Origin of the sequence: Rufibacter ruber (genome assembly GCF_014138425.1) — a bacterium.
Taxonomy (GTDB): domain Bacteria; phylum Bacteroidota; class Bacteroidia; order Cytophagales; family Hymenobacteraceae; genus Nibribacter; species Nibribacter ruber_C.
This window is the reverse complement of sequence record NZ_JACJIQ010000026.1, coordinates 1-47762: the sequence shown is the minus strand read 5'-3', so window position 1 is coordinate 47762 and position 47762 is coordinate 1. Positions and strand designations below refer to the sequence as shown.

At 52.6% G+C, this 47762-nt stretch carries 32 protein-coding genes and 1 tRNA gene; 14 read left to right on the top strand and 19 right to left on the bottom strand.

Annotation, left to right across the window (positions count from 1 at the left end; translation table 11 throughout):
* Window positions 1-172: 172 nt before the first annotated feature.
* Both FHS90_RS20980 and FHS90_RS20975 read right to left on the bottom strand, forming a co-directional pair.
* Window positions 173-1168 (bottom strand): substrate-binding domain-containing protein, encoded by a 996-nt coding sequence (locus FHS90_RS20980; protein WP_182514460.1) that lies wholly within the window; start codon window positions 1166-1168, stop codon window positions 173-175.
* A 142-nt stretch (window positions 1169-1310) separates the two neighbouring features.
* On the bottom strand, window positions 1311-1865 hold the full coding sequence (locus tag FHS90_RS20975) for a RidA family protein (RefSeq protein WP_343049819.1): 555 nt from the start codon (window positions 1863-1865) through the stop codon (window positions 1311-1313).
* A 146-nt stretch (window positions 1866-2011) separates the two neighbouring features.
* Here FHS90_RS20975 and FHS90_RS20970 point away from each other — a divergent pair, with 146 nt between their 5' ends.
* The 3 genes from FHS90_RS20970 (at window position 2012) to kynU (ending at window position 5570) form a co-directional block, all read left to right on the top strand.
* The gene (locus tag FHS90_RS20970; RefSeq protein WP_182514459.1) at window positions 2012-3058 is read left to right on the top strand and encodes an amidohydrolase family protein; all 1047 of its coding nucleotides are present in this window, start codon (window positions 2012-2014) and stop codon (window positions 3056-3058) included.
* A gap of 67 nt (window positions 3059-3125) precedes the next feature.
* On the top strand, window positions 3126-4028 hold the full coding sequence (locus FHS90_RS20965; RefSeq protein ID WP_182514458.1) for a toll/interleukin-1 receptor domain-containing protein: 903 nt from the start codon (window positions 3126-3128) through the stop codon (window positions 4026-4028).
* A gap of 270 nt (window positions 4029-4298) precedes the next feature.
* Complete coding sequence (gene kynU / locus FHS90_RS20960) at window positions 4299-5570, top strand: kynureninase (protein WP_182514457.1); 1272 nt, start codon at window positions 4299-4301, stop codon at window positions 5568-5570.
* A gap of 268 nt (window positions 5571-5838) precedes the next feature.
* Here kynU and FHS90_RS22680 read toward each other — a convergent pair whose 3' ends face one another.
* From FHS90_RS22680 to pheS, 8 genes are all read right to left on the bottom strand, one after another.
* On the bottom strand, window positions 5839-6531 hold the full coding sequence (locus FHS90_RS22680; RefSeq protein WP_281367941.1) for a response regulator transcription factor: 693 nt from the start codon (window positions 6529-6531) through the stop codon (window positions 5839-5841).
* A gap of 533 nt (window positions 6532-7064) precedes the next feature.
* Window positions 7065-9038, bottom strand: a complete 1974-nt coding sequence (locus FHS90_RS20950) for an OmpA family protein (protein ID WP_182514456.1) — start codon at window positions 9036-9038, stop codon at window positions 7065-7067.
* Window positions 9039-9068: 30 nt separating this feature from the next.
* Complete coding sequence (locus FHS90_RS20945) at window positions 9069-10016, bottom strand: PorP/SprF family type IX secretion system membrane protein (protein ID WP_182514455.1); 948 nt, start codon at window positions 10014-10016, stop codon at window positions 9069-9071.
* A gap of 25 nt (window positions 10017-10041) precedes the next feature.
* On the bottom strand, window positions 10042-15813 hold the full coding sequence (locus FHS90_RS20940) for a PKD-like domain-containing protein (protein WP_182514454.1): 5772 nt from the start codon (window positions 15811-15813) through the stop codon (window positions 10042-10044).
* 505 nt (window positions 15814-16318) lie between these two features.
* Window positions 16319-16392, bottom strand: a tRNA-Asn gene (locus tag FHS90_RS20935).
* Window positions 16393-16567: 175 nt separating this feature from the next.
* On the bottom strand, window positions 16568-17434 hold the full coding sequence (locus FHS90_RS20930; RefSeq protein WP_182514453.1) for a 3-hydroxyacyl-CoA dehydrogenase NAD-binding domain-containing protein: 867 nt from the start codon (window positions 17432-17434) through the stop codon (window positions 16568-16570).
* Window positions 17435-17504: 70 nt separating this feature from the next.
* On the bottom strand, window positions 17505-17948 hold the full coding sequence (locus FHS90_RS20925; RefSeq protein WP_182514452.1) for a hypothetical protein: 444 nt from the start codon (window positions 17946-17948) through the stop codon (window positions 17505-17507).
* Window positions 17949-18137: 189 nt separating this feature from the next.
* Window positions 18138-19163: a phenylalanine--tRNA ligase subunit alpha gene (gene pheS / locus FHS90_RS20920; RefSeq protein WP_182514451.1), complete on the bottom strand. Its 1026-nt coding sequence runs from the start codon at window positions 19161-19163 to the stop codon at window positions 18138-18140.
* A 1188-nt stretch (window positions 19164-20351) separates the two neighbouring features.
* Here pheS and FHS90_RS20915 point away from each other — a divergent pair.
* The 8 genes from FHS90_RS20915 (at window position 20352) to FHS90_RS20880 (ending at window position 30263) form a co-directional block, all read left to right on the top strand.
* Window positions 20352-21155: a LiaF transmembrane domain-containing protein gene (locus FHS90_RS20915; protein ID WP_182514450.1), complete on the top strand. Its 804-nt coding sequence runs from the start codon at window positions 20352-20354 to the stop codon at window positions 21153-21155.
* Window positions 21156-21173: 18 nt separating this feature from the next.
* The gene (locus tag FHS90_RS20910) at window positions 21174-22199 is read left to right on the top strand and encodes a sensor histidine kinase (protein ID WP_066835558.1); all 1026 of its coding nucleotides are present in this window, start codon (window positions 21174-21176) and stop codon (window positions 22197-22199) included.
* On the top strand, window positions 22196-22939 hold the full coding sequence (locus FHS90_RS20905; protein WP_182514449.1) for a LytR/AlgR family response regulator transcription factor: 744 nt from the start codon (window positions 22196-22198) through the stop codon (window positions 22937-22939). Before FHS90_RS20910 ends, FHS90_RS20905 begins: the two co-directional genes overlap by 4 nt.
* Window positions 22940-23250: 311 nt before the next feature.
* Complete coding sequence (locus FHS90_RS20900; protein ID WP_066835562.1) at window positions 23251-23865, top strand: TetR/AcrR family transcriptional regulator; 615 nt, start codon at window positions 23251-23253, stop codon at window positions 23863-23865.
* A gap of 5 nt (window positions 23866-23870) precedes the next feature.
* Window positions 23871-25352, top strand: a complete 1482-nt coding sequence (locus FHS90_RS20895) for a TolC family protein (protein WP_182514448.1) — start codon at window positions 23871-23873, stop codon at window positions 25350-25352.
* A gap of 34 nt (window positions 25353-25386) precedes the next feature.
* Window positions 25387-26514: an efflux RND transporter periplasmic adaptor subunit gene (locus FHS90_RS20890; RefSeq protein WP_066835564.1), complete on the top strand. Its 1128-nt coding sequence runs from the start codon at window positions 25387-25389 to the stop codon at window positions 26512-26514.
* 73 nt (window positions 26515-26587) lie between these two features.
* Window positions 26588-29971: an efflux RND transporter permease subunit gene (locus FHS90_RS20885; RefSeq protein WP_066835566.1), complete on the top strand. Its 3384-nt coding sequence runs from the start codon at window positions 26588-26590 to the stop codon at window positions 29969-29971.
* A 34-nt stretch (window positions 29972-30005) separates the two neighbouring features.
* Window positions 30006-30263 (top strand): acyl carrier protein, encoded by a 258-nt coding sequence (locus FHS90_RS20880; protein ID WP_066835568.1) that lies wholly within the window; start codon window positions 30006-30008, stop codon window positions 30261-30263.
* A 1192-nt stretch (window positions 30264-31455) separates the two neighbouring features.
* Here the strand turns inward: FHS90_RS20880 and FHS90_RS20875 are convergent.
* From FHS90_RS20875 to FHS90_RS20865, 3 genes are all read right to left on the bottom strand, one after another.
* The gene (locus FHS90_RS20875; RefSeq protein ID WP_246387295.1) at window positions 31456-32208 is read right to left on the bottom strand and encodes a M48 family metallopeptidase; all 753 of its coding nucleotides are present in this window, start codon (window positions 32206-32208) and stop codon (window positions 31456-31458) included.
* Window positions 32209-32396: 188 nt separating this feature from the next.
* Window positions 32397-33275 carry a YkvA family protein gene (locus tag FHS90_RS20870; RefSeq protein WP_066839652.1) on the bottom strand — a complete coding sequence of 293 codons (879 nt, stop codon included), beginning with the start codon at window positions 33273-33275 and terminating at the stop codon, window positions 32397-32399.
* A 477-nt stretch (window positions 33276-33752) separates the two neighbouring features.
* Window positions 33753-34388, bottom strand: coding sequence for a C40 family peptidase (locus FHS90_RS20865; protein ID WP_066839651.1), 636 nt, complete (start codon window positions 34386-34388; stop codon window positions 33753-33755).
* Window positions 34389-34669: 281 nt separating this feature from the next.
* Between FHS90_RS20865 and FHS90_RS20860 the strand changes: the two genes are divergently transcribed.
* Window positions 34670-35026 carry a hypothetical protein gene (locus tag FHS90_RS20860; protein WP_241499121.1) on the top strand — a complete coding sequence of 119 codons (357 nt, stop codon included), beginning with the start codon at window positions 34670-34672 and terminating at the stop codon, window positions 35024-35026.
* A gap of 102 nt (window positions 35027-35128) precedes the next feature.
* Here the strand turns inward: FHS90_RS20860 and FHS90_RS20855 are convergent, their stop codons facing one another.
* Window positions 35129-35752 carry a thioredoxin family protein gene (locus FHS90_RS20855; protein WP_066839650.1) on the bottom strand — a complete coding sequence of 208 codons (624 nt, stop codon included), beginning with the start codon at window positions 35750-35752 and terminating at the stop codon, window positions 35129-35131.
* 5 nt (window positions 35753-35757) lie between these two features.
* Window positions 35758-36270: a TlpA family protein disulfide reductase gene (locus tag FHS90_RS20850; RefSeq protein ID WP_066839648.1), complete on the bottom strand. Its 513-nt coding sequence runs from the start codon at window positions 36268-36270 to the stop codon at window positions 35758-35760.
* Window positions 36271-36364: 94 nt separating this feature from the next.
* Between FHS90_RS20850 and FHS90_RS20845 the strand changes: the two genes are divergently transcribed.
* Window positions 36365-36922 (top strand): type 1 glutamine amidotransferase domain-containing protein, encoded by a 558-nt coding sequence (locus tag FHS90_RS20845; protein ID WP_066839646.1) that lies wholly within the window; start codon window positions 36365-36367, stop codon window positions 36920-36922.
* Window positions 36923-38372: 1450 nt separating this feature from the next.
* Here FHS90_RS20845 and FHS90_RS20840 read toward each other — a convergent pair.
* The 3 genes from FHS90_RS20840 to FHS90_RS20830 all read right to left on the bottom strand — a co-directional run bounded on the left by FHS90_RS20840 (window position 38373) and on the right by FHS90_RS20830 (window position 41503).
* Window positions 38373-38591 (bottom strand): hypothetical protein, encoded by a 219-nt coding sequence (locus FHS90_RS20840; RefSeq protein WP_066829388.1) that lies wholly within the window; start codon window positions 38589-38591, stop codon window positions 38373-38375.
* 145 nt (window positions 38592-38736) lie between these two features.
* The gene (locus FHS90_RS20835; protein ID WP_066829385.1) at window positions 38737-39849 is read right to left on the bottom strand and encodes a DUF4932 domain-containing protein; all 1113 of its coding nucleotides are present in this window, start codon (window positions 39847-39849) and stop codon (window positions 38737-38739) included.
* A gap of 457 nt (window positions 39850-40306) precedes the next feature.
* Window positions 40307-41503: a PQQ-dependent sugar dehydrogenase gene (locus FHS90_RS20830; protein WP_182514447.1), complete on the bottom strand. Its 1197-nt coding sequence runs from the start codon at window positions 41501-41503 to the stop codon at window positions 40307-40309.
* Between the two features lie 229 nt (window positions 41504-41732).
* Here FHS90_RS20830 and FHS90_RS20825 point away from each other — a divergent pair, with 229 nt between their 5' ends.
* On the top strand, window positions 41733-43949 hold the full coding sequence (locus FHS90_RS20825; RefSeq protein WP_343049818.1) for a TonB-dependent receptor domain-containing protein: 2217 nt from the start codon (window positions 41733-41735) through the stop codon (window positions 43947-43949).
* 1300 nt (window positions 43950-45249) lie between these two features.
* Here FHS90_RS20825 and FHS90_RS20820 read toward each other — a convergent pair.
* A partial coding sequence (locus FHS90_RS20820; RefSeq protein ID WP_182514445.1) for a M16 family metallopeptidase occupies window positions 45250-47762 on the bottom strand: 2513 nt, incomplete at its 5' end.

The following is a 47762-nucleotide window of genomic DNA, read 5'->3' as shown; positions in this document are numbered from 1 at the left end:
TGTTTTTTCGTCTTTTGAAATCGAGGAATACCGTAGTAGCATACAAGGAGAAAGCCTCGACCAAACTTATAGTTCCTTATTCTATATAACCCCTAATAAAGGAATTTTGCGGAGAGACTCTCTTTCAAGGTTCTAGACCACTTAAAAAAGGAACCCAACGGGGGAGCGGGGGCTAGGGGAGGGTTTCGCTGCTGTACAGGAGGCTTTTGATCTTGGGGTCCTTCAGGTTTTCGGCCTGGATAAAGTAGGTTTCGGTTTCTATGCGTTTCTTGACTGGCTTGCCTTTGGCGGCGGTCACGGCGGCCTCTATGCTTTCATAGCCTATCTGGTACGGGTCCTGGAGGGCAAGGCCTTGAACATAGCCTTGAGCCAGGCCCGCTGCGATAGAGTCATTGACGTTGGTGCCAATAAAAGTAACTTTGCCTTTGAGCTGTTTCTGTTTAATGGCCTGCAGCATGTTGTCTGTGGTGACCTCAGAAGAGGTGTAGACGCCAGTGGCATCTGGGTGGTCAGCTAAAAAGGCGAGGCTGGCTCTAACGGCTTCTCCGGGTTTAGCCTGGGGGTATTCATCTGAGGTGATGACCTCAATTTGAGGAAAGTCTTTTGCCAGTGTCTCTTGAAAGGCCTGTTCCCGCTGCCGGGTGGTGATGCTCCCTTTCCTGAACCGCTGCAGCAGCACTTTGCCGGTGCCCTTCAGCATCTTGCCCATTTGGGTGGCGCAGGTTCTCCCCAGCTTGATGTTGTCTGTGCCTACAAAACTGGTGTAGTCAACATTGCCCAGCTCAGTGTTGACAATCACCAGCGGTTTCTGCTCATTCAGCACAGCGGCAGAAGGTTCTACCAGGCTTATGAGATCTATGGGCGCCAGCACAATGGCATCTACCTGTATTTCTAAGAAGCTGTAGACCAGGTCAATCTGGGTAACCACGTTGTCTTCATGGAAAGGGTCCCGCCAGAAGAGCTTTACATCTAAGTCTTTGGCCGCCTTCACTGCCCCTGAACGTACATTCTTCCAGTAATGGAACTCTGAGGATTTTGGCACGAAGGCTACTTTGAGCTGCCGCAGGGTGCTTTGCTCTGTTCTGGCATTTGAGCTGGAGTCACACCCCGCCAGGAGGAAGAAGGGGAAGAGGTAAAGTATAAAAAGCAGGTTCTTTGTCCTTTCCATAGCGCCTTATGTACGAGTAAAGAAGCCGCAAAGATAAGCCTTGTCTTTAGAACAATTCCAGTTTGCGGGCTGAATTGCGCTCCAGCCAAGGGCGAAATCTGTTTCAGGGCTGTTTTCCTGAAAACAACCCTGAAACAGAACGTTATGGGCAATAGGCGGTTACCTCTATTTCTACCAGCAGCTCTGGGGCAATGAGGTCCTTTACTTCAATCATAGAGGTTGCGGGCCGTATGTCTTTAAAGAATTCGCCATGGGCGCGGCCTACTTCCTCCCACTGGCTAATATCTGTGACAAACATACGGGTACGTACCACGTCTGCTAGTGAAGCCCCTGCTTCCTGCAACACGCGGTCTATTTTCTGCAGAATACATTTGGTTTGGGCGTAGGCATTGCCGGGGCCTACCACTTGTCCGTTTTCTACGGCAGTGGTGCCGGCCACTTCCAGCAGCGGTCCAACTCGTACGGCGCGGGAGTAGCCCACGGTAGTTTCCCAGGGGGCGCCAGAGGAGAATAATTGACGGGTAACAGAAGACATTTGGAGGTTGAGTTGATACGCCGCAATAGTAGGAACTCCCCGGTAGTGAGGCAAGCTCTTTTTAAATCTTATTCTGAACAATGCGTTAGGCAGTAGGTTTTTAGGTTGGTGCTGGCGGTGAATAGGCGCCTGCTGGTGGTGCAGCAGTAGCTTGGGCCCCAAGTGCCTGACGTTCTGTTTTTGAGCTGATTTTTAGAAAACAGCTCAAAAACACAGGTGAAGAGAGGCCGCCGTAAAAACAAAACAAATAGTTGGTAGGAATTTCTTAATTTGAGCATCAGATTGCCAAAACCGACCGTAGGTAGACCATGCACCCGCACCCGCTCAAGATTGACATTCACACCCACATCTTGCCCGAGAAATGGCTAGATTTGCGCGAACGCTACGGGTACGGCGGCTTTATACGGCTGGAGCACCACAAGCCCTGCTGCGCCCGCATGATGAAAGACGACCGCTTCTTCAGGGAGATCCAGGACAACAGTTGGGACCCGAAGGTGCGCATGCAGGAGTGCCGCCGCCACGGCGTACAGGTGCAGGTTTTGAGCACGGTGCCCGTCATGTTCAGCTACTGGGCCAAGCCCGAACACACGTATGATTTAAGCCAGTTGCTCAACGACCATATTGCGGGCGTGGTGGCAGACTACCCCCACCGGTTTGTGGGGCTGGGCACGCTGCCCATGCAAGACACGGCGTTGGCCATTAAAGAACTGGAGCGGTGCATGAAAGAACTGGGCATGGCCGGCATACAGATTGGCTCCAACGTAAATGACCTCAACCTAGACGACCCCAGCCTGTTCCCCGTCTTTGAAGCCGCCGCTGAGCTAGGTGCCGCCATTTTTGTGCACCCCTGGGACATGATGGGCGAAAAGAAGATGCGCAAATATTGGCTCCCGTGGCTGGTAGGCATGCCCGCCGAGACATCGCGCGCCATCTGCTCCCTCATCTTTGGCGGGGTGCTGGAGCGGTTGCCCCATCTAAGGCTGGCGTTCGCCCACGGCGGAGGCTCTTTCCCGTTCACCATCGGCCGTATTCAGCACGGCTTTGACGTACGCCCCGACCTCTGCGCCGTTGACAACCCCGTCAAACCGGAAAGTTATCTGGGCAAGTTCTGGCTTGACTCACTGGTGCATTGCCCCAACACGCTGGACTATGTAGTGAAACAGTTTGGTGCCGACAAGGTGGCGCTGGGCTCAGATTATCCGTTCCCGCTGGGCGAGGAGGAGCCGGGCAAGCTCATTGAATCTATGCCGTACCCAGACCATGTGAAGGAGATGCTGTTAAGCGGTTCGGCGCTGCAATGGCTGGGCTTGGAGAAGGAGCGGTTTTTGGTGGGGAAGGTGTTGCGAGTGAATTAGGGCAGTAGTTGATTTTCTTCGGAGAGAAGTTTTTTTTAACGGATATGTAGTTATCTAAAATAAGATTATGGCAACAATACAAGAATATTTTCTGAATGACTTTATGGACTTGAGTATTGATATAACTTTTACTGTGGATTTTCAGAAACAGGAGTTGTTAACTAAAGTTATAACTCAACATAAGGTTGAGGTAAAGCAGAGATTGCAACATGATTCTAATAGTTCAGCAAGGTTATTTACATTTTATGTTCCTGATACTCAAGATACAGCTTTTGTTTGCCAAGCAATTATTAAAGATTTGGAAAAATTGAAGAAACAAGCTGACGGTGTTGATGCTATAGGAGGATTTGCAGACGATAATGCGGTTGGAACTCACTCGCCTGTATATTCAAACAGGATGTTTTTCTATACAGAAAGACAATTAAATACGAATGAGCTAGACGAGCTAGATAAATTAGCAAAGGAAAAACAACTTTACATAACTTTCCGAAGCCACGATTACTTAAAAAAGAGAATGGAATTACAGAAACCTTTTGCATTTATTTCTCATGACAGTAGAGACAAAGAATTAATTGCTAGACCACTTGCAAATGGATTAAACTCACGACTTTGTTTTGTCTGGTATGATGAGTTTTCATTGAAAGTGGGAGACAGTTTGAGAGAGTCAATAGAAAAAGGAATTAAAGAAGCCAAAAAATGTGTGCTCATTTTGACACCTAGTTTTTTAAATAATCCTGGTTGGGGTAAAAAGGAATTTAACTCAATATTTACCAGAGAAATGATTCTGAATGAACGTGTGGTTCTTCCTATCTGGTATAAAGTTTCAAAAGAAGAAGTATATAACTATTCGCCTTCACTCGCGGATACTTTTGCACTAGTATGGCCAAGTTCTGAAGCTAAATCTGAAGATGAATACCAAAAAGAAGTTGAGCTTGTAATAAGCAAATTGCATGCATCTATAACAAAATAGATAAATAAAAATAAGCCACTATATATATAGTGGCTTATGAGAATTATTTTAGAAACTTTATTCGCTAACGGTTGATGATGATGTTTTTAAACCTGATAGGTTTAATGTTCTTACCGTTTAAACCATATTCCGTTTTACCCTAATTTCCCAAACCTAGCCCGGAAACGGAAACAAACGCCAGCCTGTAGAGTTTCAGGTAAAAGTGCATGGCAGTCTAACGCCTGTTAGGTAAATTCGCCCAACCTTCATCCAGATTACGCAAAGAACTACATGTCCTTCCAAAATACCCTCGCTTACGCGCAAGAGCAAGACCACCAAGATGAGCTTCGTTACTTCAGAGAACATTTCCATATTCCGCGGCACAACGGCCAAGACACCGTCTATCTCTGCGGGAACTCCCTAGGCCTACAACCTAAATCGGCTCGGGCCGCGCTGGAAGAAGAAATGACCAAGTGGGCGGAATTGGGCGTAGAAGGCCATTTCACCGGTGATGACCCGTGGTTCACGTACCACAAAACGCTGGCCGCGCCCACCGCCAAACTGGTAGGGGCCAAGCCCGAAGAAGTGGTCATCATGAACCAGCTCACCGTGAACCTGCACCTCATGCTGGTGTCGTTTTATCGGCCGCAAGGCCAGCGGTACAAGATTCTCACCGAGGCCGGGGCGTTCCCCAGCGACCAGTACGCATTGGAAAGCCAGGTGAAAATCCACGGCTACGCGCCCGAAGACGCCATCATTGAAATCGCGCCGCGCGCAGGCGAACATACGTGGCGCACCGAAGACATTCTGCAGGCCATCAAAGACAACGGGAATGAAATTGCGCTGGTGCTCATGGGCGGTCTGCACTACTACACCGGGCAAGTGTTTGACATGGCGGCCATCACGCAGACGGCCCATGAAGTAGGCGCGGTTTGCGGGTTTGATTTGGCGCACGCCGCCGGAAACGTGCCCATGCAACTGCATGACTGGGACGTAGATTTTGCCGTGTGGTGCACCTATAAATATTTAAACTCCGGCCCCGGCGGAACGTCTGGCGTGTTTGTGCACGAGCGCCACGCGCAGAACCCCGAGCTGCCGAGGTTTGCCGGTTGGTGGGGCCATGACCAGCGCGTGCGGTTCAAGATGCAGAAAGGCTTCATTCCCATGCCCGGGGCCGAAGGCTGGCAGCTTTCCAACGCCCAAATCTTGCCCATGGCGGTGCACAAAGCCAGCCTCGCTATTTTTGACGAAGCCGGTATAGAGAACCTGAGAGCCAAAAGCGAAAAATTGACGGGCTATCTGGAGTTCCTGATAAACGGCCTGCACCAACCCAAAGACCAGCTGGAAATCATTACGCCCGCAGACCCCGCCGCACGGGGTTGCCAGCTGTCTTTGCTGGTGAATAAAAACGGGCGGCAGCTGTTTGACACCCTCATGGCCAACGGCTTCATCCTGGATTGGCGCGAACCCAATGTAATCAGGGTAGCACCTACGCCGTTGTACAACACCTTTGAAGATGTCTACCGGTTTGGCCAGTTTCTGGCGGCGCATTTTCAGGGGTGAGCCACAGGGCTTTTTTGAAAAGGTGATAGAGAGGCTTTTTCTGTTTTCGGCCTGTTTTTAGAAAAACAGGCCGAAAACAGGAAGGAGGCTGCGGCCCCCGTTGTTGATAAACGGCTGTTCTAGCAAAAGCGGTCTCAGAAATAAAAGACTGAAGCGCCCACTGTTGCAACAGGCTGTCGCTGTTAAGTTGTATTCACGGGCAACTAGGCTGCGGCCCGTTCTATGCTTTTCTTCTTGTCAGCATGGAAACCCGCCTTTCAACATGCTCTTAAATCAAATCAAAGGCCATGGCATACTGAGACAGGTCATAGCTTGTGTTGGCATTCAACTTCAGTTTGATGTTGCGGCGGTGGGTGTTCACGGTCTTCTCTGAGATAAAGAGCTCCTGGGCAATCTCAACCGAACTTTTGCCTAACACAACCAGCTTTAACACTTCCCGCTCCCGGCTGCCTAGTTGAGAATAGCGCTGGTAATTCTGCCTGAGAAAGGTATTCTCATCTAACAGCCTGCTCACCTTGGCGGTAATATGGCGCATGGGGTCAATTAAGAGGGCAATGGTGATGGTGAGCAGGGGCTGGTTCTGATCATCTTTCATCAGAATCTTGAGGGTGCTCAGGTGCCAGTGCCACACCTCACTGCCATGAAAACGCACCTGCTGAAAGAAGGAGATAACTTCCTGTTCATCGTTCCGTTCTAAGAGGCCGCAAATGAGCTTGGGAATATAGTCACCGGTCTCTTCCGGGTTAAAGAAGCGCAGATGGTAATCTGGCCCCATCTCTTTCAGCTCTTCTAAGGTGATCCCCAGCTTATTTAACCCGCGCTGCGACATGTATTCCACCGCAAGGTTCTTTTTTAGGTTATGGATGATCACTACACCCGGTATCTGGTCTGCAATTTTAGCAATCTCAGCAACCTTCTCTGCCACGCGGTGGTCAAGGTCTGAGTCTAGGAGGTTCTCCATGTGTTTTTCAACAACGTGAGTCCCAAGAAAGCAGAACTATGTTAAATAGTCAAGTCTATGTAGCTACTTATTTTTAAGTAATCAGTTTTAAGTAGTGAAGGAGGAACGGGAGTCATGAAGCTGTTCAGAGGTTTCTGTTTACTCCAGCGCGCAGGCGTGAGTTTGTGCGGTAAGGCTAGACTAACCCCCTGTTTTAGGGCTGTTTTCTGAAAAGTAGCCCTAAAACAGGGGCACAGGCAGATGCCTGCGCCTTATAGGCCCTTTCAGAGAGATACGGGCGAAACGCTGAACAGCTCAAAAAAACTGCCTGCTGCAAAGGCCCATTACTTATCCTGAAGAGGGATTGAACCTTTTTAGTGAACGGGGCATAGACCTGCCGCTGAGGTGTACAAGCAGAATTACCTGTTACGAAAGCAAAACTCTGGCAGGTGGCCACTTGCGTTCATGGCCTTCTTTTCTGAAAACAGGCTGTAAATGCGTTGATGCACCCGCGTTTTTGTTCACCCGTGTTCTGTAATACAAAAACGAGGAATCTATTTCCGTTTCAAAATTTTAAACTCTGTGCGGCGGTTTACCTGATGCTCTTCTTCAGAGCAGGGCACCCCGTCTTTGCAGCGGTTAAGCAGCTTTGTCTCACCATAGCCTTTTGCTACTACCCGGGTGGCGTCTATTCCTTTTGAGATGATATAATTCACTGCTGTTTGGGCGCGTAATTGGGAGAGTATTTTGTTGTAGGCGGCCGTCTGGCGGCTGTCTGTGTGGGAACTAAGCTCAATGCTGATCTTGGGGTTGTCTTTTAACGTTTGCACCAGTTTGTCTAACTCTAAGGCCGCCTCAGGCCGAATATCTGATTTGTTCAGGTCATAGTAGATGTTTTCCACCAGAATTGGCTTGTTGGGTGCGCTCCTGTTCAGGGCCAGGCCTAACCGCACCATGTCTACTATAGACTCACAGGTGGGGGTTACTGCCGCAGAACGGGTCAGGTAATCTGGTTTGGTGGCTTTGATGCTGTAGGTGACCCCATCCAGAATGTCAAACGTGAAGTTGCCGGCGGCATCTGAATATGTAGTGGCCACCACAGAGTCGTTTGGCAGGTAAAGCTGCAGCAGCACGTTGCCAACGGGTATTTCTTCATACACGCCGGGCCTTGTTTCCGTCTTCTCAAAAGACCTGCCTGCCAGTTTGCATGGAATTGGCTGGTACTGGAAGGTGTAAATGTCATCTGTCCCGTCTGAGCTTTCCCGGTTAGAAGAAAGGTAGCCTGCGTCTGTTGTCTCAAACACAATCCCGAAATCATCACCCGGTGAATTGAGAGGGTATTTAAGGTTCTGGACCTTCTTCCAGACAGTGCCAGACCCTGCCGCAGAGAAAATGTCCAGGCCGCCCATGCCTTGGTGCCCTTCTGAGGAAAAATAAAGTTTGCCAGAGGGTGCCACCACCGGAAATACCTCTTTGCCCGGGGTGTTGATGCCGGCCCCCAGGTTGACGGGTTTTGACCAGGAGTTGTCACTTTCCCTGACGCTGTAGAAGATGTCAGATTCGCCAAGCGTGCCAGGCATGTCTGAGGAGAAATAAAGGGTGTCGCCTGATTTAGATACCGCGGGGTGCCCAATAGAATAGGTGCCGGGGTTGTTGTAGGGGAACGGCTGAGGCTCACTCCAGCCGTTCCCTTTCCTCTGGGAAATGAAAATCTCCAGGCGGTTTACATTTTCAGGCACTGAGAACTTGACCCAGCTAAACGGGTCTGTGTTGACGCTTTTGCCTTGCTTCTTCAACTGGTTGATTCTGGTAAAGTAGATAGTGTTGCCATCTGGGGAGAAGGCCGCAGACCCGTTTTGGTGGTCACTGTGAATAGGGGAGGGCAGAGGGGTAGCCGGGCTGAAACCAGCTGCTTCTTTTTTACTGTAGTATAAGATTGAGTTTGGTCTGCCCGTCCAACCCAGCACGTTCTTATTGTTCTTGCTGTCAACCCGGTCTGACGTGAACACAAGGCCATCTTGAAACAGCGCGGGGCTAAAGTCAGAGTTCTCAGAATTCAAGCCGGGCGCCTTCTCTACCCGGAACGGTTGGGGGTTCCCCATCCAGAGCTGGGCGTTGACAGAGGTGGCAATCAGCTGCATGGCCTCTGGGGTGGCAGAAGGTACCTGCTCGGCATAGGTGAGGTAGAGGTTCTTCGCCTTTTCATAATTGCCGTTCATGCGGGCCGCATCTGCATAATGTTTCAGACTCTGGGGATCATAGTCTGGAAACGCCATCATCTGGGCATACCAGAACTCAGCTTCTTTTGAATTGTTGAGCCGCCGGTATGAATCAGCAATTCTGGCAATAATGGGGAGAGTGGGTTCCTGGGTTTGGAGTACCTTTTTGTAAGCCTCAATGGCTAGGGCAAACTCTAGCTTCTGGTAGTGGGTGTCTGCTATCTTCTGCTGCTTCTGTGCCAAAACGGCTATAGAAGAAAGCAGCAGGAAGGGCAGGAACATATAAAGAACTAAAACTTTGGCACGCATGGTAAAATCTCTAGTCCCTTCTAAACTATTTTAGAAGTGGCGAATGGTTAACGACGGGGAATCTGCATCTCTGAAGAAAAAGAAGCCTACAGATAGTTCATGGCTGGCATGCCCCTGCAGGCTGGTCAAGGTCATGTCATTTGAGTAGCCCACTTTGATTTTAGGGGTCACATACACCTCTGCCATCAATGCCCAGGCATTCATGTTTTCAAGTTCTAACGCCTGGTATCTGGATGTGTTAAACACTTTCAAAGCCATGCGGTATGTGCCGCCCAGCCAGAGCCGGTCACCAATTAGAAAGAAGGCATTCAAATCAATATTGGTGGGGCTTTTCAGATCTTCTTTCACCAGAAAGCTTGGCTTGAATTTAAGCAGAGAGCCCAGGTCAAACACATAGCCCGAGGTAAGGAAATAGTGCCTGGCCGGTGTATAGGCAATCCTGTTGCTCCCTGTGATCAGGTTAGAAGCTGAAATCCCTAAAAAGTAGCGCTCTGTGTTGAAGAAGATGCCCGCTTTGACATCAGGCAGAAAGACACTCTCTTTGGTAGCCGGAATAGCGGCATCCGGCTCCGGGTCAATTAACCTGATTTTAGTGCCATCTATAGAAAATTGGGAAACTCCGCCTGAAAGGCCTACGGACAGACGCGTTTTCTCCCCTAGTTTGATTCTGACCGCAGAACTTACATTGATGGTTCTTTGTCTCTGCGCCCCCAACTCGTCATTCATGAGCTGAAGGCCCAGCCCTATTCTCTGGTTCAGGAGGGTGCCGTCTACCGCCAGGGTCTGGGTATGGGGGGCGCCTTCTAAGCCACTCCACTGGCTTCTAAACAAGCCGGTTACATTGAGAACCCCTTTGCTACCAGCATAGGCAGGGTTGATCACCAGGCCATTGAAAATATACTGGGTGTACGAGGCACTCTGCTGCGCCGCAGAAGAAAGCGCCCACAATAACAGAAAGGGTAAAACTATTTTCTTCATATCACTTACTGCACAAGCCTCACGTTTACCTGACAATCATCACATACCCCTGATAGGTCTTGGTGACCCCATCACATAATTTCACTTTAAGCACATAGAAGTAGGTCCCCTCACTTAGGCTCCCTCCATCCCAGTTGTTGCGGTACCCTTTCTGCCGGTAGACTTCAGCCCCCCAGCGGTTGATGATGACCAGGTCATTCTCTTGGTAGTTTTCTATGTTCCTGATTTTCCAGGTATCATTGAGGCGATCGCCGTTAGGCGAAAGGGCGTTGGCAAACTCTAAATCAGCCTGAGCCTTGGCAGGGTCTGCGAGCAGGGCAGTGGCGGCACTTGAGCAGGCGGTGGTGCTGGCATTGTTGGCTACCACATGAATGGTTCCTGCCTGGCTTCCGGCTGGGGCCGCCACCTTGATGGCGGTAGAGCCCTGGCCACTGGAAATGCTCCACCCCGCCGGTACTGACCAGGTATAAGAAGTAGCACCCGGGACAGCCGCTATGGAGTATTGCAGTCCCGTGCACGGATTGCTTTCATCAAGGATCACCACTGGTGCTGCCGGGGTAGCCGAGACCGTTGATGTGAACCGGGCGCTGGCAGCGTGGCAATTGTTTGAGGCCGCCACCTGCAGGCTACCCCCTTCGCTTCCAGCTGTAACGACAACGGTATTTGTGCCCTGGCCAGAGGTAATAGACCAGCCGTCTGGAACAGTCCAGTGATAGGTATTGACACCCGCAACTGCCGGTACTGAGTAAGAAAGCCCTTTTTGGGAGGAGCACACGTCTGCCTGCCCGGTAATGGCGCTAAGTTGTAGAGGGGTTGATTTGTCAATGTTGACAGCCAACACACTTGGCGAGCTTTCACCGCAGCCGTTGATGACCTTAACTGACACCTCGCCAGAAGCGGGGCCTGCTTTGACCTCAACGGCAGAGGTTCCCTGGCCTTTGGTAATCTCCCAGCCGTCAGGCACCTCCCACAGATAGGAGCTGGCGGATGGAACCGGTAGAATGCTGTACTTTAAATTGGTTTGCCCGGCACAGAGAACGGCTGCGCCCTCTGGGGTGATTTTTCCTGGTGCTGAGGAGGTGGCAGTAGAAGAAAAGACAGCCAATGTGCCGGCCTCACTGGTGCCGCATTTATTCACAGCCACCACACTCAACTCTCCTGAAGTTTTACCCACGGTCACCTGCACAGAGACGCTCCCTTGGCCGGTAGTTATTTTCCAGTCTGCCGGCACCTTCCACTGATAAGAAGTAGCCCCTGGTACGGCGTCAATGGAATAAGAAATCTTAGTAGCGCCTGCGCATTGGTAGGCAGTTCCTTTGATTTGTCCCGGTGTAGCCGGAATAGGAATGGTGGTTACTGTTTTGGTTCTGGCAGCGCTGGTTCCGCAGCCATTGACGGCAGTCACCCTTACCTCTCCCCCGGCAGAACCGGCTGTTACTTTTATGGCAGTAGTGCCTTGCCCCTCTGTGATGGACCACCCTTGGGGCACCTCCCACTGGTAATGGCTCACGCCGTTCATGGTGCTGATGCTGAAAAGGACATCTTTGGTATTGCTGCAAACCTGAGCCAATCCTGAAATGGTACCGGGGGTGGCTGGTATTTTGCTCACCATGGCTACTGACAGCGAGGTAGAGGCGCTGACGCCGCAGCCGTTTTTAGCTGCGACAGAAACGGTTCCTGCTGTTTTGGGGGGCTTCACGGTGATGGTGTTGGTTCCCTGGCCAGATTCAATATCCCAACCGGCAGACAGCGTCCAGAAGTAGGACGAGGAGGTATTATCAGGAGACTCGACTTTATACTGTAGAAGGGTAGTGGAGCCTATACAAACAGTAGTGGTTCCATGGATAGCAATTGGAGCGGGTGGGGCAGTGGTAGAAGAGGACACTTTCAACACCGTAGCTGTGCTGCTGCCGCAGCTGTTAATGGCTTTTACTGAAATCTCGCCTTCTGCTGTACCGGCCCTCACGGTGATGGAGGAGCTAGTAGCGGGAGAGATAATGGTCCAGCCGGTGGGCACTGTCCATTCATAGGTGGTGGCACCCGGTACTTCTGCAACAGAGTAAGTGTTGTCCCTGCCTCCGGAGCAGGCTTCTTTTTCCCCAATGATTGGGCCCGGGGCGGCTGGAGCCTGGTTGGCTTTTACGAATAAGGTGCTGGCAGGGCTCGCGCCACAGGTGTTTTGGGCAACTACTGCTATTTCGCCCGAGGCCTTACCCGCGGTAACGGTAATGATATTGCTGCCCTGGCCAGAGGTAATTTCCCAATCAGAAGGAACGGACCAGGTATAGGTGGATGCTCCAGGGACCAGTGCAATAAAATAAGTAAGGCCTTTCTCTTTGGCGCAAACAGAAGCGGAGCCTGCTACTATAGACGTTGGTGTACCCGGGGGGGCGTTGCTAGGGCTTACATTGATTTCACTTCCGCTGCTTTGGCCACACCCATTGACAGCTGTTACTTTGATCTTCCCGCTTGCGCTGCCAACTGTCACTAAAATGGAAGTGCCGTCAGAAGACTGGGTAAAAGTCCAGTCATCAGGTACTGACCAGCTGTAAGAAAAAGCTCCCGCTACAGGGGCTATCCTATACTCTACCTTGGTGTTGCCGGTGCAGAGACTACCTGTTTCTGAAATGGGGCCGGGTGTGGCGGGTAATGCCGTGCTGGTACGCACAGCCAGGGCGGTGGCCTGGCTGGCTCCGCAGTTATTTCTAGCAATGACAGAAATGGTTGAGGGGCCTACCCCAGCTTTCACTTTGATAGAAGTTGTTCCCTGGCCGGTAGTGATGGTCCAATTTCCTGAAACTCTCCACTCATAAGATGTGGCCCCGTTTACCGCAGAGATAGTATATATGATTTCTTCTTCCTGGGCGCAGACACTGTTTCTGCCAGATATGGCAACCGGGGCAGAGGGGGGCTGTGCCCCAGACTGCACTGCTAAAACGCTGGCGGCGCTGAGGCCACAGCTGTTTATGGCTTTGACAGCTATATTGCCGGCCTTGGTTCCTGCCTTTACTTGAATGGTAAGAGTGCCTTGGCCATCTGTGATGGACCAACCGTCTGGTACTGCCCATTCATACCTGGTGGCCCCGCTGACTTCTGAAATGCTATAAACAGTCTTCTCGTCATTAATACAGGTGACAAGCGTGTTACCCGTTATGGGCCCGGGTGACGGGGGGGCGGCCGTAGCAGGTGCTACCGCCAGGGTGGTGGCCTGGCTGCTGCCACAGTTGTTTTTACTGGTCACTCTGATCTCGCCACTGCTATTCCCCACGGTTACTTGAATGGTGGCGGAACCTGTTCCGGAGGTGATGGTCCAGCCATTAGGCACCTGCCAGGCATACTCAGTTGCACCGGGTATCTCCTGTACAGAATAGGTGACATTCTTTGCGTTCACACATGGGGAGACATTACCGGAAATACTGACAGGGGCGTTGGGGGAGCTGAGGGAAGGAGACACCGAGAGTGATCTCGCCGGGCCTGGACCGCAGACATTGACTGCAGAAACTGCCACGGTCCCAGAAGACGTGCCCGCTTTTACTGTGATAGAGGTGCCGTCTGCCGGGCCAACTAGTACCCAGCCGGGCGGTAACGTCCAGGTATAGGAGACAGCCCCTGGCACAGCTGGGATACTGTACTGCAGGTTCTCTTCACCAGCGCAAGGCTGTAAAGCAGAGCTGTTGATGGCAGAAGGCTGGGCAGGTTTGGTTGTAGGGGTGACGGTAATACTGCTTTCAGCGCTTTGCCCGCAGTTATTGAGCACGCTCACATAGATGGTTCCGGATACTACGGCAGTGGTGACTTTTATTTTTACCTCAGAGGTTCCTTGTCCTTCTACCAGCGCCAGATTGCCAGATACTCTCCAGAAATAGCTATCTGAGGCAGACTTGGGGGTGACTGAATACGTGTAGGTAGTTCCTTCAGCAGAGGCGCAGGGCAGGAGGGTTCCGGAAATAGAGGCTGGCTCAGGCTTGGCCATGGGGCTGACCGGGTAAGTAACAGGGGTACTGGTGCCGCAGCCGTTGATGGCTGCTGCCTCTACGTTGCCCGCACCGCTTCCCACTATCACCTTGACAGCTTTTGACGTTCCGCCTTCTAGGACTTGCCAACCTTGAGGGAATTTCCAGGTATAGGAGGTGTTTTCAGGGTTGCCACTTGCAGTATACACCACTGTTTCACCTACGCAGGGCGCCTGATTGCCTGAGATGGCCGTTGGCGGAGCCGGAGCCGCCACCGACGGCTGCACAGATAGGTTAACGGCGGTGCTGGGTCCGCAGGCATTGACTGCCCTAACGGTTACCTGGCCAGCCGTACTTCCGGTTTGCACGGTGATGGTAGTGCTCTTTTCCCCTGAAATGATTTGCCAGCCAGCAGGAACGGCCCATTCATAATATTCTGCCCCGGTCACAGGGGCAATTGTATAGGTGACGTCTGCTCTGCCAGTACATGGGTTGGCAGATCCGTAGCTGGCTGATATAGGGCCAGGAGCCAGGGACGGTGCTACCGGAATGGTGACTTTCCTGGTACTGGGTTCACTTACGCTGCAGACATTTTGGGCGGTCACTGATACTTCCCCCTCAGATGTGCTGGCAATCACCTTGATAGTAGAACCGTTAGAGCCGCTCACAATCTGCCAGCCGGGAGGGAAGGTCCAGTTGTATTGGGAGGCAACTTTGGTGGGGGTTACGCTAAAAACAACTTCCTGTCCCGCGCAGGCAGAGACAGGGCCAGAAATTTCACCCGGGTCAGACGGGGCTACGCAGATAGAGACTGAATGCTCATTGTTCTCCCGGCTTTCGTCCAGGCCATCGCCTAAGATTGTTACACTGTTCAGCAGAATGGCGGTGGCGTTGTTGTTGATCTCTGTAGTAAGTTCTAACGTAGCAGTGGCACCTGCCCCAAAATAATTTATGCTCCATTGAGACGCAGACGGGTCATAGGCAGAGCCGGGAGGAGCTTTTGAGCTAATGTAGGTAAGGCCGGAGTTTAAGACAAAGATCCTCACATTGCTTTCGCCAATAGGGCCTGCATTGTGAGCGGTTATGGTATAGGTGACGGTGCCCCCAACAAAATAATTTCCCTGCGCATTGCCTGCACTCTTTTTGATCGTTACTGATAAATCAGTAGGGATGGTGATGATGTTATTGGTAAGGCCCACGCTGCCAGAGACAGAGAAAAGGCGGCCGTATACGGTGGCCCCTGATCTGGCGGTAATGTTTTGAAGTGCTAAAAGGGAGCCTCTGAAAGTGGTACCGTTGCCTAACGTGGCCTCACCGGCCACCTGCCAGAAAACGTTCTTGACTTTAGGCTGTGCAGTTTCAAGAAAGCTGATGCGGGCGTTGCTGCCTATGGTCAAATCGCCGTTGATCTGGAAGATAAACACGGCGTTGGGGTTGCCATTGTTGTCTAATGTTAAGGTGCCGTTGATCTGCGTATGGTTGTCTAACCGATAGATACCCGGTTTTAACGTTTTGCCCCCCAACTCCTGCCCCGCCATCTGGTAAGTTGGTGCCAGGGCTGAAATCTGATGGTAGCTGGCTGACAAATCAGCCATAGCCCCTTGTGAGGCAGAAGTGTTGATTTCTGTACTGCCGTTAATAACGCCCTGGGGAAAACCTGTAAAAACTGTACCTGGTGAAACGCCTACGTTGCCATTGATTTTGGTGTCGCCAATGCTGTTGATCCCAGTTTTAGCCAGTACAGTAAAGGGGGTTGCTTTGCCAAGCTCAGGGAGAATAGACTGAGCAATGGCAGAAGTATCAATGATTAGTATAAGTATAATATAAAGTATAATTTTTTTCATGCAGGAGCCGGGTGTTTTTTAAACTTATTTCTTGTTGCCTAGAAAAATTCCTGTATTCCTCCTTTCTATAAGGGTGAGGTACATGGTTTACTGTCAACTCCTTTAACTTTCAAGAAAGGTAAATATTTTATTTGAGAATGCGTTTCATGATCTAAGGCTTTCTCTAAATGGAAGGCAATGAAGTGAATTTCATGAAATATAATATTGGTATTGTTCTATTTGTCTTTAATTTGAAATGTGCTTGCCGTTTGATTATGATTAGCAATAATTTAATAATCAGTAAATCCCAAATGAAGATGCGGCAAGAAAAGTTTCAGGAGTGTACCAGAAAAGTTGATAAAGAGAGCGTGCGGTGCGGCCGGTGTAGTTGCAAATAAAACAGCCCCCTAAAGGAGAAGCCCTTGCTTGCCCAGGCACTAAGCCTAAGCCTTATTCTGAGATTGAGGAGTAGGGGAGGTGTAAAATAAAAAAAGAGGCTAACCATTTCTGATTAGCCTCTTTTTTGCTCCCCCTCTTGGGCTCGAACCAAGGACCCCATGATTAACAGTCATGTGCTCTAACCGACTGAGCTAAGGAGGAGTTTAGTATTCGCTGCCGTAGCGTTGAATAGTGATGCAAAAGTAAGGGGTGAACGGTGATTACGCAAGTGTTGGCGAAGAAAAATTTTATAGTTTTTGGTAACTGGCTGAAAATGACAAGGGAAAATTTCTGTTTTCGGCGTGATTTCTGAAAAACAGGCCGAAAACAGAAACACTTATGCCTTGCCGGAGTAGTCATAGAACCCTTTCCCAGATTTTCGGCCGTGGTGGCCGGCGTCAACCTTCTGCTGCTGCCAGCGGCTGGGCCTGAATTTGGGGTCTTGGTGAAAGGCTTCATACATGGCGCTGGTCACTGAAAAATTAGTGTCTACCCCAATCAGGTCCATGAGCTGGAAAGGCCCCATTTTAAAGCCGCTGGCCTGCAGCAGACGGTCTATGCCCTCGTGGCTGGCTACGTTTTCCTCCAGCAGTTTCAGGCTTTCTACATAGAAATGGCGCGCCACCCGGTTCACAATAAAGCCGGGGGCGTCTTGGGCCAGAACCGGGGTTTTGCCCAGCGTCACCGCCAGCTCTTGCATAAGCGCCACCACCTCAGGCGCCGTGGCGGCCCCGGAGATCACCTCTACCAGTTGCATGATGGTGGCGGGGTTAAAGAAATGCAGCCCCACCACGCGCTCCGGCCCCTGCACCTTGGCCGCAATGCGGGTAATGGGCAGCGACGAAGTATTGGAGGCTAACACTGTCTCGGGCCGGTTCTGGTCAGCTACCTCGTTCAAAATGCTCTGCTTCACGTCCAGGCGCTCCACCACGGCCTCAATCACCACATTGGCAATGACCTGCAGAATGTCTGCGGTGAAGGTGAGCCGGTGAAGGGTTTCCTCCTGGGTGTGCACTGAAATTTTGCCTTTCTCCACCAGCCTCTGAAGCGATGCCAGGGTGGCGGCCTGGGCGTTAGCCAGCACGGTGGCGTTGATGTCGTACAGGATGGTGGTAAAACCCGCTTGTGCACAGAGTTGGGCAATGCTCTGGCCCATGGTTCCGGCCCCAATCACCGCAATGGTTTTAATGTCTTGTAACGTCATGTGGTATAGCGTTGTGTGAAATACTTGTGAAGTCCCAGGTGATTCTCTCTCCAATCTTCGGGAGCCGCTCTCACGGGATCTGCGTAACCTTTGAGAACTCTACGGTGGTGACCTTTCTGTTCCCGTCTACCTGCTCTTCTGCGCGTAAAGTTAAGTGGCTCTGGGTGACAGAAAGTACTTTTATCTCACAGAGGCCAGATGTGATGATCACCGCTCCCTGATTCTCCGTCAGGGTGAAAGTACCTATAAAGGGATCCTGCAGAGGGAACCCCTGCAAGGTGGAAATTAGGTTGTCTGAGATTTCTAAGGTGCCCTGTAAAGACGGTGCCCGCCCCGCCTGCAGGAGTTGCCCGTTCTGATTGTATAAGGGGGCCGTTGCCCTCTCCGGGTACCATTTCCCTTCCAGTTGGGTACGCGTCTCCTCCAGAAGTGTATTGGTTTCAGGCTCATGGGCGCAGGCAACCGCTGCAAATAAACAGAAGCAAAAGAATAGAAGATGGTAGAAGTTTTTCATGTACAGGGGGAAATCTAAAGTATCAGTGCCCCGTTATGCTTTATTGAAATACGTTCAGGGCTATAAACGTTTTCGGCCTGTTTTTCAGAAAACAGGCCGAAAACGGGAATCTATGTAGGCGGAACTTGGGGAGTAGGGGCAACCGTAGAAAATAACCTTTCCAACCATGGCACTCCCAGATGCTGGATCTTAAACTGATTCAAACTGCCGCAGGAAGCGGGCGTCATTCTCAGTGAACAGGCGCAGGTCCTTGATCTGGTACTTGAGCATGGTGATGCGCTCAATGCCCATGCCAAACGCGAAGCCCGAGAACTCTTTGGAGTCAATGCCGCAGTTTTCCAGCACCTGCGGGTCTACCATGCCGCTGCCGCCAATCTCTACCCAGCCGCTGCCTTTGCAGATGTTGCAGCCTTGGCCTTTGCAGATGTGGCAGGTGATGTCAATCTCTGCGCTGGGCTCAGTGAACGGGAAGAACGACGGCCGGAACCGGATCTGGGTGTCTGGCCCAAACAATTCCTTCACGAAGTAGTACAGCGTATCTTTCAGGTCTTTGAAGCTCACCCCCCGGTCCACAAACAGGCCTTCCACCTGGTGGAAAACACAGTGTGCCCGCGCTGAAATAGCCTCGTTCCTAAACACCCGCCCCGGCGACAGCGTGCGGATGGGCGGCTTCTGGTGCTCCATCACCCGTACCTGCACGCTGCTGGTATGCGTTCGCAGCAGCATGTCTGGGTTCTTGCTCAGAAAGAAAGTGTCCTGCATGTCGCGCGCCGGGTGGTTCTCCGGAAAGTTCAGGGCTGAGAAGTTGTGCCAGTCATCCTCCATCTCCGGCCCCTCAGACACGTTGAACCCAATGCGTTCAAAAATCCTGATGATCTCTTCCCGCACCTTAGACAAGGGGTGACGGGTGCCTAATGAGTTGGGCACCGGCGGCAGGGTGAAGTCCAGGCCGGCTAGCGCGTCTGGCGTGGCGTTCTGCTCCAGCGCCTCCTGGGCGGCATCAAATTTCTGCTGGGCCAGCTGCTTGAGTTGGTTCAGTTCCTGGCCCACCTGTTTGCGCTGCTCTGGCGCCACCGTCTTCATTTCGTCAAAAAGCGCGGCAATCTGGCCTTTGCGGCTCACATAGGTGTTCTTGAAAGCCTCCAGCTGCTCCTTGTTGTCTATGGGATAAGACTCAACCTCCTGCGTCAGTCTCTTGATGTTCTCGAATAGCATACTGCAAAGATAAAGAAGTAAAGCTGATTGCGTAAGGATTTCTAAGGCTCCTTTTTCAGCTCCCCAATGAGCTGGTGAAACTTCTGTTTTCCGGCTAATTTCTGAAAAACAGGCCGAAAACAGAATAAGCCATGCCTGCACCAGCTGATTTCTGCTTCCCCTTCAGTCATTCTCTTTTGATATTTTGATCGAAAAGGAAGAGCAGCATCTTTCCATTTAAGGTGAACGAAGAAGTAAAGCCAGACGCCCGCAGGCCCCCGGATGGGATGGGTGTTGGGGCAGGCGGTACAGCGGCGGCAGGCGTACTGAAACCCACCCCTGCCCCACCCGGGAGGGGAGTGATCTGGCATGCGTGGGGCAGGTGCCAGATACCAGTACTTTGCAATGCGTGCTCTCCTGTGTTAACATCCCCCTTCGCCCCCTTCCAAGGGGGAGTATCGAAGTGAGTCCTGAGTCTTGAGTCCTTTCTTTTCATCTTAGGCAATTCAGCACAGATGAAGTAGCAATGCATACTGGAGCCTGTGCATGATAGGGGAAACAATTCGCAACAGGCAATCATCCATCAATTATTCCACCGACTGATGTGCGCAGCACGGGCTCGTCTCAGGCTAGCGGAACTACAGCATTTACCTGCAAACAATCTACATCAAGAAAAGCAATAGAAGGAGAGGAACCGAAACCCGTCCTGGGGGTGAGCGCCTCTGTTACTACGGTGCCGAAGGCAACGCCAAAGGCCTAGTTTTAACAGCAGTGCTCACCGCCAGGACGGGCCCCCGCGGCCGTGAGCGCTTACCGGAGGCAATAAAACAATGCAGTGAGTGAGGCACTGCAGCAAACGATAGAGCCAAGGGAGCAGCAGACTACGCATTCCAGCAGCAGCAGCAGCAGCTACAGACTATGCATTCCAGCATCTGCAAAAGCGGCAAAATGAAACAGTTGCTCCATTGAGGCACAGCATCCAACTGCCCAGCCAACACACCCGTCAGTCATATAAAGCAACAGCAGTCTCCCTTAGAAATAGAGAAACCTGTTTTGGGGCTGTTTTTACAAAAACAGCCCCAAAACAGGTTTCTCCCTGCGTTCACCTACGCAAACCCGCCGTTTACCTACTTTTCCTTCTGCTTAGCCTATTTCCCGTTGTACCGCGCGGCCAGACCTTCTACTTTTGGAACATCAACCAACACAGATATGGAAAACCAAGAGATAAATAAGACAGAAAACCTGACTGGCTGGGACAGGTCCCAGGGCCGGGGCGGTAGAATGCTGGGCGGCTTGCTGGTAGTAGCCGTGGGGGCGGTATTGCTGGCGTATCAACTAGACGTGCTGGTGCTGCCGCGGTGGGTGTTCTCCTGGGAGGTCATCCTAATTCTCATTGGGGTGTTCACCGGTATCCGGCACTCGTTCCGGAACCCGGGCTGGATCATTATGGTGCTCATTGGGGGCATTTTTCTGGCAGATGACATTGTGCCCAACGTTAACTTCAGGCCTTTCCTGTGGCCGGTGCTGATCATTATCTTCGGGTTGTTCATCATGTTCAAGCCCCGCCACCAGTGCAAGCACCAGTTCCGCCACAAAAGGCGGCCGGGAGGCGGCGTGCAGGGGCCGGGGCAGCCGCTGGAGGAGACAGAGCCCGGCGGGAGTGCCGGCTCCAAAGAAGACTACATCAACGGCACGGCCGTATTTGGAGGCATAAAAAAAAACATCATTTCTAAAGACTTCAAAGGCGGGAGCATTGTGACGTTCTGCGGCGGCACCGAGTACAACCTGAGCCACGCAGACATGCACGGCGAGGTGGTCATTGAGGTAACCCAGATCTTTGGGGGCACCAGCCTGGTGATCCCGTCTAACTGGAAGGTGCGGTCTGAGGTGGCGGCCGTCTTTGGCGGGGTAGATGAGAAAAGGTCCTTCACAGAGGCCATGGCCAACACAGACAAAATATTGGTCCTGAAAGGCACGCTCCTGTTTGGGGGCATTGAAATCAAGAGTTATTAACCCGCTGCCGCACGTTACATGCCTCCTTTCAGAATCATAGCGCTATATGTAGGGTGGGGCCTGCTGTGGGCCGGGGTGCAGGGGTGGGTCCTGTGCACAACGGGCTTTCCGGTGAACCTGGCCTTTACAGACGCCCTGCTTACCAATGTACTGGTGATAACCGGAGGCTGTGCCATGTCTATCACCCTTCGGTTTTACCGGCCGGGGGTGCGGCAGGTGGTGTATTTGATGTGCTGGAGTCTGGGGCTGGCAGGGGTTTGCCTGTTGATGTATACCACCGCCATTGAGCAGCTGCTGAAGCCGGAGACTGACTACCTGGCCTTTATAGACCAGACGCTACCCGTGCGGCTGGCTTTTAACTGGCTCATGATTCTGTTCATTGTGCTGCAGAACTGGCTCTGGCTCTACATCAAAGAGAAGCAGCAGGCCGAGGAGCGCAAGGCCGCCACTGAAAAGCTGGCCCGGGAGGCCGAACTGTTCACCTTGCGCCAGCAGTTGCAGCCGCACTTTCTCTTTAACAGCCTCAATTCCATCAGTGCGCTGGTGAACACAAGGCCAGAGCAGGCCAGGAAGATGGTGCAACAGCTGTCAGAGTTTCTGAGGGGCACGCTGCGCAGAGACAACCAGTCTATGGTGCCGCTGGCAGATGAGCTGCAGCACCTGCAGTTCTACCTGGAAATTGAGAAAGTACGGTTTGGGCACCGGTTGCAGACTGAGATTATCTGTGAAGAGGAGGCGCTGCCCCTGCAGTTGCCTTACCTGTTGCTGCAGCCTATTGTGGAGAATGCCATCAAGTTTGGCTTGTATGACACCCTGGATGATATTCTCATCAGAATCAGCGCCCATGTGCAGGATTCACTCCTGGTCATCTCTACCCAGAACCCGTTTGACGGAGAGCTGCTGCAGCACAAGCAGGGCACCGGTTTCGGGCTGGACTCGCTGAGGAGACGCCTCTATTTGTTATATGCCCGCCATGATCTGCTCACCACAGAACACCAGGGGCAGGTTTTTTCTACTACTGTTAAAATTCCGCAGAAGCTATGATCAAGTGTTTGGTAATTGATGATGAACCGCTGGCCCGCAGCATTGTCTGTGACTACCTGCAGCAGTACCCTCAGGTGCAGCTAGTGCAGGAGTGCAACAACGGCTTTGAAGGCGTGAAAGCCATTATGCAGCACCAGCCCGACCTCATTTTCCTGGACATCCAGATGCCCAAGATCAACGGTTTTGAAATGCTGGAACTGGTGGAGCAGGTGCCGGGCGTGATCTTTACCACCGCCTTTGACGAGTACGCCATCAAAGCCTTTGAGACCAACGCGGTAGACTACCTGCTCAAGCCCTTCACCCAGGAACGGTTTGACGCCGCCATGAAAAAGTGGCTGCAGAAGCAGGCGCAACCGGTGAAAGAAGCGCCCGCCAAAGCCCTGGAGGAAGTGCCCGCCAAGCAGCCTGAGGAGCAGGTGCGGGTGGTGGTGAAGGTGAACAATGACATCAGGATCATTCCTGTGCAGGACATCCTGTACCTGGAGGCCTATGATGACTACGTGAAGATCTATACCAGCACCGGCTGTTTCCTGAAGAAGAAGACCATGGGCTACTATGAGAAGACCCTGGAGGAAAAGCAGTTTGTGCGGGTGCACCGCTCGTACATCATTGCCCTGTCACAGCTCACCCGCATTGAGCCGCTGGAGAAAGAGACCCATGTGGCCCTGCTGAAGAACGGCACCAGAATTCCGCTGAGCAAAAGCGGCTACAGCAGATTGAAGGCGGTGCTGGGGATTTGACTGAACAAAGAAGCACCGCTTCCGCACCGCGGAACCTGGGATAGAAATTTCTGTTTTCGGCCTGTTTTGGCCAAAACAGCCCAAAAACAGAAAGCGGCTGCGCATGGGATGTGCCTATTCAACCTGAGGTAACTGCCGTTGCCGGTAAAGATGCCTAATGGCTTTGCCGGTGCCTGTTTGTTGGCAAAGCCTTCAGGTGCACTATTTACGTTGATTGGAATTTGACGAGGAAAAATATTTACTTTTTCTAATGGAAACTTTGGGAACAAAAAAAGTTTCCATTAGGTTTGCCGCCACAATCAACGGTAGGTATGGAGTTACGTGAAAGAATATTACAGACTGCTTTGGAGCTGTTTTTCCAGAAGGGGATCAAGGCCGTGTCAATGGATGATGTGGCTACGCGCCTGGCAGTGTCAAAGAAAACCATCTACAAATGCTTCACCAACAAAGACGAACTGGTGTTTGAGGCAATGAAGCCCTATATCAAAAGCCTTGAGCAAAGTTGCTTTACGTCTATTGAAAATTCTGAAAATGCCATGGAGGGGCTCTTTAGAATGGTGGAAATGGTGAAAGAGATTATGCGCCAGGTACACCCCAGCATTTTCTTTGATCTGCAAAAGTATCACCCCAGCGCCTGGAACCTCTGGGTGGAGCACAGGAACAGTTTTTTCCTGGCGCAGGTGAAGGAGAACATTCAGCGGGGAATTGAGGAGAAGCTGTTCAGGAAAGATATAGATGTGGAGATCATGAGCAGGCTGAGGCTGGCAGAGACAGAATTGGCCTTTAACTCAGACTTTTACCCTGCCACACAATTTGACCTTCAGAAAGTGCAGCTAACCCTGCTGGAGCACTACATGCTGGGGCTGTCTACTTTAAAAGGGCATCAACTGATTAATCAATACAAACAGATTACCGAAGAAGAATAAACACTATGAAAAAGTTTAAAAAAGTCAGCGGGAGTATGGCCGGCTGGCTTCTAATGGTGCTGCTCACCGCATTGCCCGCCTGGGCGCAAGAGCAGGCGTTCACGTTAAGGCAAGCCATTGACTATGCCTTACAGAACCGGGTGAGCCTAAAAGTGCTTCGCAACCAGGAGCAGATAGATAAAGCCAAAGTAGGAGAAATCAGGGCAGCTGGTTTGCCTCAAATCAATGCAGGGGTAGACATCAATCATAATTATATTCCACAGAAGTCTAAAGTAGACTTTGGAGCCACTGGTGTAGGTGGAGAGTTAAATGACTTTACCATCACCAGAGACCAAATTAACGGGAACGGTGACATAGTACTTAAACCTACTTATACTATTCCTGAGGGAATGTCTGGCCCACAAATACTTACATTCCAACAACCGTGGAGTGGAAGTGCTGTTGTCTCAGGTTCTCAACTCTTATTTGACGGTTCTTACCTTATTGGGTTAAAAGCCGCCGCTACTTACACAGAGTTATCCAGAAAGAACACACAACAGGGTGAAATTGAGGTGGCTGAGCAGGTAAGCAAGGCTTATTATGGCGTGTTGGTAGCCAGTGAGCAAATTCAGCTGTTAGACCAGAATCTTACCAGATTAGACACCCTGCTGCGCCAAACCTCCATCATGAACCAGAACGGGTTTGTAGAAAAATTAGACGTTGATAGGTTAAGGGTAAGTTTGAACAACCTGAAGATTGACCGTGACAAAGCCCAGCGTTTGCTGGAACTAAGTGAGCAACTCCTCAAATTTCAGATGGGGCTTCCGCAGGAACACTCCATTGTCTTAGCAGACCAATTGAATGAAAGTGCATTAGCCAATACAGAGTCTAAGATAAATACCAATGGTTTTACATATGCTAACCGCATAGAGTATTCTATTTTAGAGACCCAGCGGGAGTTAGCTTTACTGAACCAGCGCAATGTAAAGGCGGGCTATATGCCTAAATTAATATTGTCTGGCACTTACGGTTATAACAGCAATGAACAATCCTTCTCTAGTTTAGCAAAAATAAGAGCAACTGAGAGCGCAGGTATCAATCGCACTTGGTTTGACTTTGGAGCAGTGGGGGTGGGTTTGCAGATTCCTATTTTTGACGGCCTCCGCAAGAGCTATCAAGTGCAGCAGTCCAGAATTGAGCTGGAGAATGTACGGTTGGGCTTTGAGCAGCTGCAGCAGTCTATTGACCTGCAGCTCAGACAGTCTGACGCCACAGTGGCCAACACCTTAAGTGTCCTCCGCGCCCAGCGGCAGAACCTGGAACTGGCCGAAGAGATTGCCCGCGTGAGCCGCATTAAATATCAGGAGGGGGTAGGTTCTAACCTGGAGGTGATTACCGCTGAGACAGATCTCAGGGCCGCCCAGACCAATTATTACAGCGCCTTGTATGATGCGCTCATTGCCCAGGTAGAGGCAGACAGAGCCACCGGGGCCTTATTAGTTAAATAGTATTTAAAGAAAAGAACATACGTTCAGACATTCTATGAAAAAGCAAATACTCGCTTCTTTTTTAGCCATGGCTGTGGTTACAGCCTGTACCAACCAACCCCAAGACAAAGAAACCCAGTTAGCCAGCCTTAAAAAGCAGCAAGCTGAATTGACCAGCCAAATCACCAAGCTTGAAGGTGAACTGCAGAAAGAGGGCAAAGGCGCCAAAGTGGTGGCCGTTCCGGTTTCTGCGGTAACGGTGCAGCCAGAAACCTTCCGGCACTACCTGGAGGTGCAGGGCAGGGTAGATTTTGACCAGAACGTGATGGTGAGCGCAAAAGTACCGGGCGTGCTGACCAGTGTGCGGGTTAAACGTGGTGATCGCGTGAGCAAAGGCCAAGTGTTGGCTACCATTGACGCCGCCTTGGTAGACCAGCAGATTGCCGCCCTCCGGCCTAATTTAGACCTGGCCCGCACCGTGTTTCAGAAGCAGAAAAACCTCTGGGACCAGAAGATTGGTACCGAGATCCAGTATCTGCAAGCCAAAAACAATGTGGAGAGTCTGGAGCGCCAGATTGCTACTCTAAGGGAGACCAAAGCCCAGTATACCATCACCGCTCCCATTTCTGGGGAGGTAGATGAGGTGATCCCGAATTCCGGTGAGTCAGTGGCGCCTGGGGTGGGGATTATCAGGGTAGTGAACACCAGCGGTGGCAAGATCCTGGCCGAAGTCTCAGAAGCCTACGCCAGCAAAATCAAGAAAGGCGATGATGCGTTGGTGCTGATCCCAGACCTGAACCAGGAAATCATGACTACCGTGCGGGTAGTGGGCAGCAACATTAACCCTACCAACCGCTCCTTTACCGTGGAACTGGGCGTGAAGCCTTCTGAGCAGGGCAAAGTGCAGCTGCGCCCTAACATGGTGGCCGTGGTACGCATTCAGGACTACATAAAAGAGAATGCCTTGACCATTCCGTTAGAGGTGGTGCAGAAAGACGAGCAGGGCAACTTTGTGTATGTGGTGGAGCAGAAAGGCGGTCAGAAAATAGCTGCCAAACGCACTATCACCACCGGTACCTCTTATAACGGGAAAATTGAAGTGGTGGCAGGCTTAAAGGCCAACAACCAGGTGATCAGTGCCGGTGCCCAAAACCTGAATGAAGGCCAGGCGGTGCGTCTCTAATAAATCAAAAGGTGGGCTTCGCCCGATGAAGGAACAGTGCTAAAATCGGGCGGAGCCCTAACTTCCAAAGTATATGGAAAACTCAAATAACGTAAAAGAATTCAAGCCCACCAGCTGGTCTATAGATAACCGCACCAGTATCTATATCATCACCTTGCTGATCACCATTGCGGGTGTTCTGGCCTATAACCGGTTGCAGAAAGAAAACTTCCCAGACATTGTGATCCCTACCATGATTGTGACCACGGTGTACCCGGGTACGTCCCCGTCTGACATGGAGAACCTGATCACGCGGCCCATTGAAAAGCAGATCAAGTCATTGAACGGCGTGAAGAAGGTGACGTCTACCTCTATGCAGGACTTTGCCATGATCAACGTAGAGTTCAACACAGATGTAGACGTGGAGGTGGGCAAGCAGCGGGTGAAAGATGCCGTTGATAAAGCCAAAACCGACCTCCCCACTGACTTGGACCAAGCGCCTAACGTGCAGGAGATCAGTTTCTCTGAGATGCCCATCATGTACGTAAACCTCTCTGGTAATTTCAGCGCAGAGAAGCTCAAACAGTTTGCTGAGGACCTGCAGGACCGGATTGAGGCGCTGCCAGAGATCACCCGGGTAGACATTGTAGGGGCACTGGAGCAGGAGGTACAGGTAAACATTGACATGTACAAGATGCAGGTGGCCGGAGTCACCTTTGCTGATATTGAACGCGCCATTGCCACTGAGAACATGACCATCTCAGGCGGTACGGTGCGCGTGGGTGACATGAAAAGGGCCGTGCGCGTGGTAGGCCAGTACACAGACCCTACCGCCATTGGCGACATTGTGGTGAAATCCCTGAACGGAGGGAACATCTACCTGCGGGACATTGCCCAGGTCATTGACACCTTTGAAGAGCGGGAGAGCTTTGCGCGCTTAGAAAATGAGCCGGTGATTACCTTAAACGTGGTGAAACGGTCTGGCGAGAACCTGATTGAGGCCTCTGATAAAATTAATGCCATCATTAAAGAAGTACACGGGAAGCAGTTGCCTGAAACCTTGAAAATCACGGTAACCGGTGACCAGTCAACCCAGACCCGCCATACCCTGAATGACCTGATCAACACCATCATCATCGGGTTTATTCTGGTAACGTTGATCTTGATGTTCTTCATGGGTACCACCAACGCCTTGTTTGTGGGGCTGTCAGTGCCCATCTCTATGTGCATTGCGTTCCTGATCATGCCAATGCTGGGCTTCTCCCTGAACATGATTGTGCTGTTCGCGTTCCTGCTGGCGCTGGGGATTGTGGTAGATGATGCCATTGTGGTGATTGAGAACACCCACCGCATTTTCCATGACACCAACTACAGCGTCACCAAGGCGGCTAAACTAGCGGCAGGTGAAGTGTTCCTGCCTGTGTTGGCGGGTACGTTGACCACCGTGGCCCCGTTCATGCCGCTGGCTTTCTGGCCGGGTATTATTGGGGAGTTCATGTTCTACTTGCCCATAACGCTGATTCTCACGCTAATGGCGTCTTTGTTGGTGGCGTTCATCATCAACCCAGTGTTTGCGGTGTCTTTCATGGGTAAGGGCGGTGACCCTGCCAGAGGCCGTAAGAACTTCAGGCTCACCATGATCATCATGGCGGGGGTGGCTGTCTTGAGCTATCTGGCGGGCTGGTTCGGCCTGGGCAACCTGATTCTGGTGCTCATGGTGTTTGTGGCCCTGAACAAATTTGTATTCACCGGCTGGATCAACGGTTTCCAGAACAAAGTGCTGCCTGCCTTTATGCGCCGCTATGAGCGTATGCTGCGCTGGATGATGCTGGGCAAGAGGCCGTACGTGGTGCTGGGGTCTATTGTGGCCTTATTGTTCCTGTCTATCTTCGCCACGGCCTTGCGGTCACCCAAGGTGGTGCTGTTCCCAGAGGGGGATCCCAACTTTATCTATACCTACATTACCATGCCGGTGGGCACGGATCAAACCGTGACAGACTCTATCACGAAAGTAGTGGAGAAACGTGTCTACAGCGTGATAGGTGAAAATAACCCGAACGTGGAGTCTGTGATTTCAAATGTGGCGGTGGGTGCGGGAGATCCGCAATCAGGCAGCCAGCAGGCCGAGTCAAACAAAGGCCGCGTCACAGTGGCGTTTGTGGAGTACCAGTACCGCGAGTCAGGCCTGAGTACCGCCACCTACAAAGACAAGATCCGCGAAGCGGTGAAAGGAATCCCCGGTGCTGAAATTACCGTGGAGCAGGAGCAGAACGGTCCGCCAACCGGTAAACCCATCCTGGTGGAGATTGCCGGGGAGGATTTTGATGGCCTGGTGCGGCTTTCTAAGCAGGTGCAACGGTACCTTGACTCGGCCCAGATTGCCGGGGTTGAAGATTTGCGTACTGATCTGGAAGACCAGAACCCGGAGATCACCGTTGAGATTGACCGCGTGCGGGCCAACCGTGAAGGGCTTAGTACCGCCCAGATAGGTTCTGAGCTGCGTACGGCCATCTTCGGGAAAGAGGCCTCTAAGTTTAAGCAGGACGAGGAGGAGTACCCTATCCAGATACGGCTGGCCGAGCAGTACCGCAAGAACATTGACCAGCTCATGGGCATGGTACTCACGTTCAGAGACCCGTCTGGGCAGGTGCGGCAGGTTCCGGTTTCGGCGGTGGCAAATATCAAGTACTCTACCACCTACGGCGGCATCAAGCGCAAGAACCTGAAACGGGTGGTCTCCCTTTCCTCAAACGTGTTGGGCGGCTATAACCCTAACGAGGTGGTGGGCAACATCCAGACCGTGTTGGAGCGTTTCCCTACCCCAGAGGGCTATGAGATCAGAATGGGCGGTGAGCAGGAAGATATCAAAGAGACCATGGATTTTCTTTCTCTGGCGGCGGTGGCTTCTATTAGCCTGATTTTCTTGATCTTAGTGATTCAGTTCAACTCGGTTTCCAAGACGTTGATAATTTTATCAGAAGTTTTATTTTCCATCATAGGGGTATTGATCGGGTTCACTGTCTTTAATATGGACATGTCTATTGTGATGACCGGAATTGGGATCATTGCTTTGGCAGGGATTGTGGTGAAGAACGGGATCTTGATTGTGGAGTTCACAGATGTACTCTACGAGAAAGAGGGAATGGAACTAAGGGAAGCCATCATCATAGCCGGGAAAACACGTTTGAGCCCGGTATTGCTGACCGCTACGGCAACCATCTTAGGTTTGATTCCGCTGGCCATAGGCCTGAACCTGGACTTCTTCACGCTCTTCACCGAGTTGGACCCGCACTTTTTCCTGGGCGGTGAAAACGTGACGTTCTGGGGCCCGCTGGCCTGGACCATCATCTTTGGGTTGAGCTTTGCCACCTTCCTGACCCTGGTAGTGGTGCCCATGATGTACCTGATCAATGAGAAGATCAAAGACAGGGTGTTGCCTGCCCGCAGGCAGAAGAAGGAATATGTATTAGTGAGCTAGAACCCGAAAAAACAGATTTATAGTCTTTACCCATATGATGACCGCACAAGTACCCTCTATCACCCGCGAGGTTGTTAAAATTATCAGTAAAACCAAGGAGATCAAGCCTTCCCGGCTACGGGTGTCTTCTAACCTGAGCAAAGAGTTTGGGTTTGATACCGTAGACGTGGTAGATATCATTCTGGAGCTGGAGAAAAGCTTTCAAATTGTGATTCCAGATGAGGTGCCGTTGAACACCGTTGGTGATTTTGTTGATTTTGTGTCTGCGCATACCCTAAAGCAGGCCAGCTAATATTTAAGTTGCTCATTTTTGACCTGGAAAGGCGGGGGAATTTTTCCTTCGCCTTTCTTTTTTGCCTGTTTGGGAAGTTGTTTTAGGCTTGTTTTCTGGAAAACAGGTCAAAAACAGACGTGCTTCAGGGCATTTGACTGTACTGGGGTACCGCCCAATATAGCTGAGAATCTATTGGAGATGAATGTGGGTGCAGCTATGCGTGGTCTGCCATTGCTGGAATGCGTGATTTTTGTTCCCTTGGCTTGGCCGTTTGCTGGAATGTGTAGTTCGCTGTTGCCATGGCTGGGGTGGTTGACAACGGAATGTGTAGTCTGTAGTTGCTGTTGGCTAGCTGCTGCTGGAATGTGTTGCCTGCTGCTGCTGCAGTTGCGGCAGGAATGCGTAGTCTGCTGTTCCCTTGGCTCTCCCGTTTGCTCCAGTGCTTCACTTATTAAGTTGTTTCATCTTTTCCGGTAAGCGCTCACCGCCAGGACTGGTTTAGGTTCCTCTCCTGATCAGCTTCCCTTGTTTTGTCTGCCTCTGCAGGTAACCGCTGCTGATCCGCTAGCCTGAGATGAGCCCGTGCTGCGCACATCAGCCAGGGGCAGAAGTGTTGTTTATTTATTGCTGCTTGTTTGCCGCTTTCTCTGGTTCAAGTTTCCAACTTGGACCTATAATGGCGGAAGCTTTCAGCTTCCATGAGGCGGCAGCCTCACATTACCTCTGCCCTCTATAGCTCCCTCTTCTGCCCCTCTATGGCGCGGAAGTTACTTCCGTGCCTTCTAACTCCAGCTGATACTCCCGCTTGCGCGAGTCCCCAGACGCGTGCCTACTGATGACGGGCGGTCTCAGCCTGCCCTCGCGGCGCGGCTGCGAAACCAGGCATTGCTGCTTCATTCGTATTGAATTGCCTAAAGAAAAAAGGAAGGACTCAAGACTCAAGACTCAGAACTCACTCTGATGCTCCCCCTTTGAAGGGGGCGGAGGGGGATGTTTACACAGGAGGACACCCATTGCTGAAGTGCGTTCACCCGCCACTTGCCCCACGCATGCCGGACAACTCCCCTCCCGGGAAGGGTGGGTTCTATACGCCTGCCCCCGCTGTACCGCCCGCTCACCAGGCCCCGTACCGTCCTGATGAGGCCTGCGGGCGTCTGTGCCCATTTCCTGTTTTCGGGCTGTTTTCAGCAATACAGGCCGAAAACAGAAGCTAATAGATCTGCAGCCGGTACGCTTTCAACTCATTGTCTAACCCACGGGCATTGCCGCTGATGCGGTCTAGCAGTGCCCAGAATCTGGGGCCGTGGTTTTTCTCAACCGTGTGCGCCAGCTCATGCAGAATCACATAGTCGCAGAGGTGCTGCGGAAGGCGCATGAGGTGCAGGCTCAGGTTAATGTTGTTGGTGGCAGAGCAGCTTCCCCAGCGGGTCTTGGCGTTCTTAATGGTGACGTTCCTGTAAGAGAACCCAAACTTCTGGGCCAAGTGCGCCACTTGCTGCGGAAGGTACTGTTTGGCCTCCAGACGCAGCGCCTGCTCTACTGATGTTCTGATATACTCTTGCACTTGCTGGTCTTCCCAACCGGTCTGCACCGGGTACCAAACCTGCAACACGCCTTCTTTGAGCCTGCTTTTGAGTTGCGGAAGGGTGTGGGGCAATAGCTGCAGCTGGTGAAAGCGGGTCTGGAAGGTGTCATACGGGGAGAAAAGCGTCTTTTTCTGCAGCTCCTGCTGCTGGCGGGCCAGGTGTTTTCTGATCCAGGCAGCCTTTTCCTGCACAAACGCCTCGGCTTGCGCCATAGTGGCCCTTTTGGGGAGCGTCACCTGCACGCCCACGCCCGGTTTGATGCTGATCCTTACATATTTGGCGGTACTGCTGGGCACAAACTGAACCCTGCCCATTCCCTCCATCTCCTTCTCCAGAATCTCGGCCTTGGCCGCCAGACTACCTTGCTTTCTCTTCATATCTACAGCAAAGATACCACTTCGGCTCTGAAATAGCATTGGTGCCCGCAATCCCTGTTGTTGGCGGTACATAAAAAAAGCACCTCTGTTAGAAGGTGCTTTTTACATTCAGGAGTACCTGTACTAGGTGGGGGGCTGTGCGAACACCCCGGCAGAAGGCAACTCCCTGTTTTCTTTGGTGCCGTATTTTAACGCACGTTGCCGCCGTGGTCACTGTCATAGCTGTTTGAGCTGGGCACGCGGGTGCTGTCTGTGGTAGAGGCGCGTACGTTGGGTTCACCGTAACCAGTTGGTACGCCCTGGTCTGTGGGGCGGGCGTCTGGCGTGGCGGTGGGGTCTATTTCCTGCAGGGGCGTGCCTTCAACGGTGTCAAAGTGAGTGACCGGGGTTTCGTTTTGAGGGGGAATGATACCGCCGGTAGAGCCTTGCGCCCCTGATGAATTGTTGCCCACCTGCATGTTGCCGGCCTCTGGGGACGTATGGCCGGCGGGGCCGGAAGAACCCACTGCCCCGGTAGAGGGGGCGGTTTCACGGGCAGAGCCATACTGGCCCGCAGGCTCATTGCCGTACTTGGGCGTATGCGCTGATGTGTCAACCGTCAGTTCAGCGCGGGTAGGGTCAACGGGTGCAGGGGTTTGCGGTTTGGCAGGCTGGGAGGCTTCCCATACTTTGAATTTATCCATTTCGGCTTTGATGCTGGTCATAAACCAGGCCAGGAGGCTCACATCATCAATGAGGCCAATCACCGGTAACCAGTCTGGGATCAGGTCAATAGGCGACAGGAAATAAATCACCACCGCAATCCCCCCCACCACGGTGGAAGTGGGAATGCCGGTGTATTCCTTAGAAACGGCAGCCTTGATCAGGCGCGAAAGCGTGCCCAGGCTCTCAAACGCCTCTGTTGCAATAGTGCCGAAGTCTTTTTTCTCACTGGCTTTCTGGTAGGCGTCATTTAGCAGCTCCTTCACGCGGAGCGGTTGTTTTACGTATTCTTCAGCCTTCTTCAGGAACTTCTTGAAGAACGACGATTGGGACACATGGTCCTTATTTGGGTTTTCGGCTTCCATAGGTGTAAAGATAGAATTAGGTTTTAGGTCAAGCGGTGGCCGCCGTGCCTAACAGGGGCGAATTAACAAAATAAATAGATTGTCAGGCAGGTTGGGCGGCAGGAAAAAAGAGGAGCCGCAGAAGCTCTTGCTTTTACCGTTGTTCTATACTTGTTTTCGCTGTATTAGGTTAGAGCATGTTTAAATCTGTCTTTTGCGCTGCAAACGGGTATCAAAAGAACCTGGCTTCGCGGTTGACTCGCACCATTGCGCGCTGCTATGCTGCTCAAAAAACGCTATAGTAGAACCTTTCGCTCCCCGTTTTCGCTTGCAAAATCAAAATGTAAACAAGCTCTTAAAAGCCCGGGTGGGGCTATTTGCGTTTTTGGCCTGTTTTTCAGAAAACAGGTCAAAAACAGGAGCTGCACACAACCAGAAGCGCCTGCCCTTGGTGAAAGGCAGGCGCTTCTGGTTGTATAACCTCTTGGGGCGTTTGGGTTAGATGACCCGGCCGGCAGCGTAGAAGTTTCTCTTGTAGTAAGGTGAGTAGAGCGAGTTGATCATCACGCCCCCGTGGGTGGCGGAGTGAATGAACTTGCCGTCTTTCAGGTAGATGCCCACGTGGTAGATGGGTTGGCCGGGTCCACGGCGGAAGAAAACCAGGTCACCGGTCTCCATCTCGGTTTTGGCTACGCGGTCAACATCCTGAAACATGGAGCGGGAGCTGCGGCTCAGGGTAATGCCGTACACTTTCTTGTAGATGCTGGTCACAAAGCCAGAGCAGTCTGTGCCGCGCTGGGAGCTTCCGCCAGAGCGGTAGGGGGTGCCAATCCAGTCAGAGACGGTTTCCAGCAACTCCTTGTCCTCGGTGTATTCCAGCTGGAGCCCCAGGGACTGGGAGTAGTAGTTGTAGAAAAGGGAGTCTTTGAAGGTGAGCGACTTCTCTTTGGCGGCTTCGGCCAGGTTGTTGCCAGAGCTGTTGTTGGTCAGGACCCATTCCTCCAGCATCTCGGCAGAGGTGAGGTCTACCGTCTCAGAAGAGGCGGTGGCGGCAATAGATGCCGGGGCATCATACAGGAAGGAAAGCAATGCGGCCCCAAGGGCTAATGCAGACAGAACGTAATTCTTCATCATCTGTTTTTAATGGTGAACATCGGGCAACTCCGGCTGCAGCAGAGGTGACCGCGGCCCTTCCAACAGCAAGTGCAAAAGCAGCTTGAAAACAGGAAGAAAGCCAATTCTCAGATGAAATACCTTTGCTCAGTATTTCGTCATTATTTCAAAGCTAAAAACAAAACCTTTAAAAACCAAACCCGTATAAGGCCATTTTCATTGGGAGGTGGGGGAGCGTGTGGGGTGACGAAGGGAAAAATGTAGCGTGGCGGCCTCAGTTGCCGTATATAGCAACCGTAGATATGGAGATGGAACCGCTGGGTAAAAATATAAAAATAATTGAGCGCTCACCGTTTGCGCGCATTGCCCGCTGGGTCTTGAAGAGCCCCAACGTGGCCATGGTGCTGGGCAAAAGTATACACCTCAGCGGAGTTTCCAAAGAAAACTTTCTGCAGAATACCCCGTGGGTGGCCCATGAGTTAATCCATGTGCGTCAGTTTCAGGAGCATGGCTTTTTTAAATTCCTGTGGCTCTACTTGCTGGAGTCAATGCGGGTGGGGTATTATCAGAATAAATATGAGGTAGAGGCGCGCGAGGCGGGTACTAAAGAGAGTTATCTGGCCAGCGCCCAACGCAAAAAACCTGGTTCTGCCGTCTAAGCTGCGTAACCTGGAGTGTCTGTAAAGTAAAATGCGTTTTAGGGCTGTTTTCTGAAAAACAGCCCCAAAACGCATTCTTCCAGGGGGCGTACTGCTAACCCTTTAGCTGTCGCCGCGCCACTTGATGGTACAGCCAATGGCTTTTGTGGTGGCCTGCTGCACGGGCTTGCCAGCGAGCAGGTTGTCCAGGGCGGCCTCTGTGTAGCGTTTCTGTACTTTCTCCGGGTCTCCAGAGTTGTCATCAATGGCGCCAATGTAGGTCACCTTCAGCTCATTGCCGGTGCGGGTGAGCACGTAGACGTGCGGCGTGCGGGTGGCGCCGTATTTTCTGGCTACCTCCTGGCTCTCATCATGCAGATAGGCAAACGGAAACTTCTTCTGCCGGGCCCGTTTCTGCATCTCCTCAAATGAATCGCCCGGCGAAGCAGTCACATCATTGGGGTTGATGGCCACCACAGGATAGCCTTTGGGCGCGTATTTCTGGTGCAGCTGAATCAGGCGGTCTTCATACAGTTTGGCGTACGGGCAGGTGTTGCAGGTGAAGGTGACAATAAAGCCTTTGGCGTCTTTGTAGTCTTTGAGGCTCACCATCTGCCCGTTCACGTTCTTCAGTTTAAAGTCGGCGGCCGTATCACCTAGCTGGTACCCCGCCTCATCTGCGGTAAAGGCAAAGGAGAAGAGCGCCAGAACGCTCATCAGGAACAGGAATGGGTAACGTTTTCTCATAGGGATTAGGGGTTAAGGGGGAATTTAGAGGTTAAAAGCTCTTTTAGTTGGGCTGGGGAGAGCGGCTTCTCCACAAAGAACCGCTGCTTGCGGGCACCGTTCAGCAGGAGCGTAGCCGGGATGGCCCCACTCCAGGACGGGTCCACCAGCGGGATCCACGCGTTCTGGTCGGGTTCGTCTAGCACAAAGACGGTGCTCTGCAGCTTGTTCCGGTTCACAAAAGGGATCACCTTCTTCTCCAGATCCTTCGCAAAGTCAAGGCTCACCAGGATCACCTTCACCGGTTTTTGTGCATACTCTTTCTGCAGTGCCTCAAAGTGGGGCAGCTCTTCTACGCAGGGCTTGCACCACGTGGCCCAGAAGTTGATGATGTAGGTGGTGTCTGCGGGAGAGGTGAGGTAGCGCTGCAGGTGCGGCAGTTTCACCAGCGGCACCCGCTGGCCCTGTGCCCTGCCCGTACCCGCCGCCAGCAGGCACAAGACAAAAAAGCAAGAGGCTATTGTTCTACGAAAAGCCATAGAGGTTCTCCTTTTTAGTTTAACAATGTAACGATTCTTGCTGTACCAAAGTACACCCCATAAAGAACTTTATAGTAATTGTTGTTTTAAAACTATGGCACAGAACTTAGAAGGAAAAAAGATAGCGATTTTAGTGGAAAAAGGATTTGAGCAGGTAGAATTGGAGAAACCAAAGGCCGCTCTGGAAGAGGCGGGCGCGCAAACCCACCTCATCTCCCCGCGGTCAGGCTCCGTGAAAGCCTGGGATATGAAAGACTGGGGCAAAGAGTTCTCTGTTGATAAAGAGTTAGGCGCGGCCAAGGCCGAAGACTATGACGGCCTCCTGTTGCCCGGCGGCGTGATGAACCCAGACTACCTGCGGGCCAATGACCAGGCCGTGGCCTTTGTGAAAGCCTTTGTTGACAGCCGGAAACCCATTGCCGCCATCTGCCACGGGCCCTGGACCCTCATTGAAGCCGGGGCCGTGCAAGGCCGGAAAATGACCAGCTGGCCTTCCCTTAAAACTGACTTGGCCAACGCCGGTGCCCACTGGGTAGATGAAGAGGTGGTCACTGATAACGGGTTGGTCACCAGCCGCAAACCAGATGATATTCCGGCTTTCAACAAGAAGATGATTGAGGAGTTTGCTGAGGGCAAGCATGACCGGAAATAACACGTAACAGTCTTCAGGCAACGCCGAAGTGGTTGGAAAAAACTGCTTCGGCGTTTTCTGTTTCTGGCCTGTTTTTCTGAAAACAGGCCAGAAACAGGTTTTGGGTTAGTTTTTTTAGCACAGGTCCATTGGGGGGAGCCTTTGGGTTTGAACCCAAGATAGAGGTTCTGGCCATGCTGCTTTTTACCGTGCCGCTCTTACGCTTCTACTGCCGTTTCAGTGTTGTCCTGGGTGTGGTGTCGCCGTGTCAGTTGCGGCCGCCGTTGCTGTACGCAGTCTGCTGTTCCCCTGGGAGTACCGTTTCGTCAATGCCTCACAGGTAGGAAGGTCTGCTTGTAGCAGTGGGAATGCGTGGGCTGCTGTTCCCTAGGCTGGGCTGCTGCCGCAATCTGCTGTTCCCTTGGCTGTGCTGCTTAATACTGCAGTGGCAATGCGTAGTCCGCTGTTTCCCTTGGCTTTAGCGGTTGACGCAGGGCCTCACTCACTGTGTTGTTTCATCTTTTCGGTAAGCGCTCACGGCCGCGGGGCCCCGTCCTGGCGGTGAGCACTGCTGTTAAAACTAGGCCCTCCGGCCTTGCCGCTGGAGCGGCACCGTATTAACAGAGGCGCTCCCCGCCAGGACTGGTTTGGGTTCCCCTCCTGATCAGCTTCTCTGGTTGTTAATTGGTTTGCAGGTAACCGTTGCTGATCCGCTAGCCTGAGACGAGCCCGTGCTGCGCACATCAGCCAGGGGCAGAAGTGTTGATTAACCCAGGTGCCACTGGCAGAAGTGTTGATTGTGTTTGTTTACTTATTGCTGCTTGCCTGCCGATTTCTCTGGTTCAAGTTTCCAACTTGGACCTATAATGGCGGAAGCTTTCAGCTTCCATGGGGCGGCAGCCTCACATTACTTCTGCTTCTTCTGCCCCCTATGGCGCGGAAGTTACTTCCGTGCCTTCTAACGCTACCTGATACTCACGCGCTGGCGCGAGTCTCCATACTCGTGCCTACTGATGACGGGCCGTCTCTGCCTGCCCTCGCGGCGCGGCGGCGAAACAAGGCATTGCTACTTCATTCGTGCTGATTTGTCTGGGGGGAAAAGAAAGGACTTTGAACTCAGGACTCAGAACTCACTCCAATACTCCCCCTTTTGAAGGGTGCGAAGAGGGATGTTGACACCTGCCGTTCCACGCATTGCTGAGGTACGGTCACCCGCCATTTGCCCCACGCATTCCTGATACACCCCTCCCTGGAAGGGGCAGGTTCATTACGCCTGACTCAGTTTTTTGCCGGCAGCTCAGCAAACTTGAGTTCTCCTGCCCTTCACTAAGGACCCGATTGAAAAACAGCACGTCTTCACTAAACCTTGTACTGGCGGGAAACATCAATCAGTACACAGAGTACCTGTTTTGGAGCTGTTCTCAGAAAAACGGCTCCAAAACAGGTAATGATTTTTCTAAAAGACTATGGCCTACCTGGCCGAATCAGTTTGGGTGGTCATGTCTTGCTGAGACGTGTCCAGAGAGTCTGGTTCAGAGGTGTTCAGGGAGTCTAAGCCGCCGTCGGCGCCGTCTACCATGTCTTCGGTTACGGTGTTGCCGGTGGTTTCTGTGGGTTTGGAATCACCGCAGGAGGTGAACAGGAAGGCGGCGGTAAAAGCAGTAGCCAGTAAATTTGCTGTCTTTTTCATAGTTCTCTTGGTTTAGGTGGCAGGGTGTCACCTTTTTAGGTGTGAAACGCCTGCTTCCGTTTACGGGAGAATGGCAGAAGTAGATAAGGCAGGTGTGCCAGGTGACAGGGGTCTCAATGCTGTGCCGCCCTGGTCTCTGTTGCCCTTACTTTTGGCCAAGTGCTGACAGGGACGCAACCAGGTCTGGGAGAAAGGAGGCCAGGGTGGGGTATTGTATCCGGTTGCGCTCATACCTGGAAAGCTGTTGCAGGAAGTGGGGCAGGTACATCCAGTCTCGGTAGGAGGTCTGTAGGGCCTGGGCGCCCTGGGCAGTACCCATTTGCAGTGCAATGCGTATTTCACCGGCCCGTACCAGATGCTCATTAAAACTGGTTAGCCAATCTGTGTACTGGGGCTGATGGGGGATGGGCTTGAACAGGTGCGCATACTGGTTGATCTGTGCTTCAAGCGGTGGTTGGGTGGTGAGAGGGTTCACAAACGAATGGCCAAACTCATGGACAGACAGATTCCTGATTTCAGTTGGGTTGTCATACCCGGCGGCTAACGTTCTTTTGTTCCTGTCAAGAACCTGTTCCTGCATGGGGGCCGCAATGTTGTAGAGGTGCGTTTTCCCGTGATCCTCCACCTGCCAGGAGAGGCCCCAGCCTGACTTGAAGAAGGGCATCACCACTAAGTGATAGCTTCCTTTGGAGGCACCATAATAGTTTTCCAGGGTGGGGAGAAAGGCACGGCCAGGGAGGCTTTTCCGGACTTCCTGTATGGCCAGCTGGTAGGTGGGTTGGTTCTGCCGAAGGTAACGGTCAAACCGGGTATCCTGGTAGAATTGCGCCACCAGTTGCATGTAGGCCTGCACCACCTGGGCGGCAGTGTCTGGGTGGGGGTGAATCTCCCGCAGAATAACCTCAGAGACCGGCTGCTTTTGCTTTACCCTGGGCAGCTCTTCATAAAACAGCCCTAACAGGTACACACCCGTGCCAATTTTATCTGACAGGTGCTGGGTAGCCTCCACGGCTGGGTGCTTCTGGTACGGCAAAAAATGTTCATAATTCAACCGCATAAGCCGTGTTGAGGTGTACAGGAAAGGATCTGCCACTGAGTCCCGGAGAAAGGCCGCAGAGAGCTGGTTGTTCAAGGCGCACAAGACCTCTATATTCTTATTGACTTCTACTATTATCTCTTTCTGTTGGGCAACCGCTGGCAGGTGGGGGAGCAGGAGCAGGCAAGCGGCCAGTACCGCTTTGGTGAGAAAGTGCAGCATGGGAGTTACCAAGTATATGAACAAACAGACTGATACGAGATAAACGGTTGAGGTTCTCTTTCTGGAAGTCAACAGCTGATATAAAGTAATATAAATTATGGTCGAAAAGAAAGCCGTTTTATTTCCTTCCGGAGGAAAAATGTTTTTTATTCTAGGGTTCCTGCAGAGGGCAATCCTGCTGTTTTGGCGCTGATTTTGAGAAAACAGGCCTAAAACAGAAACTTTCCTGGCAACTTTGACAAACGCAATGGCTGGAGTTGAATCTTCAGCCATTGCTTGTCAGGAGCGTTGGGCCACCGGTGAGTGGGCGCTTACTCCGCAACAGCCGTAAACCGGTGAAAGATACTACTCACACCTACCGGAGAAATGCGAAGTTCTGGTGCCGAAAAAAAACACAACCAGCCCCAAAACGGCTGTTTCTGGGCTGGTTTTTGGAAAACAGGCGAAAACCGGCGGTTTACTTTTTGCCGGTGTACGCCACCCGGTAGATGACCCCGTTCTCATCATCTGAAATGAGCAGGGAGCCGTCTGGGTGCTGCGCTATGCCGCAGGGCCTGCCAAACTGGGCTTTGTTGCCGTTCAGGAGAAAACCCGTCAGGAAATCATCTATCTGGGTAGGCTGGCCGTTCTGGAATTTTACCCGCACCACATTATAGCCTACTGCTTCTTTCCGGTTCCAGGAGCCGTGCATGGTCACAAATGCGTCGCCGTTGTACTCCTTCGGAAACTGGGAGCCGGTGTAAAACGCCAGCCCCAGCGGCGCCGCGTGGGCCCTGTACAGGAGCACCGGGTTCTTGGCTTTTTTGGCGTACTCTTCCCAGCTCATGCCTTTGGGCTCATCGGCTTTGTTGGCTTTGCCGTTCTCGTAGACGTACGGCCAACCATAGTCGGCGCCGTCTTCCAGGCGGTTGAACTCTTCTTTGGCCTCTTCGTCTCCCAGCCAGTCTATGCCGTGGTCAAAGCCGTACATGGCATAGGTTTGCGGGTGCCAGCCAAACCCGATGGTGTTGCGCAACCCTTTGGCAAAGATGCGGCGGTTCTTGCCGTCGGCATCGGCCTGGAGCATGGTGCCGTTCAGGTCAGTGGTTTCTTCGCAGGCGTTGCAGGTGCTGCCCACGCTGATGTAGAGTTTGCCGTCAGGTCCAAAGGCCAGGGTTCGGTTGTTGTGCTGGCCGCCTTCGGGCAGGCCCGTCATGATTTCTTTGAGGGAGCCCAGCGTGCCGTCTTTGTTCAGGTCTGCGGTGTAGACGTCATTCACGGTGATGAGGTAGGCTTTGCCGTCTTTGAGGGCAATGCCGTGCATGTTTTCCTTCTGGGCCACCACTTTGGTCTCATCGGCTTTGCCGTCTTTGTTTTTGTCTTTGAGCATGGTCACGGTGCCGGCCTCACGGCTGGTCACATAGACCGTGCCGTCTGGTGCCACCGCCAGCATACGGGGTTTGCCCAGATTCTCGGCAAACTTGGTCACGGTGAACCCGGCGGGCACCTTGAGCTGGCGCACATGTGCCTCTGTGGGTTCCAGTACGGCAGGTTTAAAGATATGGCCCTGCATGCTTTCAGAGACGGCGGGTTTCTTGGTTTGGGCATGCCCCGGAGAGGCGGCAAATAAAAGGGACAAGAGCCCGGCGGTTACAGCGGAGGAGGTTTTTTTCATAGTTTCTTGGCTTTCGCAGGGGCGGGTTCCGTAAGGAGACCAGCCGGAAGCTGCGGTTTGGTTACTTATTTCTAACCGAATTGCGGTAGGTTTGTTACAAGTACTTATCTGAATTGTCCGTAGAAATATCATTCTTGCCGCTGGTGCCGTCTTCATGAAATACCTGTTTCTTTTCTGTCTGTTTTGCCTTTCTGCTGCAGTTGCTGCCCAAACCAAAATCTCTGGCCGTGTGCTGAACGCACAGACGCGGCAGCCGCTGGCCGGTGCCAGCGTTGGGGCGGTAGGGACTGCGGTAGGTTCCGTAAGTGACGCCCAGGGGCGTTTTTCACTAGAGATTCCGGCTACCGCCGATTCCCTTTCCATTGCCCTGCTGGGCTACCGCACCCGCACCTACGCGGTGCAGGGCCTTCCCGCCAGCCTTACAGTACCGCTCACTGCCCACACTACCCAGCTGCGCGAGGTGGTGGTGACCGGGTATGAGAGCAGACGGCCTCTGCAGGAGACGGCCGGCTCTGTTGCCCTGCTGGAAAAGCGCGAGCTGGAGCGTTTCAGTGAGACTACGCTGGTACCGGCGCTCAATACCATTCCGGGGGTGCGCATGGAGGAACGGGCCACCGGCAGCTACCGTCTCTCCATTAGGGGCAGCAGTCTGCGGGCACCCTTTGGCGTGCGTAACGTGAAGGTGTACCTGAATGAGGTGCCTCTGGTAGAGGCGAACAGTACGTTGTCGCTCAACCTGCTAGATGCCGCCACCATTGGCAGTGTAGAGGTGATCAAAGGGCCTGCGGGCAGCGTGTACGGGGCCGGTACCGGCGGGGCGGTGCTGCTGGAGACTGTGCGCCCGGCCGCCGGCGAAACCAGTGCCGCGGTAGGTGGGTTGGTAGGCTCTTTCGGCTTGCGCCGAGGGTTTGCCTCTGCGGCCGTAGGCGGGGAGAAATCAAACCTGCTGGTGCGGTATGACGCGCAGAAATTAGACGGTTATAGAGAGCAGAGCGCCCTGGACCGGAAGACGCTGCTCGTCTCAGGCCAGCTGTATCCGTCAGAGAAGCAGACTTTTTCCTTTCACGCCTACTATTCTGACCTGTACTATGAGCTGCCCGGGGCCCTCACCCGCGAGCAGTTTAGCCAGAATCCCCGTGCCGCCCGCCAAATGAACAAAGACCAGAAGGCTTCCATTGACTTGGAAGGCATCAATCTGGGACTGGTGCATACCTACCATTTCAATGACCAGTGGAGCAACACCACCTCCCTGTTTGGGGTTTTCAGCTTCTTTGACAACCCGTTCCCCACAGACTATGAGCGGAACACGAACCAGGCCTTCGGCGGAAGAACCCGCACCACCTACCGCACACAGCTGGCCACTCTGCCCGCCCGCTTCACGCTGGGCGCTGAGGCGTTCAGGAGCTTCATGAATTCCCGCCACTATCATAACCAAGCCGGTGAAACAGGGGATTTGAAATATGATGATGAGATTTGGCAGCAGCAAAGCTTTGTTTTCGGCCAGGCCGAACTTGACCTGCCCGCCCGGTTCATCTTTACCGTAGGAGCGAGCCTGAACAGCGTGCGGTATGAATTGACCAGGGTGTTTGATGCGGCTATTGCTTCGTCTGTACCCGTACGCGCCAGAAACCTGGAGCCACAGTTTTCGCCGCGCGTGGGGCTGGTGAAAGTGTTTTCGCCGGAGCTTTCGGCCCACGCCAGCATCAGCACCGGTTTCTCTCCGCCCACAGATGCAGAACTTAGACCCAGCAGCGGCCAATTCAATACCACCCTGCAACCAGAGCAGGGAGTGAACTATGAAGTAGGGTTGCGGGGAAATTACTTGAACCGGCGGTTGAGTTTTGATGTGGCGGGCTACTTCTTTAACCTGGATGAAACGATTGTTCGCCGTACCGATTCGGTTTTGGCATATGGTGAAAAGGTAGCAATAGAATATTTTATAAATGCAGGTGCCACCAGGCAACAAGGCATAGAGGCTTCTTTGGGCTACGCGTTGGTGCAAGCCCCCACCCAGGGTCTACAGATGCTTCGGGTTTGGAGCACGTATGCGTTTAACCGTTTCAGGTTTCAGCAATACCAATCTGGGGAGAATGACTATTCTGGCAACCAACTCACAGGTACACCCCAGCACGTGCTTACGCTAGGTTTAGACGCTGACACCAAGCCGGGTTTTTACCTCAACGCCACCGCCAATTACACCGCAGAGATTCCGCTGAATGATGCCAATACCGTTTATGCCCCAGAGTTTTACATTTTTGGCGCCCGCACCGGCTTTAGACGCACCTGGCAGGATAAATGGGGACTGGATCTGTACGCAGGTATAGACAACGCCACCAACCGCGACTACAGCCTGGGCAATGATCTGAATGGTTTTGGAGGCCGGTATTTTCAGGCTGCACCAGGGAGGAATTTCTATGGGGGCATACAGGTGAAGAAGAGTTTTTAGCCTGCGCGTTTTGGCGCTGATTTACGAAAAACAGGCCGGAAACGGCTTTTGGCACAGACGCCCGCAGGCCCTTGGACCGCGTTAAGGGTCTCGGGGCAGGCGGTACAGCGGTGGCAGGCGTATGGAACCCACCCCTGCCCCTCCCGGGAGGGGAGTATCAGGCATGCGTGTCCTCCTGAGTAAACATCCCCCTTCGCCCCCTTCAAAGGGGGAGTAGGGGAGAGAGTTCTGAGTCCTGAGTCTTGAGTTCTTCCTCTTTTCTTTAGGCAATTCAACACGAAAGAAGCAGCAATGTCTGGTTTCGCTGCCGCGCCGCGAGGGCAGCCAGAGACCGCCCGTCAGCTGTAGGCACGCGTTTGGAGGCCCGCGCCAGCGCGTGAGTATCATCTGGCGTTAGAAGGCACGGAAGTAACTTCCGCGCCATAGAGGGGCAGAAGAGGGAGCTATAGAAGGCAGAAGTAATGTGAGGCTGCCGCCTCATGGAAGCTGAAAGCTTCCATCATTGTAGGTCCAAGTTGGAAACCTGAACCAGAGAAAGTGACAAACCAGCAGCAATAAGTAAACCAACAAACAAACAACAATGAACAATCAACACTTCTGCTGGTGGAACCTCTGTTAATTAGCACTTCTGCCCCTGGCTGATGTGCGCAGCACAGGCTCGTCTCAGGCTAGCGGATCAGCAACGGTGACGTGCAGAGGCAGACAGAGTAAGTAAGGCAGTTACAGTAAAGGAACCCAAACCAGTCCTGGGGGTGAGCGCCTCTGTTAATACGGTGCCGAAGGCAAGGCCGGAGGGCCTAGTTTTAACAGCAGTGCTCACCGCCAGGACGGGGCCCCGCGGCCGTGAGCGCTTACCGGTAAAGATGAAACAACGCAGTGAGTAAGGCATTGCGTCAACCGCCAAAGCCAAGGGAACAGCAGACCACGCATTCTTAAAACAACGGCACTGCAGCAAACGGCACAGCCAAGGGAACAGCAGACTACGCATTCCTGCCGCAGCTAGGGGAACAGCAGACTACGCATTGCCCCTGCAGCAGCTAGCCAACAGCAACTACAGACTACGCACTCCGTCGTCAAACCGTCACCGCCAGGGGAACAGCAAACATACCTCGCCACAGCCAGGGCAGCAGCAGACAGAAGAATCTGCGGAGCACTTCCCCTGACCACAAGCTGACCTGAGGCATAAAGGCACTTGGAAGACCTGGGGAGCACGAAAAAAAAGAGGCGTTTCCGGGCTCTTTTCCCGGAAACGCCTCCAAAGCAGGTCACTGCCGGAGCAGTGTCTGGTATTGCAGAAGAACTAGAAGATGCGTCCCTCTTTCTTGGCCTTCTTGCCTTTCTTAGGATCCTCCTTCTTCGGCTCTGCCGTGATGGCCGGAGCCTCCACCTTAGCTACGATTGGGGCACCATCCGGATCAAGCTCCACCACCTCGTAGCCCAGTTTCTCCAGGCCTGGTTTGATAGCCGCTTTGTCACCCACCAGCATGATGCTCATGTTGTCAACGGGCAGGTACTTCTTAGCCAGCGCGTTGATCTCCTCTTTGGTGATGTTCTGCAGGATCTCGTTCTGCTTGGCTACGTAGTCTGGTGTGAGGTTGTAACGCAGCATGTTGTTCAGGAAGGCCGCCTTCTGGAACGACGTCTCATAGCGGCGGGCATCAGACTGCCCAATGGCGCTCTTCATGAAGGCCAGTTCCTCGTCGGTGATGCCTTCCTCGCGGAAGCGCTTGATCTCCTTCATGAACTCCACCACAGAGGCGTCAGAAGCATTGGAGCGAACCCCGGCAGAGGCCGTGAACGGACCAGCTTCCTCGGTGCCGGAGAAGCCGGAGCGGGCGCCGTAGGTGTAGCCTTTGTCTTCGCGCAGGTTCAGGTTGATGCGGCTGTTGAAGGCCCCGCCCAGCACGTAGTTCATCAAAGAAGCTTTGTAGTACTCGCCGGTGGCGTCATACGGCAGCGCCATATAACCAATCCGGATCTCAGACTGGGCGGCTTTCTCCTTGTCTACAATAAAGATCTTGGTCTTGTCAATACCGGCGGTTTTAAAATCTGACGGCATGGTCACCTGTTTCGGCTGCCACTTGTTCAGGAACGCCAGCTTGGGCATGATCTGGTTCTGCTCCACATCGCCCACAATCACCAGGTTGGTCACGCTTGGCGAGAAGTAATTCTGGTAGAATTTCTTCACGTCTTCCAGCGAAATATTTTCTACCGTTTGCACCGTTCCCACTACTGGTACAGCTCTGATGTTGCCTTCACCGTACAGCATTTTGTTGTACACGTTGTCTGCCACCACGGTAGGCTGGGTGCTCTGGTTTTTGATGGCCTCCAGGCGCTGCTTCTTCAGGCGGTCAAATTCTATTTGGTCAAACTTAGGGCTGAACATGCGCTCTTCCAGCAGGGCCAGGGTGGCGTCCAGGTTTTTCACCGGCGACTGCACCTGAACGGTCATGCTTTCAGAACCACTGCCGAAGGAGATGGAGGAGCCCAGCTTCTCCATCTCGGTGCTGATGTCCTCGGCCGAACGCTTCACAGAAGACTCGTTCAGCATGGAGGCCGTCAAAGAGGCAATACCGGCTTTAGACGGATCATGCGCCTCCAGCTTGTGCCCGCCCTGCAGGGTGAACAGCAACGTTACGGTAGGTACTTCATCGTTTTTAGAGCCAATCACCTTGATGCCGTTGGCCAGATTCTGCTTCCAGAACGGCGGAACGGTGATGGTGGGGTTGGCGCCGGCGGCAGGTTTCTTGCTGCGGTCAAAGGTGTCTTTGGCTTTCACATACTTCAGGCCGGCGTACTGATCTGCCGGGGCTTTGTAGCCAGATTTGTCAACAGTGTAGTTATCGGCCTTGGCCACCATTTCTGGTTTGCCTTTTGGCACCACGCTCAGGATGACGGCCTTCTTGCCCTTCACATATTTGTTGTACACCCGCATCACGTCTTCTCTGGTCACAGACTGGATTGCCTGCATCTCCTGCTTGAGGTAATTAGGGTTGCCGTTGAAGGTCTGGTAGGCAGCCAGCGTAGAGGTCTTGCCAGATACGCTGGACAGGCGGTTGATAAAACTGGCTTCCGCCGAGGCTTTGAATTTCTCCAAGTCATCATCAGACACGCCTTTCTTCTCAAACTCGGCAATGGCGTTGCGCAGCTCCTTCTCCATGTCTGCCAGAGACTTGTCTGGGAACGTGCGGGCGGTCAAGGTGAACTCACCAGCCAGTTCTGAGGTGGAATGATACGCACCTGCCTGATTGGCCTTCTGCGTTTTTACCAGGTTCTGGTAGATGATAGACGTTCTGCCGCCGCCAATCACGCGGGATAACACATCTAAGGCCGCTTCATCTGGGTGACTGGCCGGTACCGTGGGCAAGGTCATCTGCACCATAGGGAACCGGATGTTGTCTTCATACGAAATGTAACGGTCCTGGGTGAGCACCGGCGCCGGTAGCTTCATGTTCTTTACCTCCGGCCCCTTCGGGATGGAGCCGAAGTACTTCTCGGCCAGCTTCACCACCTGGGCAGGCGTCACGTCGCCGCCCACGGTGAGGGTGGCGTTGTTGGGCCCGTACCAGCGCAGGAAGAAGTTCTTCAGGTCGTTCACGTCTACGCGGTTCAGGTCTTCAATGTAGCCAATGGTGGTCCAGGAGTATGGGTGGCCATACGGGTACAGCGCCGCGCTTACTTTTTCATACACCAAACCGTAAGGAGAGTTGTCGTACCGCTGCCCGCGCTCGTTTTTCACGGTCTCGCGCTGCACCTCAAACTTCTTCTGGGTGACGGCGTCGAGCAGGAAGCCCATTCTGTCGGCCTCCAGCC

What these genes read in the sequence shown, in the direction of transcription:
- FHS90_RS20865 (WP_066839651.1), bottom strand. Translation starts at nt 34,388, where the DNA reads ATGATGAAGAATTACGTTCTGTCTGCATTAGCCCTTGGGGCCGCATTG.
- FHS90_RS20905 (WP_182514449.1), top strand. Translation starts at nt 22,196, where the DNA reads ATGATCAAGTGTTTGGTAATTGATGATGAACCGCTGGCCCGCAGCATT.
- FHS90_RS20910 (WP_066835558.1), top strand. Translation starts at nt 21,174, where the DNA reads ATGCCTCCTTTCAGAATCATAGCGCTATATGTAGGGTGGGGCCTGCTG.
- FHS90_RS20830 (WP_182514447.1), bottom strand. Translation starts at nt 41,503, where the DNA reads ATGAAAAAAACCTCCTCCGCTGTAACCGCCGGGCTCTTGTCCCTTTTA.
- FHS90_RS20925 (WP_182514452.1), bottom strand. Translation starts at nt 17,948, where the DNA reads ATGAAAAACTTCTACCATCTTCTATTCTTTTGCTTCTGTTTATTTGCA.
- FHS90_RS20970 (WP_182514459.1), top strand. Translation starts at nt 2,012, where the DNA reads ATGCACCCGCACCCGCTCAAGATTGACATTCACACCCACATCTTGCCC.
- FHS90_RS20860 (WP_241499121.1), top strand. Translation starts at nt 34,670, where the DNA reads ATGGAGATGGAACCGCTGGGTAAAAATATAAAAATAATTGAGCGCTCA.
- FHS90_RS20940 (WP_182514454.1), bottom strand. Translation starts at nt 15,813, where the DNA reads ATGAAAAAAATTATACTTTATATTATACTTATACTAATCATTGATACT.
- FHS90_RS20895 (WP_182514448.1), top strand. Translation starts at nt 23,871, where the DNA reads ATGAAAAAGTTTAAAAAAGTCAGCGGGAGTATGGCCGGCTGGCTTCTA.
- FHS90_RS20980 (WP_182514460.1), bottom strand. Translation starts at nt 1,168, where the DNA reads ATGGAAAGGACAAAGAACCTGCTTTTTATACTTTACCTCTTCCCCTTC.
- FHS90_RS20885 (WP_066835566.1), top strand. Translation starts at nt 26,588, where the DNA reads ATGGAAAACTCAAATAACGTAAAAGAATTCAAGCCCACCAGCTGGTCT.
- FHS90_RS20900 (WP_066835562.1), top strand. Translation starts at nt 23,251, where the DNA reads ATGGAGTTACGTGAAAGAATATTACAGACTGCTTTGGAGCTGTTTTTC.
- FHS90_RS20950 (WP_182514456.1), bottom strand. Translation starts at nt 9,038, where the DNA reads ATGCGTGCCAAAGTTTTAGTTCTTTATATGTTCCTGCCCTTCCTGCTG.
- FHS90_RS20915 (WP_182514450.1), top strand. Translation starts at nt 20,352, where the DNA reads ATGGAAAACCAAGAGATAAATAAGACAGAAAACCTGACTGGCTGGGAC.
- pheS (WP_182514451.1), bottom strand. Translation starts at nt 19,163, where the DNA reads ATGCTATTCGAGAACATCAAGAGACTGACGCAGGAGGTTGAGTCTTAT.
- FHS90_RS20845 (WP_066839646.1), top strand. Translation starts at nt 36,365, where the DNA reads ATGGCACAGAACTTAGAAGGAAAAAAGATAGCGATTTTAGTGGAAAAA.
- FHS90_RS20945 (WP_182514455.1), bottom strand. Translation starts at nt 10,016, where the DNA reads ATGAAGAAAATAGTTTTACCCTTTCTGTTATTGTGGGCGCTTTCTTCT.
- FHS90_RS20965 (WP_182514458.1), top strand. Translation starts at nt 3,126, where the DNA reads ATGGCAACAATACAAGAATATTTTCTGAATGACTTTATGGACTTGAGT.
- kynU (WP_182514457.1), top strand. Translation starts at nt 4,299, where the DNA reads ATGTCCTTCCAAAATACCCTCGCTTACGCGCAAGAGCAAGACCACCAA.
- FHS90_RS20840 (WP_066829388.1), bottom strand. Translation starts at nt 38,591, where the DNA reads ATGAAAAAGACAGCAAATTTACTGGCTACTGCTTTTACCGCCGCCTTC.
- FHS90_RS22680 (WP_281367941.1), bottom strand. Translation starts at nt 6,531, where the DNA reads ATGGAGAACCTCCTAGACTCAGACCTTGACCACCGCGTGGCAGAGAAG.
- FHS90_RS20930 (WP_182514453.1), bottom strand. Translation starts at nt 17,434, where the DNA reads ATGACGTTACAAGACATTAAAACCATTGCGGTGATTGGGGCCGGAACC.
- FHS90_RS20850 (WP_066839648.1), bottom strand. Translation starts at nt 36,270, where the DNA reads ATGGCTTTTCGTAGAACAATAGCCTCTTGCTTTTTTGTCTTGTGCCTG.
- FHS90_RS20870 (WP_066839652.1), bottom strand. Translation starts at nt 33,275, where the DNA reads ATGGAAGCCGAAAACCCAAATAAGGACCATGTGTCCCAATCGTCGTTC.
- FHS90_RS20855 (WP_066839650.1), bottom strand. Translation starts at nt 35,752, where the DNA reads ATGAGAAAACGTTACCCATTCCTGTTCCTGATGAGCGTTCTGGCGCTC.
- FHS90_RS20875 (WP_246387295.1), bottom strand. Translation starts at nt 32,208, where the DNA reads ATGAAGAGAAAGCAAGGTAGTCTGGCGGCCAAGGCCGAGATTCTGGAG.
- FHS90_RS20880 (WP_066835568.1), top strand. Translation starts at nt 30,006, where the DNA reads ATGATGACCGCACAAGTACCCTCTATCACCCGCGAGGTTGTTAAAATT.
- FHS90_RS20890 (WP_066835564.1), top strand. Translation starts at nt 25,387, where the DNA reads ATGAAAAAGCAAATACTCGCTTCTTTTTTAGCCATGGCTGTGGTTACA.
- FHS90_RS20835 (WP_066829385.1), bottom strand. Translation starts at nt 39,849, where the DNA reads ATGCTGCACTTTCTCACCAAAGCGGTACTGGCCGCTTGCCTGCTCCTG.